The sequence below is a fragment of the Lacticaseibacillus zeae DSM 20178 = KCTC 3804 genome, assembly GCF_000260435.1.
GTDB lineage: Bacteria > Bacillota > Bacilli > Lactobacillales > Lactobacillaceae > Lacticaseibacillus > Lacticaseibacillus zeae.
This window is the reverse complement of sequence record NZ_BACQ01000078.1, coordinates 1-48,896: the sequence shown is the minus strand read 5'-3', so window position 1 is coordinate 48,896 and position 48,896 is coordinate 1. Positions and strand designations below refer to the sequence as shown.

Here is a 48,896-nt window from a genome sequence, read left to right as displayed (position 1 = left end):
CAATGCGGGATATAGCTTACGCGAAGCCAGATCCCCTGATCCTCCAAAAATAATGATCACAGCGCGTGATTCTTCTGGCATGTATACGACCCTGCTTTCTCAAAACCTGATTACAATTCAACAAATATATGAGCAGCGCGATCAGCATCGACCGCCAATTCTTTTCCAGTCCGATCCAATTTAATGACCACCGCATCCAGCGTTTTGGCAGTCACTGTAAAGGCATCATCAAGTCGCAAATCAATTTTGACGGTGTAATCAATTAACGAGACTTCATCGATTAGCCGTTCGATATGACCGCGTTGGCCAACTTCCATTGCACCCAAAGTGACCCGACTCTGCTGGATATAGTGGCCTTCAGCATCCGGAATGACGCCGCCATGTGGGCAGTATTCGGGATTCCCCAACATCGCGGACAACCGCTTGGCCATCTCCGGTGTCAGCGCATGCTCGAGTTTTTCCGCCTCCTGATGAACAGCGTCCGGCGAATACTTCAGGCACTTAACTAAAAACACTTCCCAAAGACGATGATTACGCACCAAAATAGCCGCTTTTTTTCGGCCTGCCGATGTCAACTGGATTCCCTGGTAAGGCGTGTGCGCGACCAGTTTTTCTTCACCCAGTTTATTGATCATCTCACTGACCGAGGCAGCAGAAACATGCATCCCCGCAACGATTTGCTTATTAGAGACCAATTCGGTGTCACCGCCGATCTCAAAAATCAACTTAAGATAATCTTCTTTATTCGGTGTCATTTTACGTCCTTACTTTTAATTTGCAGTCACTGTACTACATTATGCCATGACTTGCACAAAAAAACACGTCAATTTCATGACGTGTTTTGACAGATCGGCGTAAAAGGTTAATCTGATGAACCTTTGCCGCTTATCGTGAAATGATTAGCATGTGCTCGCCTAGAAAGTCGATTCCGTGCCTTCGTATTCATCGAGAATGATGTGCTTCAAATCACTGATTAACGGTTCTTGCGGGTTGGTGACTGTGCAGTTGTCTTCGTAAGCAAGTTCGGCAAGCCGATCAACCTGTTTGTCCAGATCAGCTTTTTTAACTCCTTGATCCTTCAGACTCAACTTGATACCAACGCTGTGTGCCAGTTTGATGAATGCCTGAACGTAGCTTTCTACCAGTTCATCGGTGGTTTTACCTGGTAAGCCAAGATAACGGGCAATTTCTGCATAATCTTCGTTAGCGCGGAAGTAACTGTACTTAGCCCAGATAGCGCGCTTCTTCGGCTGACTGGCATTGAAACGGATCACGTGGGGCATGGTGATCGCAATGCAACGGCCATGAGGGAGATGGAATGCCTGACCCAGTTTGTGAGCAATGCTGTGGTTAATCCCCAGCAGTGCGTTGGCAAAGGCCATCCCGGCAATCGTCGAAGCATCGTGCATTTTAGATTTTGCGGCGATGTCGCCGTGATAACTCTTTTCAAGGTTTTCAAATACCAGCTTGATCGCTTCAAGGCTCAAACCCTTAGTGTAGTGGGTTGCCATAGTGGATACATAGCTTTCAGTTGCATGGCAGAGAACATCGAGACCGGAGTCGGCGACAACCACTGGCGGTACGGATTCGATGAATTGACTGTCCACAATCGCGATATCCGGGGTCAGCGCATAATCGGCTAAGGGATACTTGATGCCGGCTTTCGAATCCGTGATAACCGCAAATGGGGTAACTTCAGAACCGGTACCGGAAGTCGTCGGGATGCAAACCAGTTTGGTCTTGTTCAGTTTCGGGAAGGTGTAAGTCCGCTTACGAATATCCAGAAACTTTTGCTTAGCCCCGAAGAAGTCGGCGTCTCCTGCATCGTTGAATAAGCACATACCCTTGGCAGCATCCATAACCGAGCCGCCGCCGATAGCAATCACGGTGTCCGGACCAAATGACCGCATGATATCGGTTCCTTTGAAGACAGTGTCGGTTGATGGATCAGGTTCAACATCAACGAAGGTCTGCACCTGAACCGGATTTTCCCGGCGTGCCAGTACATCTTCAATGATCTTCACGAAACCCAGCTTTTCCATGCTGCGGTCAGCAACGATGAACGCCCGCTTAATGCCTTCCATGTGTTCCAGATAGCGAACCGAGTTTTTTTCAAAATAAATCTTTGGCGGCAACTTCATCCATTGCATGTTGTTACGCCGTTTCGCCATGGTCTTGATATTCAGCAAGTCAACTGTCCCCACATTGTGCGAAATCGAGTTGCCGCCGTAAGAGCCGCAGCCCAGCGTCAGACTAGGAATCATTTCGTTATAAAGGTCCCCGATCCCGCCGACAGAAGATGGCGTGTTGATCAAGATCCGGCAAGCCTGCATGGCATCGGCATACTTCAAGGCCAAATCCTCATCAGCCGTATGAATAACCGCCGTGTGTCCTAACCCGCCAATGTCCAGCATAGTTTCGCATTTCTTGAAGGCATCTTCATGCCCATCAGCCTTAACCATGGCCAAAACCGGACTCAGTTTTTCGCGAGAGAGTGGATACTTCGCGCCAACGCCTTTGAGTTCCGCAATCAGAATCGTGGTGCCTTCCGGAATTTGAATACCGGCCCACTCGGCAATCTGCTTCGGACTTTGACCAACAATGCGCGGATTGACACTTTGCTTTTCAAGATTGATCACGGTGCTTTCAAACTTCTTCATGTCTTTAGGTTGGACAAAATAAGCGCCTTGGGCTTCGAATTCTTTCTTCACGGCATCGTAAATACTGGAATCAACAATCGCCCCTTGTTCGGAAGCACAGATCATGCCATTGTCAAAACTCTTGGAAAGTACCAGGTCATTGACGGCCTGTTTGATGTTGGCACTGGCTTCGATGTATGCCGGGGCATTCCCTGCACCAACCCCTAAAGCAGGCTTACCAGAAGAATAGGCGGACTTAACCATGCCCGGGCCACCGGTTGCCAGGATCGTTGCGATACCCGGATGATCCATCAGGGCTTTGGTCGCTTCCATGCTTGGTACCGGAATATACTGTAAAGCGCCTTTTGGCAATCCGGCTTTTTCAGCTTCTTCACGGATGACTTCCAGCGCACGCGCTGAAGACTTTTGGGCACCCGGGTGGAAAGCGAAAATAATCGGATTACGGGTTTTGATTGAAATTTCGGATTTGAAGATCGTGGTGGAAGTCGGATTCGTCACCGGTGTTACCCCGGCAATAACCCCGATCGGTTCGGCAATTGATACCAAACCGCGTTGCTTATCTTCATTGATCACGCCAACCGTCTTATTGTTCTTAATTGAATGCCAGATTTCTTCGGTGGCAAACATATTCTTGATGGCTTTATCTTCCCAAACCCCACGACCGGTTTCATCAACGGCGAGTTTTGCCAATTCCATATGATGATCCAAGCCGGCAATCGCCATCCGATGAACGATGTGATCGATCTTTTCTTGATCAAAAGTTTTCATAATCTTCAAAGCTGAGTGTGCATTGGCAACCAGTTCGTCGATCATGTGCTTCACATCAACTTCAGTAGCAGTCTTCGCGGTATTTTTAAGCATGAGCTTACCTCCTAGCATTTCGCAGAATTTTTTGTTAATCATTTCACAAGAAGATCATAACCGATTCATGTGAATTTGTAAACAACTTTGGTGAACTTTTTCACGAAAAAGTTGCTTGCTCATTGCTATTAGCGGAGTATCAAGGATTAAAACCGCTTTTCACTTTGTATTTTTTCGAACTTGATCCTCGGAAATTACGAGTGATCGACAATTTGATCTGAAATTACGTGCTCACAGTCACAGAAAGCTTTATGTAATCGTTTCCGCTCGTGCTCAATAAAAAAGAGAGCCGACAAATGCCCGCTCTCGTTTGATTCAGCAATGAATTGCCGATTAATTCTGTTTATTGTCTGCTTCCGAAGTCGTGTCGTCTGAGGCAGCTGCTTGGCTATCAGCTTCCGATGCTGTGTCATCAGCTGCTTTGGCTGCGCGTTGTTCATCCGTATTGGCTGCTTCTTCGGACTTAGCTGCTGGCGCCGGTGTTGCGGGACGAGAAGCTACGCCACGAACCGCGTTTAAGTTGAACGTCAGATAAATCCCGTCAGAATCGATAACAACCGTTCCTGCTTGCTGGTCAATAGAGTCGATAACCCCGTGCAGGCCGCCAATCGTCACAATCGGATCACCTTTTTTTAACTGATTCAGCATTTCTTGACGCTTCTGCTGCTGCTTTTTTTGCGGACGAATCATGAAAAAGTACATGAAGGCAAAAAAAGCAACTAACAGAACGATCATTGAAACATTACCATTTCCCAAATTAGGCACCTCTTATTTTTAGTTTGTCAATGCATAGTGTACCAGAATTTCGCGTTGTGCTCCAATAAACTAGAAATTCTTTGCCTTTTCCTTGTTATACCCGTAAGCTTCAAAAAAGTCTTCGCGGAAAGCCAAGAGGTCGTCATTCGCAATGGCTTCGCGAACCTCCTGCATCAGGTGTAACAGGAAATACAGGTTATGGTAGGTCGTCAACCGAATGCCGAACGCTTCGCCAACGTGAATCAGATGGCGAATATAGGCGCGGCTGTAATTGCGGCACGCATAACAGTCACAATTAGGATCGAGCGGGCCAAAGTCATGGGCATACTTCGCGTTTTTGATGACAAGGCGGCCACGACTGGTCATGCAGGTGCCGTTGCGGGCGATCCGCGTTGGCAAAACGCAGTCAAACATATCAATGCCGCGCAATGCCCCGTCAATGAGCGCATCCGCCGACCCCACACCCATCAGATAACGCGGTTTATTCTCCGGCAGCAGCGGCGTTGTGAAGTCCAAAACGTGATTCATTTCATCCTTGGATTCACCAACCGACAACCCGCCAATCGAATAGCCTGGAAAGTCCATGCTGACCAAGTCCTTGGCACTTTGCTCACGCAGATCCCTGAAGCCAGCTCCTTGGACAATGCCAAACAACGCCTGCCAATCCGGATTCTTATGGGCTTTTAACCCCCGCTCCGCCCAACGACTGGTTCGCGCCACACTTTTTTTGACGTAATCATAACTCTCAAAAAACGGCGGACACTCATCTAAACTCATCATGATATCGGGACCCAGCGCATTTTCGATGGCGATGGCTTTTTCCGGTGACAAAAACATTTTTGCCCCGTTAAGATGGTTCTTGAACGTAACGCCGTCTTCCGTGATGTGCCGAGTGTCGGCGAGTGAAAAGACCTGAAAACCGCCAGAATCAGTCAAAATGCCTTTATGCCAATTCATAAATTTGTGCAACCCACCGGCTTCTTCAATGAGTTCCGGTCCCGGGCGCAACCACAGATGGTACGTGTTGGCTAAAATAACGGTGGCACCCATCGTGTCTAGTTCCTCCGGTGCCATCGTTTTGACACTTGCCTGCGTCCCTACCGGCATAAACATAGGCGTCGGAAAAGTCCCGTGTGGCGTGATTAATTCACCTAGCCGGGCACCGCTATGCTTATCTTGATGGATGAGACGATATTTAACAGCTGGTTCCATGAACGACTCCTTATTCATCACAATGCCCTCGCAGCACTGCTGTTCCATTTTCTCGTTATGCCAGTTTAACAGAGTTACTTGTGATTTAAAAGTAAGGGATCTGTTTTAAATGACAAAACGAACGCCACTCAAAGTTTGACTGATTTAGGCCCGTTTGCTTTTTTCGGACCGCGATTCCTGTTAAAATAAACCTAAGGACGGGATCACCGTTACCGTAGTTTTCGCACTTCCCGGGTTTTGACCTGGCCATTGTGATCGTCTATGAATACGTTGTTCCACGCAGCGATGCGTTAAAAGAAAAATCGAGACATGTCTGTAGGTGTGTGTTGATGTGATCCCGTCCGTTATAAAGCCGGCTTGCGTTGGGCAAGCCGGCTTTTTGCGTGGTGTGGTGGTTGAAAGAATGTTCTCTGATGCTTTCCGTAACGCGTTCGCCGGCGCAGAAGCCTGCGTGTAAGGACCTTGGTCGCAATGGCCAAAACCGGGCCGTTACCTTTTGCTTCGCCGTAACGCGTTCGCCAGCCCAGAAACCTGCGTGTAAGGACCTCAAGCCCAAATGGCCAAAGACCAGCCATTTGGGCTTGAGGCCACTTACACTCCGGTTTCTAACCGGGCTGGCTCACGCTCATCAATAGATGAACATCGCATCCCCAAAACTAAAGAACCGATATTTTTCTTCAATCGCATGCTTATAGGCATTCAGGATGGTGTCACGGCCGGTGAAGGCGGCTACTAGCATGACTAGGGTTGATTTTGGTAGATGGAAGTTGGTGATGAAGGCATCGACGACTTTCCACTGGTAGCCTGGCTTGATGAAGATGTCGGTCCAACCGGAGTCCGGTTTGATTTCACCGTCGAACTTGGTGCCGATGGCTTCGAGTGTCCGAATCGAGGTTGTCCCGGTTGCGATGATGCGGCCGCCGTTGTCGCGGACTTCATTTAACGTTGCCGCGGCTTCTGGGGTTAAGCGGTAAAATTCGCTGTGCATTTTATGCGCTTCGATGTTTTCTTCAACTACTGGCCGGAACGTGCCGAGGCCGACATGCAGGGTCAGATAAACCAATTTGACGCCTTTATCCTGCACTTTTTTCAGCAATTCTTTGGTCCAGTGCAGCCCGGCTGTCGGTGCCGCTGCGGATCCTAGTTCCTTTGAGTAAACTGTTTGGTACATCTCAGGATCTTCAAGTTTTTCCTTGATGTAAGGCGGGAGTGGCGTTTCGCCAAGCTTGTCCAGAATTTCCATGAAGATGCCATCGTAATCAAAATGAATCATCCGGCCGCCGTGATCCAATTCCTTGGTGACCGTTGCTTTTAACAAACCATCACCAAAGTCAATCACGGTGCCAACCGGTGCCTTACGCGCTGGCTTCATCAACGTTTCCCAGTCGTCGCCGGAAGTATTGTTAAGTAACAAGACCTCCATATGTGCTCCGGTTTCCGGTTTAACACCATAAAGCCGCGCCGGCATCACCCGAGTGTCATTCATGACCAGTGCATCCCCTGGTTTGAAATAATCCAAAATATCATAAAAATGCCGATCCTGCATGGCACCTGTGTCAGCATTCAATACCAATAACCGACTGGCATCGCGTTCCTTCAGCGGTGTCTGCGCAATTAATTCATGTGGCAGATCATAATCGAAATCCGAAAGTTGATAATTTTTATTTTCTACTTGACGATAACGTTTTTTGTCTTGCACCTTGTTCGCTTCCATTCATTTTAATCGTTTTGACTTACTGCGCCCGGTTATCAGGTTCCGGCGCCGTCATCCCCATATGGGCAAATCCTGCCGGCGTGACCATGCGTCCGCGTGGTGTCCGTTTTAAATAGCCGATCTGTAGCAAATAGGGTTCGTACATTTCTTCAATGGTGGCCATTTCTTCGCCGATGTTCGCCGCGATCGTGGATAAGCCGACCGGACCGCCTTGATAGTCGCGAATCATGAACATCAACAGTTTCCGGTCAATTTGATCGAGTCCCTGCGCATCAACCTGTAATTGATCCAGCGCATGATCGACCATTTGCAAGTCAACCGGACTTTTACCGGCAACTTCCGCAAAATCGCGCACTCGCTTCAGCAGGCGATTGGCAACGCGCGGTGTACCGCGCGATCGCCGCGCAATTTCATGAGCGCCTTCAGCATCAATCGCCATGTCAAAAACCGTTGCCGACCGCTTAACAATTTCGCTTAAGTCGTCAGGCGAATAATACGCCATATGCTCACTGATGCCAAATCGATCCCGTAATGGCGCCGACAGCATGCCCGCCCGCGTTGTGGCACCGATTAGCGTAAACGGCGGCAAGGGAAAATGAACCGGGTGCGCGGTCGGGCCCTGACCCACCACAATATCAATATAAAAATCTTCCATCGCTGAATAAAGCATTTCTTCAACGATTTTGGGTAAGCGGTGAATTTCATCGACAAACAACACGTCACCAGGGCGCAGTTCATTCAACAATGCCACCAAGTCGCCCGGCTTTTCGATGGCCGGTCCGGAAGTCGTGCGAATGTTAACGCCTAGCTCATTGGCAATGACTAACGCCAACGTGGTTTTCCCCAATCCCGGCGGTCCGTAAAGCAATACATGGTCCAAAGATTCTTCACGTTGTTTAGCCGCAGTGATATAGACCTGCAACTGGTGCTTAACCCGATCCTGGCCAATGTATTGCGCCAGCATCCGTGGACGTAAGCTCTTTTCAATTTGCGCTTCGTTCAGGTCGTCAATGTCGCCTGATACCAACCGATCCTTGTTTGCGTCTGCCAAAAAGGTTCACCCCCTATTCTTAAACCATTCATAAATGCCTTCATGTTGTCGGCATTGAATGGCTCCAGTATAATCAATGCTACGCACGTCCGCTTAATAATCGCAAGCCTTCGCGCAAATAGGCATCAGTTGTTGTGGCATCAAATGCCTTCAAAGCATCTGTGATACCGTCGACTGACCGTTGGGTGTATCCTAAAGCGACTAAAGCCGCCAATGCATCGGCCAGCGCCGGTGCCACGTCACTAGCTGTCGGCGTGATGGCAGCGGGCGACGGCTGGGCATCCGCTGAAATTTTTCCTTTTAGATCGAGAATGATCTGGGCAGCGGTTTTCTTACCAATACCCGGAAACTTGGTCAGGAACTTAACGTCGTCCTGGGCGATGGCAGTTGCTAGGCCGCCGCTGGAGACATTCGCCAAAATAGCCAGTGCCGATTTCGGGCCAATCCCGGTGACAGTCAGCAACTGGTTAAACGTGCGCTTATCCGCGGCAGATTCAAAACCATACAAGGCTTGATCATTGTCGCGGATAATCAGCTGAACGTAAATCCGCATCTGCTTGCCGGCTTCAAAATCATACGGGTTGGCAACCAGCAAGCGAAATCCGATACCGTTGACATCAATCACGATGTACGCAGGGGTAATGGCCTGAATCGTGCCTTCAAAGTATTCGTACATAAGCTCTCCATTCAGTACATATGTTTGGTACGCTTGATTCATTGTAGCATAGATGTTTTCTTGATGATAAATCGTTTTGAGGCTTAATGATGACTCCCAAAAATATCCGCCATTTGATTAACCTGGCAACCGTTGCTGTTGTCATCGCTTTAATTGCTGTGACTATCTACTGGTATGACCTCGGCATTCTCTCCGATGTCAAGGTCCTGCAAGCTTATATCGCTCAACTCGGCCTGACCGGTGTTCTGTTTTTTGTCATCATTCAGGTTATTCAGGTTGTCATTCCGATCATTCCCGGCGGCATTAGCACAGCAGCCGGGGTCATTCTTTTTGGCCCGTGGTTTGGTTTTCTCTACAACTATGTCGGCATTGCGATTGGCTCGTTCATCAACTTTTTCCTCGCGCGACGCTATGGTAAACCGCTGCTGACTTATTTGATATCGGAAAAAACTTACGATAAGTATATCGGTTATACGAAAAATCAAACCCGGTTCGACCGGTTATTTACGCTGGCAATTGTGTTACCGGTCGCACCTGATGATGTTTTGTGTCTGCTGGCTGGTTTAACCAAAATGACGTTCACAAAATTCTTCTGGATTATCATCCTTGGAAAGCCCATTACGATTTTCGCCTACAGTATGAGCCTTCTTTACGGTGGCCGCTGGTTGATCGATTTATTCAGTTAAACTAGTTGCCATAAAAAAGGCGCTGCCAAGTTCGTTTCACAAACTTGGACAGCGTCTTTTTTGCGCACACGAACGCGCAATCATTCGTCGATCATTTTGACAAACTCAGACAACCTGACGCACATATGGGTCGTCGGAAATGCCGCGGCTCAGAATTAGTTTTGCCCATTCCTTGGCCGAAAACAGACTGTGATCTTTGTAATTGCCGCAACTCTTGATATCAACGCCCGGTACATCATCCCAGGTAATATCATTGGCAATTGCTTCCAGGCTGGACTTGAGAGCCTTGGCTACTTCAGTGGTGCTGTGCGTGCCCCAGGTAATCAGATGGAATCCGGTTCGGCAGCCAAATGGTGAACAATCGATGACGCCATCCATCCGATCGCGCAACAACGATGCTAACAAGTGCTCGATCGTGTGCAAACCAGCCGTATCGATGGCTGCGGTGTTAGGTTGAACCAACCGCAGATCATAATTCGAAATTTCATCGCCTTTGGTACCTTTTTCAGTCGTAATCAAACGTACGTAAGGTGCCTTGACTGCCGTGTGATCCAATGTGAAGCTTTCGACTTTTGCCATAAATAAAAGATCTCCTTCTCAATCGTTTACGTATTCATCATATAACACAATCGCCGATGGTGCGTAAAAAAATCTGTCACGTTTCGGCTTGTGTCACCCTAAGGACTTGTCAGTCAGGCATCAGCCCAAACACGATGGGCAATGCGTTGAACTAACGCCAACTTGGCCCATTGATCGTCTTCTGTCAGCTTATTACCTTCTTCGGTCGACGCAAAGCCGCATTGAGTGGACAAAGCCAGATTGTCTAACGGCACGTAAGCAGTTGCGGCGTTGATGCGTTCGATCACCGCTTCTTCATCTTCTAATTCCGGAAACTTCGAGGTGATCAAACCTAATACAATTCGTTTGTTGGGATCCCCGTTCCAAAGTTGCGGCAACGGTTCAAACGAGCCGGCCCGTTGACTGTCATATTCAAGAAACAGCCCGTCGTATGGCAAGTCCCCAATATCATCAGCAACATATTGATAGCCGCCGGAGAACAAAAACGTCGACTGGAAATTGCCGCGACAGATATGTGAGGTGACCGTCAAATCTTCCGGCAATTTCACCAAAACCGCTTTAATCACGCGGTGGGCCAGCTTAGCTAATGCCACAAAATGTTCATGTTTCTTCGGATCGTTTTCGGTGTCCTTCAAGTTCTGAATCAGATATGCCCAGTTCGTGTCATCGATTTGAAGATAACGATCGCCTAAATCATAAAAGTGCTGAATCGTATCGACATAAGCCTGGACAATATCGGCTAAATAGTCATCAAAGGTGTCATAATACTTCGGCCAGTTGTCACTACGATGATCCCGAAACAGCAAGGCTGGACTGGGAATCGTCTGTTTTGGCAGTACCCCTTCCGGCACGATACTTTTAAGATACTCAAATGCCGCAAAGAATGGATGCTGTGGGTTAAAGCTGACTTTCCCCGCCAAATGAACGTTCGCCGCCGCATTGATGCCGCCTTTAAAATCATGCTCATACTTCCAGGAGTCATCTTTTTCATAGCCATTTAAGCCCCAGAAGAAATCCAGATGCCAGTACCGGCGGGAGAATTCTCCATCTGTGACCGCATTAAAACCTAATTCAACCTGCTTTTTGACAATGTGATCAATCGCTTCGTGCTGAATCGCCAGCTCCTGATCCTGTTGAATCTCGCCGATGTCCAGTTGCTGATGCGCCACTTTCAATCGTTCCGGACGCAACAAACTGCCAACTAAATCAGCGCGAAATGGTGCTTTGATTTTAACTTCTTCTGTCATGAGAATTCCTCCCGTATTATGAAAATGACGATCCTCAAGCAACATTGACCACACGGCAACGAAAGAGGCGGCAATCGCGATAACGCCTTCTCTGGCGCGTCAGTTCACGCTCACCATAACGCGTTCTCTGGCGCAGAAGTCTACGTGTAAGGACCTCAGGCACAATGGCCTAAGATCGGGCCATCACGCCTGAGGCCACTTACACGCCGACTTCTAACCGCGCCAGTTTACGCTCAAAAAAAGGCGCCCCTTGATCCGTTTAAAGATCAAGGGGCGCCTGACGCGCGTTACCACCCTTATTCGTGTCGGCATAGCGCCAACACCTCACCAGTACCAAATTCGATACCTGGCATCGTAACGGATGCACCCGTTTCAATGGCGTGAACCACTGAAAAGCTATTTGGAGCTCATCTTCTCCGATTAACCGATCGCCTGCTTCCACTGTCCAGGCTCGCTTGGGATCCGCGCTTCAGATACTCTTCTCCGCAAAGCAATGTTGTCTGTTTTGAGTTGCGATTATCATAACACCGTCATGTTTCGTGTCAAGAATAACTTCAAACAGGTTATCATTCTGTTATGATTTGACCAGACTATTATTTTTGGAGGCGTCTCATGGGAACAACTTTTTTTGCGTATTCAGTGCTGACTCATCAAGACAATTGGCAAAACACCTTGCGTTACGGCATCATCATCATCGGAGCTGTGGCGATCATTGCCTACCTGGTTTATTTTCTCCGTCACAAGCGCAGCAACAAATATCGTGACCTTTTAATCCTGGTGGCTCTCATCGAGTTGTTGACGATCGGCATTCAGATTCGCGATCTTCAGGCAAGCCGCACTGCCACTGTTAATTCACAGGCAGTCGCGACTTTATTGCGCAGTGTCGCTACGCAGAAACAGGTGTCCGTCAATCAGCTGTATGCCAACAGTAGCACGGTTCACACGGGGATGCTGGTGACGATTGGGCGGTCCACGAAAAAAATGTACACCGTCACCATCAACGCCGATAACAATAGTTATCAGCTTACCAAGACGACTTTAATTGTCCCGCAAGTCCAATTCGTCACTAAGTAGGAGGCACCCATGGCACTTTTTCAGGATTTATATTTTGTGACCGCAATGAAGCTGCTTTTAGGCTTTATCGTGTTTGTTGTCCAGATTAAGCTCACCGGTAAAGGCAATCTTGCCCCGGCCACGATTGTTGACCAGATGCAAAACTATGTCCTCGGCGGCATTATCGGGGGTGTCATTTATAATACCGACGTCAGCATTTTGCAATTTGTCAACGTCTTACTAATCTGGACACTCATCGTCTTCAGCTCGAAATACCTGACGAATCACAATCGTTGGCTCAAGCGGGCTATCGATGGCGAGCCGCTATTAGTGGTCTCACACGGGAACATTCGCGTCGAAACAGCCACACAGGTTGGGTTGTCAGCCAACGACCTCGCCTATCGCTTACGTACCGCTGGTGTGAAAGATCTGCGCGACGTTCGCCAAGCCTATCTTGAACAGAACGGACAGTTGAATGTCATTTTCAAAGGCGATGAGACTATCAAGTATCCACTCATCTTAGACGGCCAGATTGACCCGGCAGCACTTGATGCGATTGATCGCGATGAAGACTGGCTCAAAGCCCGCCTTGCCGAACAAGGCTATAAACCAGAAGACGTGTATATGGCAAGTTTTCTGGGTGGCAAAGTCGTCATCGCGCCTTATGATCGTGACTAGTCGCGGGTTTACCAGATGAACGAATCGACGGCTTTGGCTACTTGTGGGTTCTCATGTAATGCACTGTGCTGGGCATCGCGGCCAAAGTATTCCTTTTCCTGATAAGTGGCTGCTCGTGTGCTGACAAGATAGCGCAAGGATCGCGAAGAATTGTTAGACACACGTCCATCTGAATCGCTGCCATTGTGGAGATCGCCGTAAATATTCAGCACTTTAACGCCTTTGGGAAAATGATCCCGTAGCCGCGCCAATTCGGCATAGTTTTCGTCCATGGGCGACGGGTATCCGTTGGCCGCCAGCTTAATCTGATGCGGTTGATCACCCATGCCAATAATGCCGTCAAAATGCCCGGCAATGGCAACATAATGCTTCATTTTTGGCAGTTTGCCTTGATTCTGATTGCGAACCGCATAAAACATCACCGCCATGTTGCCCATCGAATGTGCGACAAAGTTAACATTGCGCACACCATAGCGCTGGTAAAGCTGGCGATTAATCGTCGTCAACCAATCAGCCAGTTTCACGACGTCAGGATTCTTGTTGTCTTGAAAAATCACCTGAACGATGGGCTTGCTGACACGATGCGGATCACCGGTCCAGTGCACTTTGCCGTTTTTAGCAACTGTTGCCGTCAGCACTTTGGTCGCACCAGTCCCCTCGGCCCGCCGAATCAGAGTATTCGTCGACCCCGCACCGCCAGAATAGCCATGCAAATAAAGCGTCGCCGTGCGTCCAATCGTGGTTTCTTCTTTAGTTGGCGGCGTATCGGCCTGATTGTTATACCAATACCACCCAGCACCGGCAACAAGAACGACAACCAATAACGCCAACCAAAGCCACTTATCTCGTTTCATGAAACCTCCCTTTCTAGTGAGCGTGAGCCGGCGCGCTTAGGAGACGGAGTGTAAGCGGCCTTGGTCGTGATGGCCCGAACTTAGGCCATTGCGACCAAGGTCCTTACACGCAGACTCCTGCGCCTGGGAACGCGTTATAGTGAGCGTGAGCCAGCCCGGTTAGAAACCGGAGTGTAAGTGGCCTCAGGCGTGATGGCCCGACCTTGGCCATTGCGACTGAGGTCCTTACACGCAGGTTTCTGGGCTGGCGAACGCGTTATGGTGAGCGTGAGCCGGCGCGCTTAGAAGTCGAAGTGTAAGCGTCCTTGGGCGTGATGGCCCGGGCTTAGGCCATTGCGACCAAGGTCCTTACACGCAGACTTCTGCGCTGGCGAACGCGTTAATGCGATTCAATAAACCCGTCATGCCGCATTCACCGACTCACTTTCATCGGCGGCCGGCCGCGGCAGGAAATGACTCAGCGCCGCGATCACCAACCCAATGACAATGGTCCAACCGGCCACGCGCTGCCACAACGGTGAATACGCAAGAAGCAAATCACGCGCCAGTTCAGCATTAACCGGCATTCGGGCACTAATGGCGCCTAAGAACGGGCTAGCGGTTGTTAAAACTGCCATAAATCCGCCCATATAGCCCATGATGTAAGTAGAACGACCCGTGACCACCAAGAATCGGCGCCAAGAGTGAGCGGTTTTTAGCATAATCAATAAAACGATCACCATCAGGATCGCCGCCACAATGACCGCGGTTTGGGTCATGAGCACCAATAACGGATAGGCCCGTCCCCAGCCCTCAGACATCACGAACTGATTGATTTCGCGATCAAGGAAGGTTGTAAGGCTCGTCAGCACTTTCTTTTGATCAAAATTTTGCCCTTGATCGGCAGCGGCTTTCTGCAGGCGACTAGCTATGCTTTCTTTAATCGTATCCAGTGACACGCGCATTTGATTATCCGCACTGGCAGTCACCATTTTTGAAGCCAACCGTTGCGTGTCATCGATGGTGACCAGCGTCGATTGCGGATTCAAAGTAGCGCCGTTCTTGTTCGCCGTATCGATTAATTCTCTATTTAGGGATTGGGTCATCTGCACCAACCCTTTGCTTTTAACAATCACTTGTTCAGTGCGGGCCGGTGTTCCAACGGTCAACATCATTCCCGTGCTGAAGGCTTCAACAAAAAGAAGCACCCAGAAAATCATGGTGAAAAATGCAAACCAACTTCGGGAAATGGCTCGCCATTGTTGTGTTCTCGTTTTGATCACCTGCTTCCTTATATGGCATTCATTATACACGATGCACCATCGTGACTTGTACGCATCCTGACATTTGGACTACACTAAATGAAGCGGCAACGACATCACCTGTTATTGCACGATAAACCACCAGCGATTTCGTATTTCACAAGGAGGTTGTTTGCATGCACTATACGTTAAACGACGGCAACGTCTTGCCGGCAGTCGGGTTCGGGACATATAAATTAAATGGCACGAACGGCGTCAGAGCTATGGTCGGTGCCCTTAACCTAGGGTATCGCCTGCTTGATGCAGCGTTTAATTATGAAAACGAAGGTGCTGTGGGCGAAGCGGTTCGCCAAAGCGGCATTCCCCGCAGCCAATTGATCGTTGCATCTAAGTTACCTGGCCGTCATCACCGTTACCAAGAAGCGATTGACACGATCGAAGAAAGCCTGTACCGCGCTGGCCTGGATTATTACGATCTTTATTTGATCCACTGGCCTAACCCGAAAGAAGGACTTTACGTTGAAGCGTGGCAGGCGCTGATTCAAGCGCAACGGTTCGGCTTAATTCGCTCAATTGGTGTTTCCAACTTTTTGCCGGAGCACATTGATCGGCTGATTAAAGAAACCGGCGTCACGCCAGCGGTTAATCAAGTGGAGCTACATCCTTACTTTAACCAGCAAACCCAACGTGAGTATGATGACGCCCATAACATTCAAACAGTTGCCTGGAGTCCCTTAGGTCGCGGTGCCGTTTTAAAAGAACCTGTCATCAAGCAAATTGCTGCGGAACATGGTAAAAATGTCGGGCAGGTTATCCTGCGCTGGGATCTCCAACACCGTGTCTTGCCAATTCCAAAATCGGCTCATCTTTCCCGGCAGCGCACGAATCTTGATATTTTTGATTTTAGCCTGACAAAGGAAGAAATGACAGCCATTGATCAGTTGAGCAAGCCTGATGGCCGCTTAAGGGATCAGAATCCGGCTGTTTATCAGGAGTTTTAATTTGTTTCCATAACGCGTTCGCCGGCGCAGAAGCCTGCGTGTAAGGACCTTGGTCGCAATGGCCAAAACCCGGCCATCACGTCCAAGGCCACTTACACTCCGGTTTCTGACCGCGCCGGCTCACGCTCACTCAAAAGGAGTCGCAGCGTTTCGCTAAAGACGACACCGCGACTCCTTTTTCTGGCTTTATGGCTACTAACCAGCAATTTTACTTTTAAACGAAAGAGGCAATCATCATGACTGAACCTATTCGCGTTTTATTCATTTCAATCTCCGGCAACACGCGCGCTTTTGCTCATCGCTTAGCCGACTATGCCGAAGCCCAGCACCAGCAGAATCCCGACAATCCACCGATTCAACTGAAGGAAATTTCTGAAGCCACCCAGAGCGATGGAGAAACCAAACCGTTTTTTGTCATGGTGCCCACGTATCTTGACGGCGGCAACGGCATCGACAATGGTGTCAAGGAACTGATGACCAATGCGATGGGCGACTACCTTGCTGAAGGTGAAAATGCCGAGTATTGCTTAGGCATCATCGGCTCGGGCAATCGGAATTTTAATGAACAATACTGCCTCACCGCCAAACGCTACGCTAAAGAATTCGACGCCCCGTTTTTAGCCGATTACGAACTTCGCGGCACACCAAGCGATGCGCAAAAGATTTACACGATCCTTACCCGTGTTGCCGCCAACGAAGCACAGCATTAAGCAGTCAAGCAGTCAAGCACCAGTTGGCGTTGAACCAGCCGACTACACGTTTGGCGTAAACCTGGGGATGATCCGGAAAACTGCGCGCATGAGCGGCACCTTTAACCACCCAAAGCGCTTTTTTCGCTTTAGTGGCTGCGCGATAATTCTGGTAAACCATTTTTGTCGGGACAAATGTGTCTTTGGCTCCGTGGATAAAAAGAATCGGCCGCGTATTCTTGTGCAAAGCCTCAATCGCGCTGGCGTCAAATACGTTGTAACCTGCCTTAAGCGTTGCGGTCAGCGCCACTGCCGGCACCAACGGCCACTTTGGCAAATTAAACATTGACTTGGCTTGATATGCAAGTTCGTCAATAATGCTGGTGTAGCCGCAGTCTTCAACAATGCTCTTGACTTGCGGCGGCAGCTTCTCGCCACTGACGTACATCACGGTCGCGCCGCCCATCGAGACACCGTACAAGGCAATTTGACTTTGTTTGCCTTGTTTTTTGATGATTTGGTTAATCCACTTCAGGTAATCTAGTCGGTCTGGCCACCCATAACCGATATAATTGCCTTCCGATTGTCCTTGGCCGCGATCATCAGGAGCCAGAACATTGAAGCCGGCATCATGAAACATCTTGATTTGCGGCGCCATATATTCTTTGTTCGTCATATAGCCATGCGCCACCACAACGGTTTTGGTCGTTGGTTTGGCCGCCGGAACATAATCCGCCACCAACTTAAGCTTGTCGCCAACCGCCTGCTGCGTCCAGGTTTCTTTATGTACGGATTTAAGCCATGCTTTCCCGTCCGTAATGATGCGACTCTCTTTGCCACTCAAAAAAGACTTCTTTGAGGGTACAAATGCATATTGGTAAAAATAAAGACTGGCCCCAATTAAGCCCACCACAATAACCCCAACGACTGACAGTATCCCGATCAGCCATGCCTTTTTATGTTTTCGCACGTTTTGTAGCCTCCATAAGTAGTTCAAGTCCTTTACATAACTAAAAAGTGTACCGCAACTTTTCAGAATTTCAAGTTACATGTAGCCTGTGTTTTGTTAAGATAATGTCTGGAGGAAGAAAAATGACTGATAAACCCTTACTAGAGGCATATGTGGATGCCTATTTCTCAACATTCAAGAATATCAACGAACTGATCTCAGAACCCATGGCCCAATACCATTTGAGTTTCGAGCAATACCGGATTTTATCCGACATTGCCAATGATCCCACCATCAGCTTGACTGCCATTGTTGCCAAACGCGGCGTAACCAAGCCGGCTGTTGCGCGGCAAATACGCGTGTTGCGTAATTTGAATTACGTGACGCAATCCAAGTTCGAAGCTGATCGGCGGCGTAATACATTGCAGCTAACACCGCTTGGTAAGCAGGTAGAAGCCGCGATTACCAAAGAAGCCAGCGAGCGCTTCAACGAATGGGTGAACGCTTTAGGCGTACGCAAAGCCAAGCAATTTGTGAAGCTTTTAAATGAAATCGGCACAAAAGTCATCCAGCCCCGGCAAGCTGCTAAAAAAGAGCAATAGGCTGCTGGACTGTCTGGATATAAAAACGACGTCAAAGCTCGGAAAACCGAACTCTGGCGTCGTTTTGTTACTTGCAGATGTACCACACTCTCAGGACTTGGCGTTAAGTTTGGCAACCTTTTTCAAGCCTTCCGGAATTGCTTCCGGCTTATCGGCCAAGACTTTAGCGCCGGCATCTTGCAACTCCTTGGCCGACCCGAAGCCATAGGTGACGCCGAGCAGCTGAACATGATTATCCAAGCCACCGGTCATATCGTTTGCACGATCGCCAATCATGACACTGGCAGCAGGGTCAGTCTGGGTCGCCTTCAACGCATAGGCCAAAACATCGGTCTTTGTCACCCGAGTTTGCTCATCGTCACTGGCACCGTATGCACCGGCAAAATATTGATCCAGTGAAAAATGTTTCACCAAACGATGCAACATGGTCTCTGGTTTTGCCGAGGCAATGTACAGCTGATCGCCTTGTTGCTTCAATTCAGTCATGGTATCCAGGAAGTTAGGGTAAAGTTTTGCTTGATACAGGCCCTCTTCCTCGTAGTAATGATGGAAAGCGTCAATTGCCCGTTTAACCTCGACATCATCCAACTCCGGCCAGACTTTCGGCAACATATCCACCAAAGCCGGGCCGATAAACTGTACATACGCCGAATTATCCAAAGGCCGCAAGCCGCGATCCTGAACCATGTACTTTAATCCCGCGACAATGCCGGCTTCTGAATCTGCCACGGTCCCATCAAAATCAAAAAATAAAGTTGCCATTAAAATCCTCCTTATTCTCAACCGTCCATAAGCGCCTCAAACCGTCATGAACACTAATTTTTGGTGAGTTTACGACTTACATTATACAAGTTCCTGTTCCCGATGGAGGGCGTCCTTTAGAATCACCGGCGCAATTAGCGTTGTCAGGACAATCACCACAATGACCGCCGAATAATACTCAGCATCCATCAACTTAGCCTCAAAACCGATTTGGGCCACGATCAAGGCCATCTCGCCGCGGGACACCATGCCAGCACCGACCACGTTACTTTGCAACCAGGTCGCCCCGGCCAGGCGATCGCCGAGGCCGCAACCGACCCACTTGGTCACCAAAGCCAACAAAGTCAAAATGGCGATAAACCCGATATCGCGACCAAACGTATCAAAGCGCATGTTCAAGCCGACGCTGACAAAGAAAACCGGAATGAACACCGCATAGCCAATCGCACTCAGATTACTGTCAACTTCCTGCCGATAATGGGTCTGCCCAACCGCAACCCCGGCAAAAAAGGCACCGATAACCGCTGACATACCAACAAGATCCGCCACATAGGCCATCCCCAAGCAAATCAGCAGCGACATAATGGTGACGGCAGATGCCGGGAACAGTTTTTCCGCCAGCCCCATCAAATACGGTGCCGCCCAGCGAACCACCAGATAAATCCCGATGAAGTACAGCAACTGTTCAACAATTTGCAACCAGAACGGCACGCTGGCTGTCTTTTGTTCCCCTAACACTGCCACCGTGAAACTCAAAATCAAAACCGTCAGAATATCGTCGACCACCGCCGCACCCAAGATGGTCGCCCCATTGCGGCCGTCCAGCGCATGCAGTTCTTTCAAAACCTCAACGGAAATCGAGACGGATGTTGCTGCAAAGGTGATGCCGAGAAAAAGGCTGCTGGTCAAATTGAATCCCCAAATGTGCGCAAAGCCGAACACGACGACCACAGGCACGATCACCCCGATCATTGCTACCAGCATGCCGGGTTTGAAGTATTTTTTCAGTAAATCCAAATCGCTTTCGAGCCCGGCTAAAAACATCAAAATAATAACACCAATTTCGGCAAATAATGAAATCGTATGGCTAGGCGTCAGCCAACCCAATAATGCCGGTCCAATTAAAATTCCCGCTAACAACTCACCGATCACGGCAGGCATTTTCAGCAAGCGACTGATATGCGCCAGTATCAATGTTGTTACCAAGATGAGTGCTAAGTTGCCAATATCCTGCATATTGCTCCTCCATTTTGAAAATCGTCAACCCGTTGTCAGCCGCACCTCGTAGGCATTCCGTTCCGGCACGGGCTCATCCATGTACACAATTCCGCGAAAATCGAAACCCATCCCAGTAATCGCATGTTGCATAATCACATTTTGTGCGTGGGTATCGACCCGTAAGTCGGTAAAACCGCGGCGATAAGCTTCACTCATGATGTTGCTGAAGAAAACCCGGCTTAGTTGTTTGCCGCGGATGCTGCCATCAAGCGCAAACCGATGGACGGCCAGGTATGGCACATCGGCCAGCCAGCCTTCCCCATCGATCCGGAGATAATGTGGATCCGGACCCACAACCAGCGCCGCCAGTCCGGCCACTTTCCCGTCAACCACGAGCACCCGGCTGATCCCGGTGGCAATGTCCTGCTCAATGGCTGCCTGATCCGGATAAGTGCCTTGCCATTGAGGAATACCCTGATCGCCTAGAAACTTGCGAGCGGAAGCAATCACCCGCATCATATCAGGAATATCGTTGGTCGTCGCCGCGCGCATGAAAATGGTTGACATCAGCTTCATCTCCAAAAAATAATTGTATTGCCTTATTTTCCCGCATCTGCCCGCAAGTTTCAATCTGCTCATTGAAAGTTAAGGCCCTGACTCAAACTTAGTGACAAAAAGGCCCTCGCAAATGAACTACGAGGGTCATTTTCGTTGCTAACAAGCTTAATGACGGTGATGCATGTGATGCTTCTTGTTCAAAGGCACCTCTTCGTACTCGGGTGCAAAGACGTCATGGGCGCCGCGATGTTCTGGCGCCAACCGCCAGTTGTGGCGACCATGATGATGCTTGTGCATTTGCAACTTAAGACTCAGCTGTTTGGTTCGTTCTTTTTCGATGCGCAGCTTCTGGTGACCGCGAATGATCATGATGCCGCCGCCTAACGCCAACGCAATTGGAATCAAATGCACAACGGCCATCGGGATCATCAGTTCTGGTTGTTCCTCGATCGCCTTATCAAACGCGTGGACCGGTTCAAATAGATCATCTTTTAATTCATCAATGCTAGCCATGAAAGCACCTCCATTACCTGAGTAACTTTAAATTACCACTTTTATTATAACGTTAATTGGCGCTTAAAGGGGGGTTTGCATCGGTTTGTGCGAGCCACTGGCCTAGATGGCTGAAATAGTCAGTCGGATTGTCCAGCATCTGCCCGTGTCCGGCGTTTGGGGTAACATGCAACGTGGCATGCGGAATCGTTTTGGCCATTCGTTCCGCGGCGGTCAATGGCATGGTTTCATGCCCGCCAAATGTCAAATAAGTCGGCACCGTAATCCGGTGAATATCGGCCCGGCGATCCCAATTTTTAAGCGCGCCGACCATCACAAATTCGTTGTCACCTTGAAAATAGTGATAGACCGGCGTTGCCAGTGTTGAAATTAAGTGCCGTGGCTGAGGATCGGCTGCGTGGTGTAGATAGTGCTCACCTAATTCGCTCACTAACGCCTGGTATTTGGCATCGTCAAACGCATGGCGCGCCTCGATTTGCTGCATATACGCAACGTCTTCAGGTGAAAACATCTTTTCGCGAATTTTGTTGATATTGACTAGGTATTCATCCAGATTATCAATCATCGAGCTTAGGATCAGCCCCTTAAGGTGTTCGCCATATTTAAGCGCATACTCGATCGCCAGCACCCCGCCCCAAGACTGTCCAAGCAGGCAAAAGTGATCAATCCCCAGCTGCTGCCGGACATTTTCCACCTCATCGACGTAATAATCGATGTTGAGGAATCGTTTTTGATTGGCCGGATCCGAAAAGTCGGGTTGATCGGAAAAGAATGAACCCAATTGGTCGTAACGGGTGACCCGGACACCATACGGCGCCAGTTCTTGCGCAAAGTTTTCAAACACTTCGTTGGTGCCGCCGGGTCCGCCGTGCAAGGTCATCAGCCGAATCTGGCCTTGGCCTTGCGTTTGGGTCCATAGATGATAACCGTTTGGCAACGTTACAAAGCGGGTTCCGTTCGGGTTTAGTTTTACCATGCGATCGCTTCTTTCCTGTCATTTAGCCCTTATTATGACGGTTGCCGCGGGCTCAGACAATAGCATGTGGCCAGCAGAACTTCAAATATTCGTAAAAACAAGTGTGATATTCGGCATCTGGTTGCATAGATTGGTAAAATAAATGAAAAGAATTGGAGGGCATGCGATGGCAGCGCAAAACATTTCACCTGATCAAGGTTTATCGGCACAACAGGTTCAGCAGCGGTTTGACAACGGTCAGCACAACCTTCCGCTTAAGCCGCTGACCCGTTCCATTAGCCAGATTATCCAAGTCAACACGTTTACTTTATTTAATTTGGTCAATGTTGTTCTGGGCGCGCTCATCATCACCACCGGCAGCTACAAAAACCTGTTATTCCTTGGCGTGGCCATCATCAACACTGCCATTGGTACCATTCAGGAAATTCAAGCAAAGCGGCAGATCGATAAAATGTCCATCCTCGCCGCTGCTCATGCCACCGTCATTCGTGACGGCCAGCGCCAAAAAATCGATCTCGAGCAACTGGTCATGGATGATATGGTGCTTCTCAAACGCGGCGATCAAATTCCGGTTGACGGTACCGTTGTTGCCACCAACGGGCTTGAAAGCGATGAAAGCCCGCTGACTGGTGAGTCGCGGCCGATCACCAAAAAAGTGGGCGATCCGTTGCTTTCCGGTGCCTTTGTGGTTTCCGGACAAGCTACCATGCAAGTGACCGCTGTCGGCAAAGATACCTTTGCCGCTAAACTTTCTTTGGAAGCCAAAGCCGAAAAAGCCAGTCAAAGTCAATTACTGGCAACAATCAATCGCATCATTCGGGTTTTAACCTACGTGCTCATCCCGATCGGTATCATTCTTTTTTCCGTTTCCATGATTCGCCGCGGCAATTATAATCGGGCTATTTTAACCACCAGTGCGGCCATGATCGGGATGATTCCGGAAGGTTTGGTGTTGCTGACCAACGTGGCGCTAGCTGTTTCTGCCCGCAACCTGGCCGTCAAACGCGTGCTGGTTCGGGCCTTACCTGCCATCGAAGCCTTGGCGCGTGTTGATACGATTTGCCTGGATAAAACCGGGACGATCACCAGCGGAAAACTCAAAGTTGCCAACACATTGCCGGCTGCCGGTCACACCGCTGAAGATGTCACTAGTGCTGCGGCAGCCATCGTGTATGCGCTCAACGATGATAACGAAACCGCCTTAGCCATCAAAGCCGCAATCGGCGCTGATGCGAATCAACAGGTCACGCAAACCATGCCGTTTTCATCTGCGCGCAAATGGTCCGGCGCGGTGGTTGACGGACGTGCTTTATTTATGGGCGCGCCGCAGTTTACTTTTGGCGACCAGCTGCCTGCGGACATTGCGACCCAAATCAAACAGGCTGCTTCAAACGGTTACCGCGTGCTGGCGGTGGGAACTGCCAAAACGCTTGCTCAGCCGCTGGTGAACCCGGAGTTGCTCGGGCTCATTTTGATCACCGACGAATTACGCCCGACTGCCATTAACACCTTTGATTTCTTCAAGAGTCAAGGCGTGGCATTAAAAGTGATCTCCGGTGATGACCCGATCACGGTCGCCAATATTGCCAAACAGGCACACCTTGAAGGCGCCGATCGCAGTGTCGACATGAGTACGATCGCTGCGGATGCCACTGAAGCCGACTTTCAGGCTTTGGTCAAGCAATACAACGTTTTTGGCCGCGTCACCCCGGATCAAAAGAAGCAACTCATTATGGCTTACCAAGCATTAGGCCATACCGTTGCGATGACCGGTGATGGGGTCAATGACGTCCTTGCTTTGCGCCAAAGTGACTGCAGCATTGCCATGGCTTCCGGTTCCGATGCTGCCAGCTCGATTGCTGATTTCGTTTTACTAGATTCTAACTTCGATGCTATGACCGGTGTGCTCAACGAAGGCCGCCGCGTTATTAACAACATCGAACGCGTGGCGTCAATGTACCTAGTCAAAACCATGTACTCCGTCATCTTAGCCACCATTTTCGTTTTCCTGCCACTCGACTATCCCATCGTACCGATTAACCTCACACCGGTTTCGGCCATCGGCGTTGCCATCCCTTCCTTCTTCCTGACGCTAGAGCCTAACTTTGAGCGCGTCACCGGGCAATTCATGCAAAAAGTCATGACCGTTGCCGCGCCAGCCGCTATCAGCGTGGTTGTCTACACCTTATTGCTAACTTGGATGGAGTCGTTCCTGAACCTCAGCTTCGACACCACCTCAACAATGGTCGCGATGTTGATCGGCACAATTTCCCTTAATGTGTTACTGGTCGTTGCCCGTCCCTTCAATCGGCTCAAGGTCGGCTTGCTGGCTGGTTTAAGCGCTGCGTTATTCCTGGTATTCTTCATTTTCAACCATGTCTTTTCGCTCGCCAGCTTGTGGCAGTGGCAGCTAGCATTGATTTATGTACCTCTCATGGTCTCGACTGTACCGTTTTATCTGCTCATCCAGGAATTCCTTGGTCGGCGAGTGTTATCAAAAATCAATTGGCGCTAGACAAAAATTCCATCCGCCATTTGGTTTGACTCGTGTATACTGAATTTGGATGAATTTTCTGAAAATATTTAGGAATCGAGGCACACGCATGGCAGAGGAACAAACTTTAGTTTTGGTCAAACCCGATGGCGTCGCGAATGGGCACATTGGTGAGGTCATTACCCGCATTGAGCGGCGCGGCTTTACTATTGAGGCCTTAAAAATCACTCAGGCAACAACCGCCCAATTGCATCAGCATTACGCGGCACTTGTCGACAAACCTTTCTTTCCAAAAGTTGAACGGTTTATGACCAGCGGCCCGCTTGTGGCCATGGTTGTCAGTGGCTTTAATGTCATTGAGGCCGTTCGAAAAATGACGGGCGCAACTAATCCGGGAGACGCTGCACCAGGCACCATTCGTGGCGATTTTGGGCGGGAATGGGCCGACCAAACCATCCGCAACGTGATTCACAGTTCCGATAGTGAAGAAAGCGCACGGCGAGAAATCCCGATTTGGTTTGCCGATAAGCAATACGCGCCTAAATCATAATCACCGGGCGGGTACATAACTAATAATCGGAAAAAAACCGCGGTACGATCTTTGTAACGATCGCACCGCGGCTTTTTTATGCCAACACGTTAACGGCAAGCAAATTTAATAATACGTACGCCGATTACCAAAATTCAGCTTGGCAATAATCGTATTCGGCTCCGTCTGATCCGGTGACTGGATCCACAGGCCGCGCGAAGCCAATTCCTTAAACAAGTAATTCGCGGCAGCAATTTCTTCAGCAGCAGGATCATCAATCGTCGCCCCTGCCTGATGGGCTTGGGCAATAGCGTCGTCAACGGACAATACCACTGTGTCGGCAAAGGTCGTTTCCAAAGTCGCGTATAATTGTCCCAGTTTATCGTCAAGATAGGTCTCTAAAGCTTTGAAAAAATCCGCATGGTCGGCTTTTCGATCAAAGTAGCGCGCCACTAGCTGATTGTTGTCGATACCCATTCATAACACATCCTTTTTATATAATTCTACCATGAGCAGTTAGCCGAAAGAAATAATCGGTTCAACAGGAGGCCGACACGCACCTTAAGCGCGATCAATGCTATACTTTAGCCACCATGTGAAGGAGGCTTTTTTATGAGCGAAACTGAGTTACCTAAACGCCAGGCGGTTGATCCGAAGCTGACTTGGGATCTAACCCCGATTTTTCATGACGACTTTGCTTACGATGAAGCGGTCAAACAGGTCCGCGCCTTAACCAAGGATTTTGTCCGCATGTACCAGGGAAAATTGACGGAACCGGCCGTGATTGTCGATGCGTTGGCCGACTACGGCACGATTGTGGCCCTCGATAGCAAAATTGCCCACTGGGGATTCATGCCGTATTCGACTGATACCACCGACCCCAAATTGCGCGAACGCCAGGCACAAGTTACCGCACTGGGCGGCGAAATTGGCGGTCAATTGAGCTTCTTTCAAGCCGAGCTCACCCAGTTATCCGAAACCGTGCTTGACGCCGTGGTCGAAAAAGCACCCGATTATGCCGGCTTCATTCGCCAAATCAAAGTGGCCAAGAAAGGCGCCTTGCCGCCTGCTGCCGAAAAGGTGTTAGCGGAATTGTCCCCGATTTTTCAGGCACCCAGCAACATTCGCGACCAAACGATTTTCGGCGACATGGACTTCGGCACGTTTACGGCTCACGGTAAAACCTATCCGCTTTCATTCGTGATGTACGAAGAGAATTACCAAAAGCATCCCGACACCGAAATCCGCCGCGCCGCCTATGCCCAGTTTAACAAGACTCTGCGCCGCTATGAAAACACCATGGCTGCCGGCTACTTAGCACAAGTCACCCGCGAAAAAATTACGGCAACCATGCGCGGTTACGATTCCGTCATCGATTACCTGCTCGCCGACCAGGAAATCAATCGGGAAATGTTTAACCGCCAAATCGATGTGATCATGCACGACCTAGCACCTATCATGCGCAAATATGTGACCCACGTTAAAACGCTTTGGGGATTGGATCACATCGGTTATACCGATCCGCAAATCGACATTGACCCGAGCTATGCACCGACCATCACCTTGGCACAAGCTCAGGAAATGATCAAAAACGCGACGGCTTTAATGGGTAAAGATTATCAGGATCAGATGATGCAGGCATTTTCGGATCACTGGATTGATTTTCCCGCCAATCAAGGTAAAGACTCAGGCGCGTACACGGCCGGGCCTTACGGTGTCCATCCATATGTTGAAATGACTTGGAGCAACACACTGCCAGCAGTGTACACGCTGATTCACGAGCTGGGGCACACAGCGCAGATGGTCCGCTCGCAGCAAGCGCACAATGTTCTTGATGCGGACTTCAATGATTACTTAGTTGAGAGTCCTTCGACTTTCAATGAATTATTATTGACCCACTATCTGGAAGAAACTGCCAAAGACCCGCGGATGAAGCGATTCGCTTTGTCACGCTTGTTGAATGACACCTATTTCCACAACTTTGTCACCCATTTGCTTGAAGCGGCTTTTCAGCGTGAGGTTTATACACTGATTGATAAGGGCGAAAGCTTTGATGCTGCGCGCCTTGATGCGATTACACGTAAAGTATTGACCGATTTTTGGGGCCCGGCTGTTGAGCTTGAAGAAGGCGCTGAGCTAACTTGGATGCGGCAAAGCCACTACTACATGGGGCTGTACTCATATTCCTATTCTGCCGGTTTGACCGTGGCCACTCAGGCTTTTCAAGCTATTGAGCAGCAAGGTCAGCCTGCTGTTGACCGCTGGCTCCGATATCTGAGTCTGGGTGATTCACTCGATCCCACCGCCGCAGCTCGTGTTGCCGGCGTCGATGTCACCACGGATGCTGCCCTGAAACACGCTATCAGTTTCTTAGGTGATACGGTAGATGAAGTCGTGGCTTTGAGTAAGGAAATCGGCCAGGATTAGTCATAGAACTATGCAAAAACCGCATCTTTTTTCGGAGATGCGGTTTTTTGATGGATTAGACAATCAACTCAAGCATCTGTATCAAGTCGTATCACCTGATCATATTTTTGCTGCCACGATTTGCTGATGTGATGGGCAACCTCGATTAACGTTGCCGGTCCCTGCAGTAAACGTGCGTGCAGTTGATCGCTTAACGCTTCATCTAGTGCAGAGGTCACCTCATCAGCTAACAGAATTGGTCGGTGCCGTAATAACGCCCGGGCAATTTCGAGCCGTTGAATCTGGCCGCCTGACAGATTATGCCCACCGTCGCCAACCTGATAGTCCCAACCTTTTTGCGCAATCAAGGTTGTGAGCCCCGCGTCAGCCACCGCTTTGTCTAAGTCGGCCTGCGAAAATCGACCGCCTAACGTTAGGTTAAAACGGATCGTATCATCGAACATAAAAGGTGATTGCTTGATCAAGCCGAACAATCGGCTTAATTTTCCACGGGTTTCGTCAGTAATTTGTGTGTCCCCGAGCCAGTATTGGCCGGCAGATAACGGTAATTCGCCCGCCAATAATCGCAACAAAGTCGATTTGCCATAGCCGGACGGTGCCATGATCAAAACCTTTTGTCCAGGCATGATTGTCAGATTTCGGTCATTAAGAATTTTCTGGTTACCAATGACCACCGAAGCATCTTTTAGCCGAATCGTCCCGCTCGCCAAACCGACACTAGCGGATGAATGACGTTTTGGCGTTGCTTGGTGGGCTTTTGCGACCAGCGGCTTTGTCGTTTGCCATTTGTTCAACGCCTCAATCATCATGATCAAGGGATTGCGCATGTCGTTTGACAGCTGCACGATCCCCATAAATAAAGCCAAAGTTGAAGCGCCGGCCATGACGCGATAAATGCCAACGCCAAATGGCAAAAGAACGCCAAACCAAAGTGCCAGCAACATCCCTAAAACGTTCATGTTACCCGTCAGGATCGTCAACCTTTTCAACTGGTCTTCCAGTCCCCTTGCCAGTCGGCCGATTCTTGTTTTGACCACTGCCTGTGCCTGATAAATTCTGATCGTGTCCCTGCCTGCCAAATAATTCTTAATGCCAGTGGTCCAGCGGCTATTCGCGGTCGACCAGTCTGCTGAAGCGGTGTGCAAAGCGTCTTGGGCAACCCGCGCCACCGCTAGCGGCACCAAATTGCCAATGAAAAAGGCCAGTGCAGTCATCCAATCAAATGCAAAGGCTCCAATCATGGCGCCAGCAAACACAATGATTTGATTAATGATGGTCAATTCACTGGTAATCCCATTGGTTTCGATCATTTTCAAGTCATTCGTCATAAACGATAACGCAGACGTCTGGGTGGTCGCTAAATCTGCATCGTCAACTAAGTAAGCAGCCATCGTTGCTTTAATTCGCAAATTGACCTCGCGTGTGATCAGGGCCTGTAAGTACATCACCAACCAAGCAGCTGCTGATGCGCCAAAAAAGATCACGATACTTGGCCCAACCGCATGCCAGAGTTGCGCCAAAGACCGAGCCGATGCCGCTTGAATGAGCATCGTCAAACAAAATGCGACGCCGACATTCATCAGGCTATAAAATAAAGCAGCACCGGTATACATCACCAATTGCCATTTGCGGCCATATCGCCATGTCAACATATCAATCACTCCCATTACTTTAACTAACCGAGTCTGATCAGATGGCTTGTTGTCTAATATACGCAGGTATATGCTGGGAGATATGATAAATGTCATATATGAAAGGTGATCACCATGAAAATCGGTTCGCTCCTTCGCCAAATCCGCACGAATAAAGCCCTGACACTCGCTGATGTGGCTGATGAAGACATTAGCAGTTCTTATCTGTCAAAGGTTGAACGTGGCCAAAACGACATCACGGTCACTAAATTGATTCATTTACTGCGCCGGTTGGAAACTACTCCAGAAGAATTTTTATATCTTGCCACTAACGGCTTAAGTCTTGGTTACGGCGATCGCGATCAATTTCTGGAGACGTATTTTGGCAAAACCACGTCGATGTCGATTGACCCTAAAAAAATCCCGCAAATCATTAAAGCTTTAAAAAGCGAGGAAGAAAAAGCCCGAATCGTTTTTGAAAAGGCACCCTCACTAAAACATAAACTAGCCGTTAACGGGCGCGCGATTTTAGCTATTCTATTCCAATCACTATTTGTTGAGGATCGCCACGAATTGCCGTTGCGCCCCGATCTGACCCATGTTGCGGAACAATATTTGCAACGGTTAGATAATTGGGGTGAGTTAGATCTCTATTTTTTCATGCTCTTCAGCATCGCCATGCCGGCTTCCACACAACGCCGGTTGTTAACCATTGCCATCAAACGCAGCCATTACTATCGCCACTTCACAAACACCCCGTTGCTATTACTCAACTTGCTGGAGAATCAGGTCATGTTGGAACTGACGAGGCAAGATACCAAAACCGCAGCGCATTATTTAGCCCAATTAGAAAAAGCGCTCGACAAACAGCCAAGCGCTGAGTTCGCTTTGTGGGCGCGATTTCACCAAGCGGAGTTGTATGTTAGAAATGGCCAGCACAAGCAAGCCGCAACCTTGCTTGATCAAAATATCCAAATGGCCACCACGTTAAAGTTACGCGATCTAGCCGACATGTTTTCTTATGCCCGGCCGATCATTCTGAACGAACCACCAACATCGGTGTATAAGTATTTTCACATTATGATTGGCACCCTTGAGGAAACTGCTTAAGCCATCCTTCGTATTTACCGCGAATCAAATCTGAACGGCACCATGCGTAAACGGACCGTTCAGTAAGCTGGTTACGTCGGCAACTAGTGGCTGAATTGCCTCTTGAACGGCAGGATATGACTCGCTTCCCCAGTGCTTTAACGCGCGGATCGCTCGCAGCCGCCGGAGAAAATTCATTTGGCTAAGCTTGGGATAGCCTTGCACATAATAAAAATTGGTCACAGGGCAATCATGCATGAGCTGATATTGTTTAATTTGCTGGCAATTCACATTGTCACGCCGAACCACGCCGCTGCCAAACACAATGACCATATCAGGCAGCATGGATTTAAATTGGCGGAAAAATGATTTCAAACCGAGTACCTTATTTCCCACAAGGTGCCCGCCGTAAATAATCAAGGTGCGGTTTTTTAAGTCCGAGGCTGTCAAAAACTGCACATCAATCACTTCGCAATGTAAGGCTTGCGCAACACTCAAGGCAAACCGTTGGGTAAAACCGGTTTCGGAAGTATAAACGACTAATGTTTGCTGCATCTGGCATCCCTCCTCGAACGCGTGAACGTTAATATGCATTATTACGGTTGGAATATCTCCGTTAATTTAAGCTTACATAAATATTTATATTAGCGTCAATGTATATGCTGATAAATTTTTGCCAATTAAGTTGCGTCCGTGTCACTTATCCTCTAAGCATGATACACTGACTGTGTTGTCCTAAATCTCACCTGTTTCCATCGTATACAGGTAAAGGAGCGTTTTTTATGGAAATAACCCGACACGGCACGGTCATCACGACCAATGGCAATCCAACGGCACTAGGCGAAAAACTACCGGCATTTACGGTCACCGATGCCAAGGGACAGCCGGTTAAGACTAGTGATCTCAGTCACCGCCTGACATTAATCAGTGTTGTTCCCGACATCAACACACGGGTCTGCAGCATCTCAACCAAAAATTTTAACCAGGATATGGATGAATTTGACGATGTTGATTTTTATACGATTTCAACCAACACCCCGCAAGAACAACAATCCTGGTGCGCGGCGGAAAATGTGACGAAAATGCAGCTGCTTTCCGACCAGAATGCTAATTTTGGCAAAGCGATGGGTTTATTCGTTGCCGACAACCACACCGATGCCCGCAGCGTTTGGATCATTGACGGCACCGGGACGGTTAAATATCGCGAACTCATCACCGAACAAACACATGAACCTGATTACACCAGCGCCTTAGCTTATTTAGAAGCGCATCAAGCTTAATTTTGGGCAAAAAAAAGAGCCGTTTCGGGCTCTTTTTTCTTATCCTAAGATGTCATGCTCATGCCAGTCCCTGAACCAGCATCATCAAAATCGGAACAACAATCACAAACAGGACTGTCGAAGTCGTCACAACGTTGGTGGCATACTTCACATCCGCATGGGCTTCTGTTGCCAAAATCGGCAATACGGCAAGGCCAGGTGCAGCCGCCTGAATAATCAGCGTTTGCGCTTCGAGACTTGGCACATTGAAGCCAGCCTTCATGCCCAACAGAATCAACCCGGTGATCAATGCCGGGGCGATGACGAACCGGCCAATCAGAGCCACGATGGTATCGCGGTCAAACCGAATCGCTTTCAAGCCGGCATCAGCCAAAATAATCCCGATATAAATCAGCGATAGCGGTGTCACCAGACTTCCAACGTAATCTAATGTGTTAACCGCAAATCCTAGCCAACCAACATGAATGAACGGAATTTTCAGCAACAGGAAGACTAAGGCAACCAAGAAACCAACCAGTGGCGCTGGCAACAATTTCTTCCAGTTAAAACCGGCGCCGCTTTTATCTGCCTTTTCCTGCGTCGGGTCATCCCATGCCATGATAAAGGCGCCGACTGTCCAGGTTGAGACCGTGTTCACCACGTAATACATCAGGAAGTACGGCACCGCTTTGTCACCAAACAGCGCAAGGTTCAGCGGTAACCCGATGAAAATGGTATTGGCATTCACAAACATGTTGATAAACGTCCCACGACGGCCTGGCTGAACTTTAAGCAGCCACACCAGTAAAAAGGCGATCAGATAGCCCAGAATCACAGCACCAAAGCCATAAACCAACCCTGATGACAGGCTTACCAGCTTATCGAGGGTCAATCGTTGCAAGACAGAGATAAAGATTGACGCCGGCAGGGCAATTTTCATCAACAAGTCAGAAATAGTTTTCCCAAACTGATCATCAAACCGCCCTTGCCGCCGCAAGACATAACCCAGGGCAATCAGTAAAACGATGGTCAGCACGCTTTGAATCGATGTACTTAATGCAGTCACAGTTTTATTCCTCCAAGTCTAGTTCGAGTGAATTCGGCAGTGGCCGATATTCCGGTTTCCAAGTCATGTCAGCAACAGCCTGCTTGGCATCGCTGATCGATTCTTGATTCAACCCATTTTTAATGGCGTCTTCAGCAACCGCAATCGCCACCGTTTGGCTAAATTGATCCAGTTTTGAAACTGGCGGCAAAACCGCGGCGCCTGGCTGATCAGGATCCACAATGCCGCCTAAGCTATGCGCTGCGGCAGAAATCATTGAGTCCGTGAGCAGTTTGGCCGTGGATGCAATCGTGCCTAAACCTAATCCCGGATAAACCAACGCGTTATTAGCCTGGCCAATCGCATAACTAACACCCTTATACGAAACATTTGCGGCTGGAACGCCAGTGGCAATCAATCCCCGACCATCTGTCCATTTGATCAAATCTTCCGCCTTGGCCTCAGCCAGCTTGGTTGGGTTTGATAATGGGAAAATAATCGGCCGCTCGGTGTGCGCAGCCATTTCCTTCACAATGCTTTCGGTGAAGGTGCCGGGAACCGTCGAAGTGCCGACCATCACTGTTGGATGCACAGCTTTGACAACTGCCTCAAGCGTCGTGAGCTCATCCGCATTGACAAATTCACTGCGCGAGCGGGCAAACGGCTTTTGCTCCGGGGTTAAATCGGTCATGTCATCAAACAATAAGCCCTGCTTGTCGACCAGATAAAAATGCTTCTTAGCCTCTTCAGGACTCAGTCCTTCTTCAATGAACGCTTCATACACGCGCGACGTAATGCCAGCGCCTGCTGTTCCGGCCCCAAAGCTCAAATAAACTTGATCAGTTAATTTTTGCTTGGAAATATTCATGGCGCCTAAAAGCCCGGCAAGTACAATAATACCTGTACCTTGAATGTCGTCGTTGAAGGTCGTGATTTTATCTTTATATTGATTCAAAATATCAGCAGCATTGCTACGGCCAAAGTCTTCAAAATGCAGATACAAATTCGGGAATAACTTCTCGGCAGTTGCAACAAACTTATCCACAAATTGGTGATACTTTTCCCCGTATACCCGTTTATGGCGATTGCCCAGATAAAGCTCATCATTCAGTAACGCTTCATTATTGGTGCCGACATCCAAGACAACGGGCAGAACCTGACTTGGATCGATGCCGGCTGCGGCGGTATAAACCATCAGTTTACCCACAGAAATGTCAACACCTTGAGTACCCCAGTCACCAATGCCGAGAATGCCTTCAGCATCACTGACCACTAACAACCGAATATCGCGGCCATCAGCACTATGCTTCAACGCACTTTCGATGTGATCCGGATCATCGATCGAAAGATAAGTGGCGTTTTGCGGATTCACAAACAGCGCACTGTAATTTTCAATCGTGTCAGCAATCGTCGGATCATAAACGATCGGCATGAATTCGTTAATGTGCTCGGAAAAAAGCTTATAGAATAGCACATGGTTTTCGTTAAACAAGGTCATCAAAAACTGCCGCTTGGCTAAATCGGTCGGCTTTGTCTGCAATTGTGCATACGCCTGCTTGACTTGTTGATCCAATGTCTGGACAGCTGGTGGCAACAGGCCGTTTAAGCCATATTGGTCCCGTTCTTCTTGCGTAAAGGCCGTTCCTTTATTTAAAAAGGGATTATTTAAGATTTGTTCTGGTGTATATTTCAAATTCAACACTCCTCTTTTGTGTTAAACATGGGCCAACTCTTTTTAGCCGGCTCGCGCTAATATGCCGTGAAGCAAACACAACTTTTAAATACAAGTCCAGACATTACGCCGCGTCCAATCTTATAGTCAAACTTGGCAGGAGTGATAAAATATTTTTATATGCTTTCATGATTATTATTTTCTTTACATTGACGTGCGTAGGCTTCTAACCGCGCTGGCTCACGCTCACATTAACGCGTTCGCAGTCGCAGAAATCTCCGTGTAAGGACCTCAAACCTAAATGGCCACAGCCCAGCCATTTAGGTTTGAGGCCACTTACACTCCGATTTCTAAGCGCTCCTGCTCACGCTCACAGGAGGTTTACATGTGAACACCAGAGACTTTGAATATTTTCTCGAACTTACCGATACCCGTAACTTTTCGCAAACGGCCGAAAAATTTGCGGTTAGTCAACCGACCATCACTGCGGCGATCAAACGGCTGGAGGATCATTTTCAGGCACAGTTGATCATCCGCGACCGCCGTCATCATGAAATCAGTGTGACGCCGGCTGGTGAACAACTTGCCAGTCACGCCGCGATTATTCTGCATCAGTTGGATTTGGCCAAGCAGGACATTGCCTGGGATCAGAAAAGCAAGATTCGCTTCGGTCTGCCACCGATTATTGGCAGTTATCTGTTTCCAAAAATTGCGGTCGACTTGATTGCTGCTGGGCTGATGCCGCAACTGGAAACATTTGAAGCCGGGTCAGCCGCACTTCTTGATCAAATCAAAGACGGCAATCTCGATTTTGCCTTACTGGGTGCCAGCGGTCCGTTGGTCGATCCCGACCTGCACGTCATCCAAATCGATACGGCGCCGTTTGTCATCATTACCGCCGAAAATGACCCATTGGCCCAACAAACACACGTCCCCTTCGCAACACTTGCTGATCGGCAGTTTATCACCTTGAGCGAAGGTTTCGTCCATACCCGGGCATTTTCCTGGTTTCAACAGCAACACACCTTCACGCCGAAAGTGGTTTATCGCACCAGTGACGTTCTGCTGTTAAAACGCTTGGTCACCCAGAACGTAGGCATCGGCTTTTTAACCAAAGTCGCCATTCAGCCTGACGATCATCTCGCATCGCTCAAAATCGACGACCCCAAACAGCCGGCCTTCACCATTTCGTTTGTCTATCGCCAGGATCGCGTCTTGACACCCACCATGAACCGCTTTGCGCAAATTCTGAGCACGCCAAAAGTGGTTTAGACTTCAAACAAGTAAAAACGGCCGAAAAGAAAGTTGCCTTCCTTCGACCGTTTTTGCTTACCGAAAAGTCTTCGTTCAATTAAAAATAATCCTTCCGCCACAACCACCAAGCAGCGATTCCGCACAAGACCGCCGTACCGCCAATTAACCACCAGAACGCCCAATAGGTATTGGCAAATGGCAGGCGGACATTCATGCCGTAAATGCCGCCGACAATCGTAGGAATCGTTAAAATAATGGTCAGGCTGGTCAAAACCTTCATGATGAGGTTTAAGTTATTTGAAACGATCGCACTAACAGTAGTTGAATACTGATCCAGTAACTTGTTGGTAATCCGGACCATCGTCTGCGCCTCGACGACCTCGACTTCGACATCATGTAGCCGGCGAAGGTAACCATTGGTGTTGAAAAAGCGTTCGCCTGCCCGTAAGCTTTTCAACAAGTTTCCGGAATGATCAAGTGCGGCATCAAAGAACACCAGGCTTTTCTGCATCGCCATGAGTTGATAAAGCTGCGTGTTTTTAGCGGCTTTGCCTAAACTGCCTTCAATCTGTTTCGTTTCGTCATTCAACTTGTCCATGTCGAGGACAAATTGGTGTAAAACCCGCCACAGCACTTCTAGCGCAAATTCTTCCGGCTTGGGTGAAAGCTTCTGCTCCGCCAAGTCGTCAAACGCCTGCAAGGGATGGTCCATGATCGTAATGACCCGATCGGCTAACAAAATCATGGTCAGCGGCACTGTATTAAATTGGCGGAACCCCATCTCGTTCGTCATCTCAATCGGGTAACGCAGCACGATTAACCCGGGAACGTCATCAGCGGGATTCAATCCTTCGACCCGGGCATTTTCATGTTGGTCAAGTGCCGCGTCCACGTACGTTTTGGGCAAGCCATACTTGGTGGCCAGTGTTTGCAACTCCTGCGGCAACGGCGACTGAACCCGAATCCAGTTGGCTTGATCATCCGTTGCCACCTGCACATTGCGTTGCTTTTGAATTTGATAGCACGTAATCATGTTGACACCTCTTTTGACTAGTATACCGTATCGCTATTTGAACATTCACGACTTGTCAAAACTGGTATGATAATTATGAGGTGATGATTTTGAAAGTAACACTCGAACGCATCTATCAAAAACCCCAAGCAAGCGGCTTCCGTGTCCTCGTTGATCGGGTTTGGCCGCGGGGCATCAGTAAAGTCAACGCTGCCTTAGATTTGTGGGCCAAAACCATTGCGCCGACAGCAGAACTGCGAAAATGGTTTGGCCACGATCCGGAAAAATACCCTGAATTCAAAAAGCGTTACTTAGCGGAACTTGCTGCTAATCCTGATTTGCCGGATTTCATCAAGACGCTAAAAGCGCATGAACAGGATCCGATTATCATGTTATACGGTGCCAAAGACGAGACCCATAACCAAGCCGTTGTTTTAAGCGAATTTCTTAAAGATAAGTGAGGTTCCCATGGCCACAAAAGCCGAATTCCGCACCCGCCAGCTTAAACGCCTTCAGGAAGCTGCCGCTGAAACCCAGGCAGCTAGCGAAACACTAATGGCGACTTTAATCAAGACAACCGTCTGGCAACAGGCCAAAAGCATCGGCATCACGGTCAGCGGCCCTTTTGAAGTCGCCACAGCGCCGATCATTGCTGCGGCACATGCTGCTGCTAAAGCCGTTTTCTTACCGCGCGTCATGCCAAAACGCCAGATGGTCTTTCTGCCAGATCCCGGCCATGAGCACCTCGTCAAAAGTGCTTTTGGTATTCCCGAACCTGCCTACCAAGCCGACTTGGTTGAGCCGGCTCCGGATCTTTTAATTGTGCCCGGAATCGGCTTCTCATTGGCAGACAGATATCGTATCGGTTTTGGCGGCGGCTACTATGATCGCTTTTTAGCCGAATATTTCGGCCACACCTTAACACTGGTTCCGCCAGTCATGGCCTTTCCGCAGCCTGATTGGCCAGTTGATCCGTTTGATGTCCCGATTGAAACCTTAATACTGGCTAACGGGGACATGATTAGGTAACAATTGTATTAATCGATTGGCTGAGCGGCATTTGGCTGCACTTGATATCAAGTGGCTGGCAGTTTCGTTTTAACCAGTCAAAAGGCGCCAGGCAAGTTGCTTGCCGGCAGCCTTTTTAATTCTGCTTGTGTTTCAAACCTGCTTACCCTAATATTGGGGAAAGGCTTTCACCATATTTCAGGAGGCAATTCATGCGACGTGAACGTATTCGAAAGAATCGAAGGAGGCTTTACCTCACATTAACCGGCATTGGTGCGGTCGTTATTTTCATTGGCGTTTTCGTTTGGCTGGTGTTGCGCGGCGCCAAGGTTCAAGGACCGACAGCTTCGTCTTCCGCCACCAGCATTACCATTTCATCAACGGTCACCAGTTCATTTAAAAGCGGCACTTACACCGCTTCCGGGGACGTCACCGACACCAACGGCGACCACCACGATCTGACGGTTTATGTGAAGTTAACGTCATCCAAAACCTATACCCGTTTAATGATTTTTGATGCGGAAAGCCAACCGCGCATTATTAACGATACTGGCGATGTCAAACAGAAAAAAGGCAAGTTAACGCTCAGTTCGGCGCACGCTAATGTTTACAAGTATGCCAGCGCGAAAACTTACAAGCACAATCAGCCGACGACAACTGAAGAATATGCCGCAGAAGGGGCAACCGGCACTGTGCATGATTACACGAAGGCCTTGAGAAAGGAGCTCAACAACAGCATCACCTTAAAAGGCAAAACACCGCACAATTATCGTTACCTAACAACCAGCCTGCCGTTGCAACGCTCAAAGAAGAAACTTCTCAGCCTTGATGCTTTCAAGACGAAGCAGACCGCTTCAAGTTCTGAATCAAGCTCAGCGACGAGTGAAACGTCAACTTATCAGCCATCGCAATACAGCGAACCATCTTCAAGAGTTTCCGTAACGCCAACACCGTCTACTGCACCGAGTGTAGAAAGTGAGCACAGCCAAGGCAATAGCACCAGTCAGACCGGTGGTAGTACTGGTAATAATGGCACATCAAATAATAATGGTGCTGGCAATAACGGCCAGACAACACCGAACAGCGAATCCAGTAGCCAAGCACCTTCCCCGGCTCAACAGGTCAGCTCTTCTTCCAGCAGCCAATCGCAATGAAAGACAAATTAATTGGCTAAACGTTTCGATCGAGCAGTGTTTGAGATCACATTCATCTCTAACACTGCTTTTTTCGTCAACACATCATGGTCATCTAACAAGGCAAAACACACCGCTTTTGACGCCACCTCGCGCCTGCGCTAAACTTGCAGTCATGGCGTGCCTTTTAGGTTCCCCAGCATTTTCATGATTCTTATTCACCAGCCACCGGAGGCTATTATGATCAACTTATCTGCCAATAAGCTATCATCCCGCGAGCAATACAAACTGCTGTCTGGCAGCATCATTCCCCGCCCCATCGCGTGGATCACGACGCAAAGCACGGCCGGCATCATCAACTTAGCGCCATTTTCATTTACAACCGGCATCTCTAATCAGTTGCCATTGCTATCCGTGTCCATTTTGCGTGATGGCGGGCAGCCAAAAGACACGGCGGCGAATCTTTTGGCCCGCCATGAAGCGGTCGTCCACATGGTCAGCGTTGATCTCACCAAAGCGATGAACCAAACTGCCGCCCGGTTGACCCCTGATCAAAGTGAATTGAACCTGATTGATCTGCCACTGGTGGCCAGTACTGAAATTCAGGTGCCTGGGTTGCAAGCCGCGCGTATTCGCTTTGAAACGCAACTTTATCAATATGTACCAATTCGTGATCGTGCCGGGGTGATTATCACCGATCTCTTTATCCTGGAAATTCGACAGTTCCACTTTGCCGATACGGTGCTTGATTTGCCAAGCTTACACGTTAATCCTGCCGCTTTGGCACCGGTGGCTCGCCTTGCCGGCCCCAACTATGCCGAACTTGGTCAAACTTTTATGTTACGGCGGCCAAAATAATTTATAAGGAAGTGTTGGTATTTGACCGCATTTATCTCAAGCGTCTTTGGCGTTTTAGAAATTCTCATTTTGATCATTCTCGGCTATTTTCTGACCGCCCGCGGCTGGTTTAATAATCACTCGAGCAAGGTAATTGCCAAAGTTGTTACCCAAGTCGCTCTACCAGCTTATATGATCGTAACGATCGCATCGAAATTCACTGCCGGTATGCTGCTGCGGTTATTGCCAAACTTGTTGTTCCCGGTATTGTCTATGATGATGCTTTTCGCACTATCCTTTTTGGTGTGTTACCTGTTAAAAGTTCCGAAGTCGCGAAAAGGCACGTTTAAGTCCATGTTCTTCAACTCCAACACAGTTTTTATCGGCCTGCCGGTTAACCTAGCCTTGTTCGGTCCTCGCAGTTTGCCTTATGTCTTGGTCTATTACATGGCCAACACAACGATTTTTTGGACCATCGGCGTCTATCTCATTCAAGGCGACGGCCCCAAACCAGCCCGCTTTGATCTTAAAAAGGCTTTGGGGAAAGTTTTCTCGCCACCTTTACTGGGTTTCATGTTAGGTATTGTGTTGGTTTTGCTGAATATCAAGTTACCAAGTTTTTTGATGTCTGATCTGACTTATATCGGCGATTTGACGGTTCCGGGCTCCATGTTCTTTATCGGCATTGCCTTACACGAAGCCGGGTGGAGCCAATTGCGTCTCAGCAAGGAAGCACTCGGTATCTTCAGCGGTCGCTTCCTTTTTGCCCCACTGTTGATGACGGCGCTGGTCGCCTTTGCCCCGGTTCCGACGCTGATGAAACAAATCTTCATCTTGCAATCCTGCATGCCGGTCATGACCAATGCGCCGGTTGTTGCCAAACTTTATGATGCCGATGCTGACTACGCTGCGATCATGGTCACGGAAACCACGCTTCTATCCATAATCGTCATCCCCATCGTCATGACCTGCATTCAATTCATTCACTAGGAGACCGCCATTGAAAAAATTAGTCTGGCTCATGTTATTACTTATCCTGAGTGGTTGTTCTCAAGGCACGCCGACTGCCAAACCATCATCAACTCGATCAGCCACCAGTGAACGGGCATCAAAGCCGGCAAAAGCCCGGAAAAAAGCAAAAAAAGCTGCGCCTAAAGCAACCTTGTCCACCCTGGTCGGTCACGCGTTTGTCCAGCAGGATGACCAAAAGAAAGCGATCCGCGTGTTGTCGTCAACCAGTGGCTATTACCTCGAAACGCTGTCAAACCAAGACGGTGATTTTGAAAGTACAGATCAAGGTATTTTTGCTGCCCAACTGACTTTAAAGGGGCGAATCTTCACCTTCACCGGCAAAGCCCAACCACAGGCCGCCAGCAACACGGTTCAATTCCAACTTACTAAAAAGGGATTACTGAAACAGCTTCCGGATGGCCCATTCTACAAAAAGGTACCAAAAGACGATCTTGATCAGCTTAACCGTCCTTGATGGTAGCAACTGCCAACTCAACAAAAAAGCATTTGCCACGCACACTCAATTGAATGTGTGCGGCAAATGCTTTTTTAACTTGGTCTATTATTACTGGCACTTATACAAGCGCAGGACGATACAAACTCACAACAATGCCGAGAATCGTCACATCCGGGAAAAACATGTCTTCCATATCATCATTTTCCGGATGAAGCCGAATGCCGTTCTTTTCTTTGTAAAAACGCTTGACGGTGGCTTCATCTTCTTCGGTCATTGCCACGACAATCTGCCCATTTTCGGCGTCGTTTTGCTTCTTCACAATAATCTGATCGCCATCAAGGATGCCGATCTTGATCATGGAACTGCCTTGAACCCGAAGCATAAACAACTCATCGGCCGAGTATGGTAGGTCATCCGGCACTGGGAAATAGTCATCGATATTCTCGATAGCGGTAATCGGCACCCCGGCCGCAACGGTACCGACAATCGGAATACCTTCTGCCTGCACGCCGATAAAATCGCGCCCTGCTGCCGTCACTTCGATTGTTCGCGGCTTAGACGGGTCTTTGGCGATCAATCCGGCCGCCAGCAGTTTTTCTAAATATGCTGCAACGGTACTGGAAGAACTAAGGCCAACTGACTTGCCGATCTCGCGAACCGTGGGCGGATACCCATGATCCTCGATCGCGTCATAGATGGTTTGTAAAATCTGTTTCCAACGTTTTTGACTCGCTTGTGTTGGCATCCGCTCACCGCTCCGTTCTCATTTGTTACACCAAGCATACCAAACCGAACGAACGTTTGCAATCATTTTCGCCGTCGTTACACGAAAAAATCCGCAGTCATCGCGGCTGCGGATCATTTCATCAAATTAGTTATGCAATAATGGCATCTTATGCATCTGACGCCGATCACATCTGCTCTTGATGACTGCATAGAAGAAGCTTAGGAAAATATCCAGAGCCATCAACAAGATGCCGGCCGTCGCATAGTTGCTAAATAACAGCAATGTTGCGACCAGGGTCAGAGTTATTAATGTCCATTTAGCCCCGCGAAGTAAATTCATAAGGGGTCACTCCTCTCCGTATCGGTAAAACCGACATTGACTCACCGTTTTGGTTGTGACTTTATCATACCTGATTTTTTTGATTTGTAAAGCTTTTGTATATGCAAAATTTACATTTGATGCCCTTATTTAGGCATTTTTAATATTTGTAACGGCTAATCGGTGTTTTTGTAAATTTATTGTAACGGTGCCGATACCTTCTTCGAACCATTTTAGTTAACCCTAGCCTCGAAAAATCATGGCTAGTCTAGTATCATTGTTATACAGAAGCATCCGACGTCTGGCGGGTAGAAACTTCGAAAAAATGACTCACGTGCACTCAGCTGACTTGTAAAAAACGGCAACTGTACGTCGAAGCTTTCTTGGTTTACCACAGATCTCATGCTCGACTTGTCGTCTTTTGTAAAGGTTACTAATGACACCGCTGATTAAATCGCGTCATAACCTTTAACGTCCTTAGAGGAGGATCGCCTGTGAAACGTACCGACTCATGGTTCTACCGCCGCTTCATCAACAACAAGTTCATGGTCTTCTTAATTGACCTGCTTTTGGCCCTGCTGGTTATTTTTGTTTTTACCAAAATTGCTTGGGTATTCCAGCCTGTGGTCGATTTTCTCGGTATCATCGCCCCGCCGTTCATTTTCGCCGGCATTCTCTTCTATCTGACAGTTCCGATCATTAATCGCCTTGAAAAAACCGGGCTGCATCGCGGTTGGGCGATTGCGTTACTATTTGTCGTTTTGATCGGTCTCCTGGTCTGGGGGCTATTGCGCTTCATTCCGGCGGTAAGCAACCAAATTACCAGCATTGTCGATTCGGCACCGCAAATTTTTACGGAAATCGGTAAATGGCTGGACGACTTAAACGATAAGCAAAATGTTTTATCGCAGCATGACCTCAACAACATCGCTAACGAAGTCCAAACGTTCTTCACCGGCAAGCAAGGTGCTTTCGTCACCGGCACCATCTCGCAGCTGCAAAATCTGATTGGCATTGTCGGCAATGTTGTCATCACGATTTCGACAGCGCCGATCATTCTCTTCTTCATGCTTAAAGACGGCGACAAGTTCACGCTGATGGTGCTGCATATTATCCCCACCAAGTTACGTGGATCCGTCAAACAAATGCTGCATGAGATGAACGAAAAAGTCGGTTCATATGTTCAGGGCCAAATCACGGTCGCGCTGTGCGTGGCCATCATGTTCATGATCGGTTACTCGGTGATTGGCTTGCGTTATGGCCTGATTTTTGGCTTGCTGGCTTGCCCATTGAACCTGATTCCTTATTTCGGGTCAGCGTTGGCAATGATCCCGCCACTTATCATGGGCGCGTTGACGGCGCCAAAAATGATTCTGGCGGTCATTATCGTTTTCTTCATTGAATGGTTAATTGAAACGCAACTTATTTCACCACTGGTAATGGGCAGCAAGCTTGAATTGCATCCCATTACAATCGTGGTGGTCTTGCTCACGGCCGGCAATCTCTTTGGTTTAGTCGGTGTCATCCTTGGCATCCCGGGTTTTGCCGTTTTGAAAATTGTCGTGACCCGATTCTTCAGTTGGTACCAGCAGGTTTCCGGTTTGTACGAAAACGACAGCCCGACTGATGACGTTGATCAAAAAGGAGTCTCTCATGAATAGTTTTAATGTTTTACTGATCGGCTTAGACATCGTGTTGATTGCCCTCGCTGGTTATTATCTATATTGGCAACACAAAATTAATTTTGCCTCACGCTATGCGGTTTCACAACTCGTTTGGGCGGTGTTGCTTGGCTTTTGGTTCATGACAACCCGCGTTAACAACATGCCGTATATCGTATTCATTTCAATCTTCCTGGTGTTGTCCATTATGGCGGGCACAGGTGGTTTGGCCCCAACGCGACTCATTGCAAATGGGCTGCTGGCTCGGGTCATTCCATACACCAACATGTCCAGTATCACGTTGACACCTGTCAGTCTGCCTAATGGCCAGGAATGGGTCGTCGCGGTTTTTGCCCTTAGTAAGCGCCGCATGGTCCGGCTAACGTTTCAGGCAAGTCTTCAGAACCTGATGACCGAGTTAACCAAGGTATTACCCAAGACAGTGCCAGTTACTGTGCAGCGAATGAACTAGTCGCAGTCTCATCATTGTTGGGCACTTAAAAAACGCTTCGGAAAATTTTCCGAGGCGTTTTTATCATTGATCAGCCAGGACAAAGCCCGTTTATTCATCTAATTTTCTAATGGCCAGCAGTGCGACCAGTGCTAATGCCAATCCGGCACCAGCAATCAACATCTGCCACGGCGTTGTCGTATCAAGGAAGAAGTAGTCAATGAGCGCCAACATCAGCGCCGCAAACAAAAGATCTACCCAGAATCGGCGCCACCGAGTTGTCGCCGCCGCATCCAAAAATAACGCAATACCAATCAAGGCAGCCAAAACAATGCCGAAACTAATCGTTGCAATGGTACCAATGACATCATCCGGCCGCATCGTATACCACGCGAAGAATGCAAAGCCTGCCGCTGCCAAAACCAAAACAACGATCAGGCCGATCAATTCACGCTTTGTACTCAATTTTTTCACGAGCTGCCTCCTTCGTCATTGAACGCGTTTTCTACAATATCCTGCATATTTTACCAAACAACCACTGCATTTCCAACTCTCTTAATAAAAAGGTTACAATAGCAACAGATAACTGATCAAACGAAAGGACGATTCAGATGCCAAAAAACATTGCCATCGGCTTCACTGAAGGCCTACCCATTACTGAACCCAATAGTTTTCAAAGCTTCACCCTACCAGTACCGACACCGGAACCCAATGAAGTTATTGTACAAGTGGCTGGGGTCTCGGTTAATCCGGTTGACACCAAACGCCGCCAAACCGCACCACGACAAACAACACCACAGATTCTTGGGTACGATGCAGTCGGCACCATTACCCAAATCGGCTCCGCCGTCACTGCCTTCCACGTTGGCGATCGTGTCATCTATGCCGGAACTACCCGCAAGCCCGGCAGCGATCAACAATTTCAGGCAGTTGACGCCGATCTGATCGCATTGGCGCCAAAACAAGCACCCACTGCTGACCTGGCAGCACTGCCGCTTGTCGGTTTGACCGCGTGGGAATTGCTTTTTGAAAAAATGGGCTTCATCCCGGAATATAATGCCAACAAAGGCCAGCACTTATTGATCATTAACGGCGCCGGTGGTGTCGGTTCGATGCTGAGTCAACTGGCGCGGTGGAGCGGTTTAAATGTTTTGGCAACTAGCAGTCCTAAAAACCATGACTGGTTGCGGGCTCATGGCGTTGCAACGCCACTTGATTATCATAAAGATCTTGTGAGTCAGGTTCACCATGCTGGCGTTCAAACCGTTGACGGCGTTGCCTTGCTTTATCATCCGGAGCCATATCTGGCCACCGCCAGCCAGTTAATTCGCGCTTTTGGCCACATCGGCTGCATTGTCGGTCCCCAAAGCGGTCTTGATCTGGCCGTTGTCAAAGACAAAGCAGCTAGTTTTGACTACGAGTACATGTTTGCCAAAACCGACTTTGACTACCATGTTGCTTCGCAAGGTGCGATTCTAAGCAGACTTTTGACATTGTATCAAGACGGGCAGATCAAAGCTTCAGTGACCAAAGAATTTACCGGCATTAATGTTGCCAACCTAAAGGCCGCCACCCAACTTGTCGAGGCGGGTCATATGGTCGGCAAAGTCGTCTTAACCGGAACCTTCAGCGCCGAAAACTAGTTTCAAAACGCTAGACAGGCACCAGTTAAAGGGCTACTACTTCCGGAAACCTAATGCGTGTTGCAACGCAATCTTGGCCCCTTCCGAGTTAAGTTGTCCCGGATCATAAATAATGGAGCCATCGCCCATATAATAATGGAACCGTTGTAACACAGCGCGATTGCTAACGGTACGCAACCGCAATTCGTCATTAATCGCCGCCAATAGCTTTTCACTCCAAGACGCCGCCATCATTTCGGGAATATCCCGTTCGGTCACAAATCCTTTATCCATGATGGCATCGGCGCCTTCTTGTTTTTGCACGCGTGTGACCGTATCTGCTTCTTGTTCTGCCATGATGTTCCCTCATTTCATTCATTTTCAGAAAAAAATCTAAAGCTGCCAACCTAAGTCAGGCCGCCTAATTGATTCTATCACACGTTAATGCCTTCCTTGGTTTTCACGTTCGATCGTGTTACGGTTATTTTATTCCAAAAGGAGGCATTTTTGATGCAAGCTGACAATGGAAAATATCACAGTGGTATTGACCCCGTTAAAGCAAAGCGACTGAATCTCCTCAGCAGGCTGGCAACTTTTACCTGTATTTTAATGTATGTTTCGTACATTCCCGAAATCATGGCTAACTTTTCTGGAACACCGGTGAATCCGATTCAGCCGTTGGTAGCAATGATCAACGCTACCCTGTGGACCGGTTATGGCTGGATGAAACCTGCCAAAGATTGGCCGATCATCATCGCCAATGTACCCGGTATCCTGTTTGGCTTAATCACCTTTGTCACGGTTTTTGTCCACTAATCAAGTAAATCTGACGACACCTTCTTGATATGAAGGTGTTTTTTGCTTTACCTAATGGTTGCATCATGTTAATATTACTCCAACAGATGAAGTAATCAGTCAGCAAAATCAAGATCAGTCTCATCTGTATTCTCGCGCACACCAGTATAAAACTCGCAAAAGGGGGAGCGCCGTGATCAGTAGTGATGCCATGCGTGGTTACAACGACGCACTCGTCCTTGCCATTTTGCAACAAGGTGATTCCTATGGATACAAAATTGGCAAAGAAATCCGCGAGCGCACCCATGACCAGTATATGATTCGTGAAACCACGCTTTACGCCGCCTTTACTCGCTTGAGCAAAAACGGTTATATTGAAGCTTATCCGGGTGATGTTACGAACGGTAAACCCCGCACTTATTATCGCATCACGCCCAGCGGCCGCGCTTTTCTTGCAGTTAAGGCCGAAGAATGGCATCAGGTTAAGCATGTGGTCGATTTATTTTTGAACTAATTGTTTGCCAAAATCGAACCTTGGAGGATCGCCCATGGATACAATTACAGCTTATTTAGACAGTCTATTTGCTTCTTTTCCGGATAACCCGAAAACGCGCCAGGCCAAAGCCGACATGCTTGCCAATATGCGCGATTATTATCGTGATTTGTTGCGCGAGGGTAAAAGCGAAGAAACTGCAATTGGTGCCGTCATTCGTGCTTTTGGCTCCGTTGATGAATTACGGGAGGATCTAGGACTAGCGCCTCAGGCTGACCACGCAGACACCGACACAACTACGGAGCCTGATAACGCCGTTTCTGAAAGGGAGCTCAGCCATTTTTGGCACATTGCCGACCGGTTTGCAACGCAAATTGCTTTCGGTGTTTTGCTTTGTTGTATCAGCGTCGCCTTGCCCGCCTATACAACGGATTCCTCGCTTGAGGTCTTCGGCATCATCGGCATGTTTCTGCTCGATGCTGTCGCAGTAGGACTCTTCATTTGGGCCGGCACCATGTTTAGCCTCCAAAAGAAGCGGCTCAATGGCCGGCCCTTGTCTGTAAGCGCCAAAAGATTTGCCCAAGAAACAACCGATACGTATCAGCGGCAATTTTCTGCAGGTTTAATCGTGGGCATTATGATTTGTATTGGCGCGTTGATCCCACCAATTCTGTCCACTTACTTATCGCATTTTATCAGCGACGATGCCGGTGGTGCCTTGTTCCTCATCATTGCTGGACTAGGAACCTACTTAATTGTGTATGTCGCCATCAACTATTCGCAAATAAAGCGCTACACTGACGCAACAGCTGTGCCGGATCCTGAGCCACGCCTTCATCATAGCCATCGTGACAACTTCAATACGTCACAGCACCACCACAATCAACGCGCCCGCCAAGACATCGCACTTTTCCGTCAGGTATACTGGCCGCTTATCCTGGTGACCTACTTCCTAGTTTCATTTCTTTTTCACACATGGACATATTCTTGGGTCATCTTCATTATCGGTGGGGCATGCCAAAATATCATTATTTCACTAATCGCTCGGCGAGATGAATCCTTGTAAAATTCGCCGTTTATAGCAAGGTCGGCAATCCTATGTCATGTATCAAGGACAATCCTCTTTACACAACCGCAGAAGTTCAGTACAATTGTCTTTGTGTTTTGGGTCCATAGCTCAGTTGGGAGAGCGCCTGCTTCGCATGTAGGAGGTCGACGGTTCAAGTCCGTTTGGATCCATTAGCTTTGAAGCTACTTAACTAGCGGGTCTTTAGCTCAGCTGGGAGAGCGCCTGCATGGCATGCAGGAGGTCGACGGTTCAAGTCCGTTAAGATCCAGAAAAGGCGCCACGTACGAAAGACATGACTTTCGTACGTGGCGCCTTTTGCATGGTATAAAATTAGCAACAGGTGCGTGCTCTCAAAAATGGCTACAC

The 48,896-nt window shown here is 48.6% G+C and carries 52 protein-coding genes and 2 tRNA genes; 26 read left to right on the top strand and 28 right to left on the bottom strand.

Annotated elements, in window-relative coordinates; genetic code table 11:
* From GSO_RS17975 to ruvA, 8 genes are all read right to left on the bottom strand, one after another.
* Window positions 1–81, bottom strand: an 81-nt coding sequence (locus GSO_RS17975; RefSeq protein ID WP_143445988.1) for a hypothetical protein, incomplete at its 3' end; no start/stop codon positions are given.
* A gap of 29 nt (window positions 82–110) precedes the next feature.
* Complete coding sequence (locus tag GSO_RS14745; RefSeq protein ID WP_010493697.1) at window positions 111–755, bottom strand: metal-dependent transcriptional regulator; 645 nt, start codon at window positions 753–755, stop codon at window positions 111–113.
* Window positions 756–914: 159 nt separating this feature from the next.
* Window positions 915–3,521: a bifunctional acetaldehyde-CoA/alcohol dehydrogenase gene (gene adhE / locus GSO_RS14740; RefSeq protein ID WP_010493695.1), complete on the bottom strand. Its 2,607-nt coding sequence runs from the start codon at window positions 3,519–3,521 to the stop codon at window positions 915–917.
* A gap of 333 nt (window positions 3,522–3,854) precedes the next feature.
* Entirely contained in the window at window positions 3,855–4,256 is a 402-nt protein-coding gene (gene yajC, locus GSO_RS14735; RefSeq protein ID WP_044113052.1) for a preprotein translocase subunit YajC, read from the bottom strand.
* A 90-nt stretch (window positions 4,257–4,346) separates the two neighbouring features.
* The gene (gene tgt, locus GSO_RS14730; protein WP_010493691.1) at window positions 4,347–5,489 is read right to left on the bottom strand and encodes a tRNA guanosine(34) transglycosylase Tgt; all 1,143 of its coding nucleotides are present in this window, start codon (window positions 5,487–5,489) and stop codon (window positions 4,347–4,349) included.
* Window positions 5,490–6,117: 628 nt separating this feature from the next.
* Entirely contained in the window at window positions 6,118–7,203 is a 1,086-nt protein-coding gene (gene queA / locus GSO_RS14725) for a tRNA preQ1(34) S-adenosylmethionine ribosyltransferase-isomerase QueA (RefSeq protein WP_044113049.1), read from the bottom strand.
* Window positions 7,204–7,222: 19 nt separating this feature from the next.
* A complete protein-coding gene (gene ruvB / locus GSO_RS14720; RefSeq protein ID WP_010493685.1) occupies window positions 7,223–8,254 on the bottom strand; it encodes a Holliday junction branch migration DNA helicase RuvB in 1,032 nt (343 codons plus the stop codon).
* Between the two features lie 79 nt (window positions 8,255–8,333).
* Window positions 8,334–8,930 (bottom strand): Holliday junction branch migration protein RuvA, encoded by a 597-nt coding sequence (gene ruvA / locus GSO_RS14715; protein ID WP_010493683.1) that lies wholly within the window; start codon window positions 8,928–8,930, stop codon window positions 8,334–8,336.
* Window positions 8,931–9,019: 89 nt separating this feature from the next.
* Here ruvA and GSO_RS14710 point away from each other — a divergent pair, with 89 nt between their 5' ends.
* Entirely contained in the window at window positions 9,020–9,616 is a 597-nt protein-coding gene (locus GSO_RS14710) for a TVP38/TMEM64 family protein (RefSeq protein WP_010493681.1), read from the top strand.
* Between the two features lie 105 nt (window positions 9,617–9,721).
* On the opposite strand, the gene GSO_RS14705 is transcribed toward GSO_RS14710, so the two are convergent.
* Both GSO_RS14705 and GSO_RS14700 read right to left on the bottom strand, forming a co-directional pair.
* Window positions 9,722–10,195, bottom strand: a complete 474-nt coding sequence (locus GSO_RS14705; RefSeq protein ID WP_010493679.1) for an S-ribosylhomocysteine lyase — start codon at window positions 10,193–10,195, stop codon at window positions 9,722–9,724.
* A 113-nt stretch (window positions 10,196–10,308) separates the two neighbouring features.
* A complete protein-coding gene (locus GSO_RS14700) occupies window positions 10,309–11,442 on the bottom strand; it encodes a vitamin B12 independent methionine synthase (RefSeq protein ID WP_010493677.1) in 1,134 nt (377 codons plus the stop codon).
* Window positions 11,443–12,054: 612 nt separating this feature from the next.
* Between GSO_RS14700 and GSO_RS14695 the strand changes: the two genes are divergently transcribed.
* Together GSO_RS14695 and GSO_RS14690 are read left to right on the top strand one after the other, a co-directional pair.
* Window positions 12,055–12,516: a DUF3290 family protein gene (locus tag GSO_RS14695; RefSeq protein WP_010493675.1), complete on the top strand. Its 462-nt coding sequence runs from the start codon at window positions 12,055–12,057 to the stop codon at window positions 12,514–12,516.
* A gap of 9 nt (window positions 12,517–12,525) precedes the next feature.
* Window positions 12,526–13,173 carry a DUF421 domain-containing protein gene (locus GSO_RS14690; RefSeq protein ID WP_010493673.1) on the top strand — a complete coding sequence of 216 codons (648 nt, stop codon included), beginning with the start codon at window positions 12,526–12,528 and terminating at the stop codon, window positions 13,171–13,173.
* Window positions 13,174–13,181: 8 nt separating this feature from the next.
* On the opposite strand, the gene GSO_RS14685 is transcribed toward GSO_RS14690, so the two are convergent.
* Together GSO_RS14685 and GSO_RS14680 are read right to left on the bottom strand one after the other, a co-directional pair.
* Window positions 13,182–14,027 (bottom strand): alpha/beta hydrolase, encoded by an 846-nt coding sequence (locus tag GSO_RS14685; protein ID WP_010493671.1) that lies wholly within the window; start codon window positions 14,025–14,027, stop codon window positions 13,182–13,184.
* Between the two features lie 401 nt (window positions 14,028–14,428).
* Window positions 14,429–15,226: a hypothetical protein gene (locus tag GSO_RS14680; RefSeq protein WP_029345627.1), complete on the bottom strand. Its 798-nt coding sequence runs from the start codon at window positions 15,224–15,226 to the stop codon at window positions 14,429–14,431.
* Window positions 15,227–15,444: 218 nt separating this feature from the next.
* Here GSO_RS14680 and GSO_RS14675 point away from each other — a divergent pair, with 218 nt between their 5' ends.
* Both GSO_RS14675 and nrdI read left to right on the top strand, forming a co-directional pair.
* Window positions 15,445–16,269 (top strand): aldo/keto reductase, encoded by an 825-nt coding sequence (locus tag GSO_RS14675; protein WP_010493667.1) that lies wholly within the window; start codon window positions 15,445–15,447, stop codon window positions 16,267–16,269.
* 236 nt (window positions 16,270–16,505) lie between these two features.
* The gene (gene nrdI / locus GSO_RS14665; RefSeq protein WP_010493666.1) at window positions 16,506–16,979 is read left to right on the top strand and encodes a class Ib ribonucleoside-diphosphate reductase assembly flavoprotein NrdI; all 474 of its coding nucleotides are present in this window, start codon (window positions 16,506–16,508) and stop codon (window positions 16,977–16,979) included.
* 4 nt (window positions 16,980–16,983) lie between these two features.
* Here the strand turns inward: nrdI and GSO_RS14660 are convergent, their stop codons facing one another.
* Complete coding sequence (locus GSO_RS14660; protein WP_010493663.1) at window positions 16,984–17,928, bottom strand: alpha/beta hydrolase; 945 nt, start codon at window positions 17,926–17,928, stop codon at window positions 16,984–16,986.
* 122 nt (window positions 17,929–18,050) lie between these two features.
* Between GSO_RS14660 and GSO_RS14655 the strand changes: the two genes are divergently transcribed.
* Window positions 18,051–18,509 carry a MarR family winged helix-turn-helix transcriptional regulator gene (locus GSO_RS14655; RefSeq protein WP_010493661.1) on the top strand — a complete coding sequence of 153 codons (459 nt, stop codon included), beginning with the start codon at window positions 18,051–18,053 and terminating at the stop codon, window positions 18,507–18,509.
* Between the two features lie 90 nt (window positions 18,510–18,599).
* Here GSO_RS14655 and GSO_RS14650 read toward each other — a convergent pair whose 3' ends face one another.
* From GSO_RS14650 to GSO_RS14630, 5 genes are all read right to left on the bottom strand, one after another.
* A complete protein-coding gene (locus GSO_RS14650) occupies window positions 18,600–19,271 on the bottom strand; it encodes an HAD hydrolase-like protein (RefSeq protein ID WP_010493659.1) in 672 nt (223 codons plus the stop codon).
* 81 nt (window positions 19,272–19,352) lie between these two features.
* A complete protein-coding gene (locus GSO_RS14645) occupies window positions 19,353–20,507 on the bottom strand; it encodes a cation:proton antiporter (RefSeq protein WP_010493656.1) in 1,155 nt (384 codons plus the stop codon).
* 24 nt (window positions 20,508–20,531) lie between these two features.
* Window positions 20,532–21,056, bottom strand: coding sequence for a GNAT family N-acetyltransferase (locus GSO_RS14640; RefSeq protein WP_010493654.1), 525 nt, complete (start codon window positions 21,054–21,056; stop codon window positions 20,532–20,534).
* 156 nt (window positions 21,057–21,212) lie between these two features.
* Window positions 21,213–21,560, bottom strand: a complete 348-nt coding sequence (locus GSO_RS14635) for a hypothetical protein (RefSeq protein WP_010493652.1) — start codon at window positions 21,558–21,560, stop codon at window positions 21,213–21,215.
* Between the two features lie 52 nt (window positions 21,561–21,612).
* Window positions 21,613–22,536, bottom strand: a complete 924-nt coding sequence (locus GSO_RS14630) for a proline iminopeptidase-family hydrolase (RefSeq protein ID WP_010493650.1) — start codon at window positions 22,534–22,536, stop codon at window positions 21,613–21,615.
* A 166-nt stretch (window positions 22,537–22,702) separates the two neighbouring features.
* Between GSO_RS14630 and GSO_RS14625 the strand changes: the two genes are divergently transcribed.
* The gene (locus GSO_RS14625; protein ID WP_010493648.1) at window positions 22,703–25,051 is read left to right on the top strand and encodes a cation-translocating P-type ATPase; all 2,349 of its coding nucleotides are present in this window, start codon (window positions 22,703–22,705) and stop codon (window positions 25,049–25,051) included.
* Between the two features lie 88 nt (window positions 25,052–25,139).
* On the top strand, window positions 25,140–25,580 hold the full coding sequence (gene ndk / locus GSO_RS14620) for a nucleoside-diphosphate kinase (RefSeq protein ID WP_010493645.1): 441 nt from the start codon (window positions 25,140–25,142) through the stop codon (window positions 25,578–25,580).
* Window positions 25,581–25,685: 105 nt separating this feature from the next.
* On the opposite strand, the gene GSO_RS14615 is transcribed toward ndk, so the two are convergent.
* Window positions 25,686–26,036 carry a hypothetical protein gene (locus tag GSO_RS14615; RefSeq protein ID WP_010493644.1) on the bottom strand — a complete coding sequence of 117 codons (351 nt, stop codon included), beginning with the start codon at window positions 26,034–26,036 and terminating at the stop codon, window positions 25,686–25,688.
* A gap of 135 nt (window positions 26,037–26,171) precedes the next feature.
* Here GSO_RS14615 and pepF point away from each other — a divergent pair, with 135 nt between their 5' ends.
* Window positions 26,172–27,986, top strand: a complete 1,815-nt coding sequence (pepF, locus tag GSO_RS14610) for an oligoendopeptidase F (RefSeq protein ID WP_010493643.1) — start codon at window positions 26,172–26,174, stop codon at window positions 27,984–27,986.
* Window positions 27,987–28,054: 68 nt separating this feature from the next.
* On the opposite strand, the gene GSO_RS14605 is transcribed toward pepF, so the two are convergent.
* Window positions 28,055–29,638, bottom strand: coding sequence for an ATP-binding cassette domain-containing protein (locus tag GSO_RS14605; protein WP_010493642.1), 1,584 nt, complete (start codon window positions 29,636–29,638; stop codon window positions 28,055–28,057).
* Between the two features lie 114 nt (window positions 29,639–29,752).
* Between GSO_RS14605 and GSO_RS14600 the strand changes: the two genes are divergently transcribed.
* Complete coding sequence (locus GSO_RS14600) at window positions 29,753–30,727, top strand: helix-turn-helix domain-containing protein (RefSeq protein ID WP_010493641.1); 975 nt, start codon at window positions 29,753–29,755, stop codon at window positions 30,725–30,727.
* A gap of 24 nt (window positions 30,728–30,751) precedes the next feature.
* On the opposite strand, the gene GSO_RS14595 is transcribed toward GSO_RS14600, so the two are convergent.
* Window positions 30,752–31,261, bottom strand: a complete 510-nt coding sequence (locus GSO_RS14595) for a flavodoxin domain-containing protein (RefSeq protein WP_010493640.1) — start codon at window positions 31,259–31,261, stop codon at window positions 30,752–30,754.
* Between the two features lie 227 nt (window positions 31,262–31,488).
* On the opposite strand from GSO_RS14595, the gene GSO_RS14590 reads away from it, so the two are divergent.
* The gene (locus GSO_RS14590) at window positions 31,489–31,986 is read left to right on the top strand and encodes a thiol peroxidase (protein ID WP_010493639.1); all 498 of its coding nucleotides are present in this window, start codon (window positions 31,489–31,491) and stop codon (window positions 31,984–31,986) included.
* 58 nt (window positions 31,987–32,044) lie between these two features.
* On the opposite strand, the gene GSO_RS14585 is transcribed toward GSO_RS14590, so the two are convergent.
* Both GSO_RS14585 and GSO_RS14580 read right to left on the bottom strand, forming a co-directional pair.
* On the bottom strand, window positions 32,045–33,031 hold the full coding sequence (locus GSO_RS14585; RefSeq protein ID WP_010493638.1) for an AEC family transporter: 987 nt from the start codon (window positions 33,029–33,031) through the stop codon (window positions 32,045–32,047).
* 4 nt (window positions 33,032–33,035) lie between these two features.
* Complete coding sequence (locus GSO_RS14580) at window positions 33,036–34,703, bottom strand: malolactic enzyme (RefSeq protein WP_010493637.1); 1,668 nt, start codon at window positions 34,701–34,703, stop codon at window positions 33,036–33,038.
* 366 nt (window positions 34,704–35,069) lie between these two features.
* Here GSO_RS14580 and GSO_RS14575 point away from each other — a divergent pair, with 366 nt between their 5' ends.
* On the top strand, window positions 35,070–35,954 hold the full coding sequence (locus GSO_RS14575) for a LysR family transcriptional regulator (RefSeq protein WP_010493636.1): 885 nt from the start codon (window positions 35,070–35,072) through the stop codon (window positions 35,952–35,954).
* 79 nt (window positions 35,955–36,033) lie between these two features.
* On the opposite strand, the gene GSO_RS14570 is transcribed toward GSO_RS14575, so the two are convergent.
* A complete protein-coding gene (locus GSO_RS14570; protein ID WP_010493634.1) occupies window positions 36,034–36,969 on the bottom strand; it encodes a magnesium transporter CorA family protein in 936 nt (311 codons plus the stop codon).
* A gap of 83 nt (window positions 36,970–37,052) precedes the next feature.
* On the opposite strand from GSO_RS14570, the gene GSO_RS14565 reads away from it, so the two are divergent.
* The 6 genes from GSO_RS14565 (at window position 37,053) to GSO_RS14540 (ending at window position 41,412) form a co-directional block, all read left to right on the top strand.
* Window positions 37,053–37,409 (top strand): DUF488 domain-containing protein, encoded by a 357-nt coding sequence (locus GSO_RS14565; RefSeq protein WP_010493632.1) that lies wholly within the window; start codon window positions 37,053–37,055, stop codon window positions 37,407–37,409.
* Window positions 37,410–37,416: 7 nt separating this feature from the next.
* Complete coding sequence (locus tag GSO_RS14560; protein WP_010493626.1) at window positions 37,417–37,977, top strand: 5-formyltetrahydrofolate cyclo-ligase; 561 nt, start codon at window positions 37,417–37,419, stop codon at window positions 37,975–37,977.
* Between the two features lie 191 nt (window positions 37,978–38,168).
* On the top strand, window positions 38,169–39,110 hold the full coding sequence (locus tag GSO_RS14555) for a hypothetical protein (RefSeq protein WP_010493624.1): 942 nt from the start codon (window positions 38,169–38,171) through the stop codon (window positions 39,108–39,110).
* A 219-nt stretch (window positions 39,111–39,329) separates the two neighbouring features.
* Complete coding sequence (locus GSO_RS14550) at window positions 39,330–39,947, top strand: flavin reductase family protein (RefSeq protein ID WP_010493622.1); 618 nt, start codon at window positions 39,330–39,332, stop codon at window positions 39,945–39,947.
* A 21-nt stretch (window positions 39,948–39,968) separates the two neighbouring features.
* Window positions 39,969–40,916 (top strand): AEC family transporter, encoded by a 948-nt coding sequence (locus tag GSO_RS14545; RefSeq protein ID WP_010493620.1) that lies wholly within the window; start codon window positions 39,969–39,971, stop codon window positions 40,914–40,916.
* A gap of 31 nt (window positions 40,917–40,947) precedes the next feature.
* A complete protein-coding gene (locus GSO_RS14540) occupies window positions 40,948–41,412 on the top strand; it encodes a hypothetical protein (RefSeq protein ID WP_171024652.1) in 465 nt (154 codons plus the stop codon).
* A gap of 100 nt (window positions 41,413–41,512) precedes the next feature.
* Here GSO_RS14540 and lexA read toward each other — a convergent pair whose 3' ends face one another.
* Window positions 41,513–42,139 carry a transcriptional repressor LexA gene (gene lexA / locus GSO_RS14535; RefSeq protein WP_010493617.1) on the bottom strand — a complete coding sequence of 209 codons (627 nt, stop codon included), beginning with the start codon at window positions 42,137–42,139 and terminating at the stop codon, window positions 41,513–41,515.
* Window positions 42,140–42,265: 126 nt separating this feature from the next.
* A complete protein-coding gene (locus tag GSO_RS14530; protein ID WP_010493614.1) occupies window positions 42,266–42,460 on the bottom strand; it encodes a hypothetical protein in 195 nt (64 codons plus the stop codon).
* A gap of 473 nt (window positions 42,461–42,933) precedes the next feature.
* Between GSO_RS14530 and GSO_RS14525 the strand changes: the two genes are divergently transcribed.
* Window positions 42,934–44,100 (top strand): AI-2E family transporter, encoded by a 1,167-nt coding sequence (locus GSO_RS14525; protein ID WP_010493612.1) that lies wholly within the window; start codon window positions 42,934–42,936, stop codon window positions 44,098–44,100.
* Window positions 44,093–44,572, top strand: coding sequence for a hypothetical protein (locus GSO_RS14520; protein WP_010493607.1), 480 nt, complete (start codon window positions 44,093–44,095; stop codon window positions 44,570–44,572). Before GSO_RS14525 ends, GSO_RS14520 begins: the two co-directional genes overlap by 8 nt.
* Before the next feature lie 90 nt (window positions 44,573–44,662).
* Here GSO_RS14520 and GSO_RS14515 read toward each other — a convergent pair whose 3' ends face one another.
* Window positions 44,663–45,025 (bottom strand): hypothetical protein, encoded by a 363-nt coding sequence (locus GSO_RS14515; RefSeq protein WP_010493605.1) that lies wholly within the window; start codon window positions 45,023–45,025, stop codon window positions 44,663–44,665.
* 137 nt (window positions 45,026–45,162) lie between these two features.
* On the opposite strand from GSO_RS14515, the gene GSO_RS14510 reads away from it, so the two are divergent.
* Window positions 45,163–46,194 carry a zinc-binding alcohol dehydrogenase family protein gene (locus tag GSO_RS14510; protein WP_010493603.1) on the top strand — a complete coding sequence of 344 codons (1,032 nt, stop codon included), beginning with the start codon at window positions 45,163–45,165 and terminating at the stop codon, window positions 46,192–46,194.
* Window positions 46,195–46,230: 36 nt separating this feature from the next.
* Here the strand turns inward: GSO_RS14510 and GSO_RS14505 are convergent, their stop codons facing one another.
* Window positions 46,231–46,530 (bottom strand): hypothetical protein, encoded by a 300-nt coding sequence (locus tag GSO_RS14505; RefSeq protein WP_010493601.1) that lies wholly within the window; start codon window positions 46,528–46,530, stop codon window positions 46,231–46,233.
* Window positions 46,531–46,683: 153 nt separating this feature from the next.
* Here GSO_RS14505 and GSO_RS14500 point away from each other — a divergent pair, with 153 nt between their 5' ends.
* The 5 genes from GSO_RS14500 (at window position 46,684) to GSO_RS14480 (ending at window position 48,798) form a co-directional block, all read left to right on the top strand.
* Window positions 46,684–46,989 carry a SemiSWEET family transporter gene (locus GSO_RS14500; protein ID WP_010493599.1) on the top strand — a complete coding sequence of 102 codons (306 nt, stop codon included), beginning with the start codon at window positions 46,684–46,686 and terminating at the stop codon, window positions 46,987–46,989.
* A gap of 172 nt (window positions 46,990–47,161) precedes the next feature.
* Entirely contained in the window at window positions 47,162–47,482 is a 321-nt protein-coding gene (locus tag GSO_RS14495; protein ID WP_010493595.1) for a PadR family transcriptional regulator, read from the top strand.
* Between the two features lie 34 nt (window positions 47,483–47,516).
* A complete protein-coding gene (locus tag GSO_RS14490; RefSeq protein ID WP_010493594.1) occupies window positions 47,517–48,527 on the top strand; it encodes a permease prefix domain 1-containing protein in 1,011 nt (336 codons plus the stop codon).
* Between the two features lie 100 nt (window positions 48,528–48,627).
* Window positions 48,628–48,700: transfer RNA gene (locus GSO_RS14485), tRNA-Ala, on the top strand.
* 25 nt (window positions 48,701–48,725) lie between these two features.
* Window positions 48,726–48,798: transfer RNA gene (locus GSO_RS14480), tRNA-Ala, on the top strand.
* Window positions 48,799–48,896 lie beyond the last annotated feature (98 nt).

Coding starts and splice junctions, on each gene's coding strand:
- GSO_RS14745 (WP_010493697.1), bottom strand. CDS start 755: ATGACACCGAATAAAGAAGATTATCTTAAGTTGATTTTTGAGATCGGC.
- adhE (WP_010493695.1), bottom strand. CDS start 3,521: ATGCTTAAAAATACCGCGAAGACTGCTACTGAAGTTGATGTGAAGCAC.
- yajC (WP_044113052.1), bottom strand. CDS start 4,256: ATGATCGTTCTGTTAGTTGCTTTTTTTGCCTTCATGTACTTTTTCATG.
- tgt (WP_010493691.1), bottom strand. CDS start 5,489: ATGGAACCAGCTGTTAAATATCGTCTCATCCATCAAGATAAGCATAGC.
- queA (WP_044113049.1), bottom strand. CDS start 7,203: ATGGAAGCGAACAAGGTGCAAGACAAAAAACGTTATCGTCAAGTAGAA.
- ruvA (WP_010493683.1), bottom strand. CDS start 8,930: ATGTACGAATACTTTGAAGGCACGATTCAGGCCATTACCCCTGCGTAC.
- GSO_RS14710 (WP_010493681.1), top strand. CDS start 9,020: ATGACTCCCAAAAATATCCGCCATTTGATTAACCTGGCAACCGTTGCT.
- GSO_RS14705 (WP_010493679.1), bottom strand. CDS start 10,195: ATGGCAAAAGTCGAAAGCTTCACATTGGATCACACGGCAGTCAAGGCA.
- GSO_RS14700 (WP_010493677.1), bottom strand. CDS start 11,442: ATGACAGAAGAAGTTAAAATCAAAGCACCATTTCGCGCTGATTTAGTT.
- GSO_RS14695 (WP_010493675.1), top strand. CDS start 12,055: ATGGGAACAACTTTTTTTGCGTATTCAGTGCTGACTCATCAAGACAAT.
- GSO_RS14690 (WP_010493673.1), top strand. CDS start 12,526: ATGGCACTTTTTCAGGATTTATATTTTGTGACCGCAATGAAGCTGCTT.
- GSO_RS14685 (WP_010493671.1), bottom strand. CDS start 14,027: ATGAAACGAGATAAGTGGCTTTGGTTGGCGTTATTGGTTGTCGTTCTT.
- GSO_RS14680 (WP_029345627.1), bottom strand. CDS start 15,226: ATGATTTTCTGGGTGCTTCTTTTTGTTGAAGCCTTCAGCACGGGAATG.
- GSO_RS14675 (WP_010493667.1), top strand. CDS start 15,445: ATGCACTATACGTTAAACGACGGCAACGTCTTGCCGGCAGTCGGGTTC.
- nrdI (WP_010493666.1), top strand. CDS start 16,506: ATGACTGAACCTATTCGCGTTTTATTCATTTCAATCTCCGGCAACACG.
- GSO_RS14655 (WP_010493661.1), top strand. CDS start 18,051: ATGACTGATAAACCCTTACTAGAGGCATATGTGGATGCCTATTTCTCA.
- GSO_RS14650 (WP_010493659.1), bottom strand. CDS start 19,271: ATGGCAACTTTATTTTTTGATTTTGATGGGACCGTGGCAGATTCAGAA.
- GSO_RS14645 (WP_010493656.1), bottom strand. CDS start 20,507: ATGCAGGATATTGGCAACTTAGCACTCATCTTGGTAACAACATTGATA.
- GSO_RS14640 (WP_010493654.1), bottom strand. CDS start 21,056: ATGTCAACCATTTTCATGCGCGCGGCGACGACCAACGATATTCCTGAT.
- GSO_RS14635 (WP_010493652.1), bottom strand. CDS start 21,560: ATGGCTAGCATTGATGAATTAAAAGATGATCTATTTGAACCGGTCCAC.
- GSO_RS14630 (WP_010493650.1), bottom strand. CDS start 22,536: ATGGTAAAACTAAACCCGAACGGAACCCGCTTTGTAACGTTGCCAAAC.
- GSO_RS14625 (WP_010493648.1), top strand. CDS start 22,703: ATGGCAGCGCAAAACATTTCACCTGATCAAGGTTTATCGGCACAACAG.
- ndk (WP_010493645.1), top strand. CDS start 25,140: ATGGCAGAGGAACAAACTTTAGTTTTGGTCAAACCCGATGGCGTCGCG.
- GSO_RS14615 (WP_010493644.1), bottom strand. CDS start 26,036: ATGGGTATCGACAACAATCAGCTAGTGGCGCGCTACTTTGATCGAAAA.
- pepF (WP_010493643.1), top strand. CDS start 26,172: ATGAGCGAAACTGAGTTACCTAAACGCCAGGCGGTTGATCCGAAGCTG.
- GSO_RS14605 (WP_010493642.1), bottom strand. CDS start 29,638: ATGTTGACATGGCGATATGGCCGCAAATGGCAATTGGTGATGTATACC.
- GSO_RS14600 (WP_010493641.1), top strand. CDS start 29,753: ATGAAAATCGGTTCGCTCCTTCGCCAAATCCGCACGAATAAAGCCCTG.
- GSO_RS14595 (WP_010493640.1), bottom strand. CDS start 31,261: ATGCAGCAAACATTAGTCGTTTATACTTCCGAAACCGGTTTTACCCAA.
- GSO_RS14590 (WP_010493639.1), top strand. CDS start 31,489: ATGGAAATAACCCGACACGGCACGGTCATCACGACCAATGGCAATCCA.
- GSO_RS14570 (WP_010493634.1), bottom strand. CDS start 36,969: ATGATTACGTGCTATCAAATTCAAAAGCAACGCAATGTGCAGGTGGCA.
- GSO_RS14565 (WP_010493632.1), top strand. CDS start 37,053: ATGATTTTGAAAGTAACACTCGAACGCATCTATCAAAAACCCCAAGCA.
- GSO_RS14560 (WP_010493626.1), top strand. CDS start 37,417: ATGGCCACAAAAGCCGAATTCCGCACCCGCCAGCTTAAACGCCTTCAG.
- GSO_RS14555 (WP_010493624.1), top strand. CDS start 38,169: ATGCGACGTGAACGTATTCGAAAGAATCGAAGGAGGCTTTACCTCACA.
- GSO_RS14550 (WP_010493622.1), top strand. CDS start 39,330: ATGATCAACTTATCTGCCAATAAGCTATCATCCCGCGAGCAATACAAA.
- GSO_RS14540 (WP_171024652.1), top strand. CDS start 40,948: ATGTTATTACTTATCCTGAGTGGTTGTTCTCAAGGCACGCCGACTGCC.
- lexA (WP_010493617.1), bottom strand. CDS start 42,139: ATGCCAACACAAGCGAGTCAAAAACGTTGGAAACAGATTTTACAAACC.
- GSO_RS14530 (WP_010493614.1), bottom strand. CDS start 42,460: ATGAATTTACTTCGCGGGGCTAAATGGACATTAATAACTCTGACCCTG.
- GSO_RS14520 (WP_010493607.1), top strand. CDS start 44,093: ATGAATAGTTTTAATGTTTTACTGATCGGCTTAGACATCGTGTTGATT.
- GSO_RS14510 (WP_010493603.1), top strand. CDS start 45,163: ATGCCAAAAAACATTGCCATCGGCTTCACTGAAGGCCTACCCATTACT.
- GSO_RS14505 (WP_010493601.1), bottom strand. CDS start 46,530: ATGGCAGAACAAGAAGCAGATACGGTCACACGCGTGCAAAAACAAGAA.
- GSO_RS14500 (WP_010493599.1), top strand. CDS start 46,684: ATGCAAGCTGACAATGGAAAATATCACAGTGGTATTGACCCCGTTAAA.
- GSO_RS14490 (WP_010493594.1), top strand. CDS start 47,517: ATGGATACAATTACAGCTTATTTAGACAGTCTATTTGCTTCTTTTCCG.